At 71.7% G+C, this 50,619-nt stretch carries 37 protein-coding genes and 1 pseudogene; 10 read left to right on the top strand and 28 right to left on the bottom strand.

Annotated elements, in window-relative coordinates:
* Positions 1-47 precede the first annotated feature (47 nt).
* The 13 genes from murC to dinB form a co-directional block, all read right to left on the bottom strand.
* On the bottom strand, positions 48-1,556 hold the full coding sequence (gene murC, locus HMPREF9062_RS06405; RefSeq protein ID WP_009749264.1) for a UDP-N-acetylmuramate--L-alanine ligase: 1,509 nt from the start codon (positions 1,554-1,556) through the stop codon (positions 48-50).
* Positions 1,556-2,836 (bottom strand): UDP-N-acetylglucosamine--N-acetylmuramyl-(pentapeptide) pyrophosphoryl-undecaprenol N-acetylglucosamine transferase, encoded by a 1,281-nt coding sequence (locus HMPREF9062_RS06400; protein ID WP_009749263.1) that lies wholly within the window; start codon positions 2,834-2,836, stop codon positions 1,556-1,558. The genes murC and HMPREF9062_RS06400 overlap by 1 nt, the downstream gene beginning before the upstream one ends.
* Positions 2,829-4,082, bottom strand: coding sequence for a peptidoglycan glycosyltransferase FtsW (locus tag HMPREF9062_RS06395; RefSeq protein WP_009749262.1), 1,254 nt, complete (start codon positions 4,080-4,082; stop codon positions 2,829-2,831). The genes HMPREF9062_RS06400 and HMPREF9062_RS06395 overlap by 8 nt, the downstream gene beginning before the upstream one ends.
* A 224-nt stretch (positions 4,083-4,306) precedes the next feature.
* On the bottom strand, positions 4,307-5,797 hold the full coding sequence (gene murD / locus HMPREF9062_RS06390; RefSeq protein WP_009749261.1) for a UDP-N-acetylmuramoyl-L-alanine--D-glutamate ligase: 1,491 nt from the start codon (positions 5,795-5,797) through the stop codon (positions 4,307-4,309).
* A 124-nt stretch (positions 5,798-5,921) separates the two neighbouring features.
* Positions 5,922-7,010: a phospho-N-acetylmuramoyl-pentapeptide-transferase gene (mraY, locus tag HMPREF9062_RS06385; protein ID WP_009749260.1), complete on the bottom strand. Its 1,089-nt coding sequence runs from the start codon at positions 7,008-7,010 to the stop codon at positions 5,922-5,924.
* Positions 7,007-8,560, bottom strand: a complete 1,554-nt coding sequence (locus HMPREF9062_RS06380; RefSeq protein ID WP_050795259.1) for a UDP-N-acetylmuramoyl-tripeptide--D-alanyl-D-alanine ligase — start codon at positions 8,558-8,560, stop codon at positions 7,007-7,009. The genes mraY and HMPREF9062_RS06380 overlap by 4 nt, the downstream gene beginning before the upstream one ends.
* Positions 8,557-10,167 (bottom strand): UDP-N-acetylmuramoyl-L-alanyl-D-glutamate--2,6-diaminopimelate ligase, encoded by a 1,611-nt coding sequence (locus HMPREF9062_RS06375; RefSeq protein ID WP_009749258.1) that lies wholly within the window; start codon positions 10,165-10,167, stop codon positions 8,557-8,559. Before HMPREF9062_RS06375 ends, HMPREF9062_RS06380 begins: the two co-directional genes overlap by 4 nt.
* Positions 10,168-10,335: 168 nt before the next feature.
* A complete protein-coding gene (locus HMPREF9062_RS06370) occupies positions 10,336-12,153 on the bottom strand; it encodes a peptidoglycan D,D-transpeptidase FtsI family protein (protein ID WP_009749257.1) in 1,818 nt (605 codons plus the stop codon).
* 6 nt (positions 12,154-12,159) lie between these two features.
* Positions 12,160-12,591: a hypothetical protein gene (locus HMPREF9062_RS06365; RefSeq protein ID WP_034253879.1), complete on the bottom strand. Its 432-nt coding sequence runs from the start codon at positions 12,589-12,591 to the stop codon at positions 12,160-12,162.
* Entirely contained in the window at positions 12,588-13,703 is a 1,116-nt protein-coding gene (gene rsmH, locus HMPREF9062_RS06360) for a 16S rRNA (cytosine(1402)-N(4))-methyltransferase RsmH (protein WP_009749255.1), read from the bottom strand. The genes HMPREF9062_RS06365 and rsmH overlap by 4 nt, the downstream gene beginning before the upstream one ends.
* A gap of 307 nt (positions 13,704-14,010) precedes the next feature.
* Entirely contained in the window at positions 14,011-14,442 is a 432-nt protein-coding gene (gene mraZ, locus HMPREF9062_RS06355) for a division/cell wall cluster transcriptional repressor MraZ (RefSeq protein ID WP_009749254.1), read from the bottom strand.
* 286 nt (positions 14,443-14,728) lie between these two features.
* Positions 14,729-15,124: a DUF3040 domain-containing protein gene (locus tag HMPREF9062_RS06350; RefSeq protein WP_009749252.1), complete on the bottom strand. Its 396-nt coding sequence runs from the start codon at positions 15,122-15,124 to the stop codon at positions 14,729-14,731.
* A gap of 143 nt (positions 15,125-15,267) precedes the next feature.
* Positions 15,268-16,563: a DNA polymerase IV gene (gene dinB, locus HMPREF9062_RS06345; RefSeq protein WP_009749251.1), complete on the bottom strand. Its 1,296-nt coding sequence runs from the start codon at positions 16,561-16,563 to the stop codon at positions 15,268-15,270.
* A gap of 158 nt (positions 16,564-16,721) precedes the next feature.
* Between dinB and HMPREF9062_RS06340 the strand changes: the two genes are divergently transcribed.
* Positions 16,722-17,468 carry a spermidine synthase gene (locus tag HMPREF9062_RS06340; RefSeq protein ID WP_009749250.1) on the top strand — a complete coding sequence of 249 codons (747 nt, stop codon included), beginning with the start codon at positions 16,722-16,724 and terminating at the stop codon, positions 17,466-17,468.
* Between the two features lie 60 nt (positions 17,469-17,528).
* Here HMPREF9062_RS06340 and HMPREF9062_RS06335 read toward each other — a convergent pair whose 3' ends face one another.
* A complete protein-coding gene (locus HMPREF9062_RS06335; protein WP_034253877.1) occupies positions 17,529-18,452 on the bottom strand; it encodes a proteasome assembly chaperone family protein in 924 nt (307 codons plus the stop codon).
* Positions 18,453-18,781: 329 nt separating this feature from the next.
* On the opposite strand from HMPREF9062_RS06335, the gene HMPREF9062_RS06330 reads away from it, so the two are divergent.
* The 3 genes from HMPREF9062_RS06330 to HMPREF9062_RS06320 all read left to right on the top strand — a co-directional run bounded on the left by HMPREF9062_RS06330 (position 18,782) and on the right by HMPREF9062_RS06320 (position 25,044).
* Positions 18,782-21,238, top strand: a complete 2,457-nt coding sequence (locus HMPREF9062_RS06330; RefSeq protein ID WP_050795327.1) for a HelD family protein — start codon at positions 18,782-18,784, stop codon at positions 21,236-21,238.
* A gap of 111 nt (positions 21,239-21,349) precedes the next feature.
* Positions 21,350-23,257, top strand: a complete 1,908-nt coding sequence (locus tag HMPREF9062_RS06325; protein WP_009749246.1) for an AMP-binding protein — start codon at positions 21,350-21,352, stop codon at positions 23,255-23,257.
* Between the two features lie 2 nt (positions 23,258-23,259).
* Complete coding sequence (locus tag HMPREF9062_RS06320) at positions 23,260-25,044, top strand: AMP-binding protein (RefSeq protein ID WP_034253874.1); 1,785 nt, start codon at positions 23,260-23,262, stop codon at positions 25,042-25,044.
* A gap of 423 nt (positions 25,045-25,467) precedes the next feature.
* Here the strand turns inward: HMPREF9062_RS06320 and dapA are convergent, their stop codons facing one another.
* On the bottom strand, positions 25,468-26,364 hold the full coding sequence (dapA, locus tag HMPREF9062_RS06315; RefSeq protein ID WP_009749243.1) for a 4-hydroxy-tetrahydrodipicolinate synthase: 897 nt from the start codon (positions 26,362-26,364) through the stop codon (positions 25,468-25,470).
* Between the two features lie 99 nt (positions 26,365-26,463).
* On the opposite strand from dapA, the gene HMPREF9062_RS06310 reads away from it, so the two are divergent.
* Positions 26,464-27,204 (top strand): GNAT family N-acetyltransferase, encoded by a 741-nt coding sequence (locus HMPREF9062_RS06310; RefSeq protein WP_009749242.1) that lies wholly within the window; start codon positions 26,464-26,466, stop codon positions 27,202-27,204.
* Between the two features lie 41 nt (positions 27,205-27,245).
* Here the strand turns inward: HMPREF9062_RS06310 and dapB are convergent, their stop codons facing one another.
* Positions 27,246-27,992, bottom strand: coding sequence for a 4-hydroxy-tetrahydrodipicolinate reductase (gene dapB, locus HMPREF9062_RS06305; protein ID WP_009749241.1), 747 nt, complete (start codon positions 27,990-27,992; stop codon positions 27,246-27,248).
* An 84-nt stretch (positions 27,993-28,076) separates the two neighbouring features.
* Positions 28,077-28,691 carry a TetR/AcrR family transcriptional regulator gene (locus HMPREF9062_RS06300; RefSeq protein WP_034253871.1) on the bottom strand — a complete coding sequence of 205 codons (615 nt, stop codon included), beginning with the start codon at positions 28,689-28,691 and terminating at the stop codon, positions 28,077-28,079.
* Positions 28,692-28,815: 124 nt separating this feature from the next.
* Here HMPREF9062_RS06300 and HMPREF9062_RS06295 point away from each other — a divergent pair, with 124 nt between their 5' ends.
* Complete coding sequence (locus HMPREF9062_RS06295) at positions 28,816-29,706, top strand: oxidoreductase (RefSeq protein ID WP_009749239.1); 891 nt, start codon at positions 28,816-28,818, stop codon at positions 29,704-29,706.
* Positions 29,707-29,798: 92 nt separating this feature from the next.
* Here the strand turns inward: HMPREF9062_RS06295 and HMPREF9062_RS06290 are convergent, their stop codons facing one another.
* From HMPREF9062_RS06290 to rpsO, 4 genes are all read right to left on the bottom strand, one after another.
* Positions 29,799-31,172 (bottom strand): M16 family metallopeptidase, encoded by a 1,374-nt coding sequence (locus HMPREF9062_RS06290; RefSeq protein WP_009749238.1) that lies wholly within the window; start codon positions 31,170-31,172, stop codon positions 29,799-29,801.
* On the bottom strand, positions 31,169-33,535 hold the full coding sequence (locus HMPREF9062_RS06285) for a polyribonucleotide nucleotidyltransferase (protein ID WP_009749237.1): 2,367 nt from the start codon (positions 33,533-33,535) through the stop codon (positions 31,169-31,171). Before HMPREF9062_RS06285 ends, HMPREF9062_RS06290 begins: the two co-directional genes overlap by 4 nt.
* 516 nt (positions 33,536-34,051) lie before the next feature.
* Positions 34,052-36,355 (bottom strand): glycoside hydrolase family 3 N-terminal domain-containing protein, encoded by a 2,304-nt coding sequence (locus tag HMPREF9062_RS06280; protein ID WP_009749236.1) that lies wholly within the window; start codon positions 36,353-36,355, stop codon positions 34,052-34,054.
* Positions 36,356-36,501: 146 nt separating this feature from the next.
* On the bottom strand, positions 36,502-36,771 hold the full coding sequence (gene rpsO, locus HMPREF9062_RS06275; RefSeq protein ID WP_009749235.1) for a 30S ribosomal protein S15: 270 nt from the start codon (positions 36,769-36,771) through the stop codon (positions 36,502-36,504).
* A 504-nt stretch (positions 36,772-37,275) separates the two neighbouring features.
* Between rpsO and HMPREF9062_RS13610 the strand changes: the two genes are divergently transcribed.
* Both HMPREF9062_RS13610 and HMPREF9062_RS13605 read left to right on the top strand, forming a co-directional pair.
* A complete protein-coding gene (locus tag HMPREF9062_RS13610) occupies positions 37,276-37,698 on the top strand; it encodes a hypothetical protein (protein WP_009749234.1) in 423 nt (140 codons plus the stop codon).
* Positions 37,695-37,901, top strand: a complete 207-nt coding sequence (locus tag HMPREF9062_RS13605; protein WP_009749233.1) for an LpqC protein — start codon at positions 37,695-37,697, stop codon at positions 37,899-37,901. The genes HMPREF9062_RS13610 and HMPREF9062_RS13605 overlap by 4 nt, the downstream gene beginning before the upstream one ends.
* A gap of 53 nt (positions 37,902-37,954) precedes the next feature.
* On the opposite strand, the gene HMPREF9062_RS06265 is transcribed toward HMPREF9062_RS13605, so the two are convergent.
* From HMPREF9062_RS06265 to rbfA, 3 genes are all read right to left on the bottom strand, one after another.
* Entirely contained in the window at positions 37,955-39,010 is a 1,056-nt protein-coding gene (locus HMPREF9062_RS06265; RefSeq protein WP_009749232.1) for a bifunctional riboflavin kinase/FAD synthetase, read from the bottom strand.
* A 147-nt stretch (positions 39,011-39,157) separates the two neighbouring features.
* The gene (truB, locus tag HMPREF9062_RS06260) at positions 39,158-40,219 is read right to left on the bottom strand and encodes a tRNA pseudouridine(55) synthase TruB (protein ID WP_009749231.1); all 1,062 of its coding nucleotides are present in this window, start codon (positions 40,217-40,219) and stop codon (positions 39,158-39,160) included.
* Positions 40,216-40,680 carry a 30S ribosome-binding factor RbfA gene (gene rbfA, locus HMPREF9062_RS06255; protein ID WP_009749230.1) on the bottom strand — a complete coding sequence of 155 codons (465 nt, stop codon included), beginning with the start codon at positions 40,678-40,680 and terminating at the stop codon, positions 40,216-40,218. The genes truB and rbfA overlap by 4 nt, the downstream gene beginning before the upstream one ends.
* 177 nt (positions 40,681-40,857) lie before the next feature.
* Here rbfA and rarD point away from each other — a divergent pair, with 177 nt between their 5' ends.
* Complete coding sequence (gene rarD, locus HMPREF9062_RS12505; RefSeq protein ID WP_253270676.1) at positions 40,858-41,856, top strand: EamA family transporter RarD; 999 nt, start codon at positions 40,858-40,860, stop codon at positions 41,854-41,856.
* Positions 41,857-41,868: 12 nt separating this feature from the next.
* Here the strand turns inward: rarD and HMPREF9062_RS06245 are convergent.
* The 3 genes and pseudogenes from HMPREF9062_RS06245 to HMPREF9062_RS06235 form a co-directional block, all read right to left on the bottom strand.
* Positions 41,869-42,681, bottom strand: a pseudogene (locus tag HMPREF9062_RS06245) (slipin family protein); the annotation flags it as partial.
* Positions 42,678-43,619, bottom strand: a complete 942-nt coding sequence (locus tag HMPREF9062_RS06240; protein ID WP_009749227.1) for a hypothetical protein — start codon at positions 43,617-43,619, stop codon at positions 42,678-42,680. The gene HMPREF9062_RS06240 and the pseudogene HMPREF9062_RS06245, both read right to left, overlap by 4 nt.
* Complete coding sequence (locus HMPREF9062_RS06235) at positions 43,619-45,976, bottom strand: nitric-oxide reductase large subunit (RefSeq protein WP_009749226.1); 2,358 nt, start codon at positions 45,974-45,976, stop codon at positions 43,619-43,621. The genes HMPREF9062_RS06240 and HMPREF9062_RS06235 overlap by 1 nt, the downstream gene beginning before the upstream one ends.
* 402 nt (positions 45,977-46,378) lie before the next feature.
* Between HMPREF9062_RS06235 and HMPREF9062_RS06230 the strand changes: the two genes are divergently transcribed.
* Positions 46,379-47,953: a molybdopterin-dependent oxidoreductase gene (locus HMPREF9062_RS06230; RefSeq protein WP_009749225.1), complete on the top strand. Its 1,575-nt coding sequence runs from the start codon at positions 46,379-46,381 to the stop codon at positions 47,951-47,953.
* Between the two features lie 128 nt (positions 47,954-48,081).
* Here HMPREF9062_RS06230 and infB read toward each other — a convergent pair.
* A partial coding sequence (gene infB / locus HMPREF9062_RS06225) for a translation initiation factor IF-2 (RefSeq protein ID WP_009749224.1) occupies positions 48,082-50,619 on the bottom strand: 2,538 nt, incomplete at its 5' end.

Below are 50,619 nucleotides of genomic sequence, written 5' to 3'. Positions count from 1 at the left end.
GTCCCCGGCCGGGGACTCGGGAGCCGGACGCGGCGCTCGCGGCTTCCTCATCGCTGCGGACCGCTCAGACGGGCGCCCAGCCGCTGGAGGATCACGGCGCCGAGCCGGGTCACGTCGCCGGCGCCGACGGTCAGCAGGACGTCGCCGCTGCGGGCGGCGTCGGCCAGAGCGCGGGCCGCCTCGACGCGATCGGCCACATACCGGGCCTCGCAGCCGGCGATCCGGTCGACGATCATGGCGCCGGTAACATCGGGGAAGTCCTCCTGAGACTCCCGCGCCGGGTAGACGGAGGTGACGACGACGACGTCCGCGCCCGCCAGGGCCGCGCCGAAACGATCGGCGAAGGTCCGAGTGCGGGAGAACAGGTGCGGTTGGAACAGCACTAGGACGCGGCCCCCGCGGACATCGGCGACCTCGCGAGCAGTGGCCAGCAGGGCCCCGATCTCCGTGGGGTGGTGGGCGTAGTCGTCGATGACGACCACTCCGGCGGCCTCGCCGCGCGTCTCGAAGCGGCGCCCGGTCCCTCCGAAGGAGCCCAGGGAGCGGGCCATCACTCTGGGCTCGACACCCAGCTCGAGACCGGCCGCCCAGGCAGCGGCGGCGTCCAGGACGACGTGGTCGCCAGGGGCGGCGAGCTCCAGAGGCACCGAACCGGTGAGCGTGCAGTCCTCAGGGCGTACCGGCCCGGTGCCCGTCGCCGTCTCGCCACTCCACAGCGTCAGCAGCGCCGAGGTCCCGTCGGCGCGCCGCTCGGTGATCTCGACGCGAACGTGAGCGTCACCGACGAGCCGGCCCCGATCGCCGACGTCGGGGCCGGCGGTGCCGTAGGTCGTCACCGCCACGCCGTGCTCCACCGCGGCGCGCGCCAGTCGCAGACCGCCGGGATCATCGGCGCAAACGATGAGCCTGCCGCCCTCGCGCACGGTGAGGGCGAAATCGACGAAGGCCCTCTCGAAGGCCTCCCGCGTACCGTAATTGTCGAGATGATCGGGTTCGACATTGGTGACGACGGCCAGGTAAGGGTCGTAGTTGAGGAAAGATCGGTCGGACTCGTCGGCCTCGGCCACGAAGGCGCGCCCCGCCCCCAGATGAGCGCCTGTGCCCAGGTCGCGCACGACGCCGCCGACGGCGAAGGAGGGGTCCCGGCCGGCGACCGACAGAGCCTGGGCGAGCATACCGGAGGTGGTCGTCTTGCCGTGGGCTCCCGCCACGGCGACGAAGTCGCGCCCCCGGGCCGCCAGGGCGAGGGCCTGGGAGCGGTGGAGGACCTCCTGACCGCGGCGGCGGGCTATGGCGAGTTCCGGGTTGGTCTCCTTGATCGCGGTCGAGACGACGACGGTGGCCCCCGGCGGCACATTGTCGGCGCAATGGCCCACCACCACCGTCAGCCCCAGGCTGCGCAGGTGGTCGAAGGCATCGCCGCCGACGGCGTCCGACCCGGTGACGGCGGCGCCCCGCTCGGCGAGGAGCTGAGCGAGCACGCTCATGCCGGCGCCGCCGACGCCGATGAGATGGAAGGCCCGGCCGCCCAAGTCGGTCCGCTCGGATGCGCTCATCACTTGACCTCCTGATCCGCCGACTGGTCCGCGCCGCGGTCGTCGGGGGCCGCCCCGGACCGCGCTTCGGCCGCAACGGAGCGGATGAGCGCTGCCAGGCGCGCGGCGCCGTCGCGCACCCCGGTGGACGCCGCGGCCTCGGCGACGGCCCCGCGGGCCTCGGGGTCGGCGAGCAGATCGGTGAAGGAGACGATGTCGTCGGCGGACACCTCGCCGTCGGGCACCAGGCGGCCGCCGCCGGCGGCGATGCAGTCGGCGGCGTTGAGCCTCTGCTCGCCGTTGCCGATAGGCAGCGGCACATACAGGGCGGGTAGGCCCAGAGCGGTCAGTTCGGCCACGGTGCCGGCGCCGGAGCGGCAGATGACGCCGTCGGCGCACGCGTAGGCCCGTTCCATGGCGGACAGGTAGTCGAGCACGTGGTAGCGCTCGGCCAGGTCGGGGGCGCAGTCGCCCTCGGCGACGGCCCGCTCCAGGGCGGCGCGCACGGGCGCATCCTTGCCCCGGCCGGTCAGGTGGAGGACCTGAAGGCCGGATGGCAGGCGTCCGAGCGAGGCGACGATGACCTCGTTGAGATGCTGGGCGCCCAAGGAGCCTCCGGTGACCAGAAGGGTCGGCGCCTGCGGGTCCAGGCCCAGAGCCTGTGCGCCCTCCGCCCGCAGGAGCGCCGCGGAGGCGGCGTCGGCCCGCTCGGCGACGAGTGCGCCGATGGCGGGACGCAGGGGCAGGCCGGTGACCTCGGTGCGCCCGGCAGACGCCCGCAGGCGCGTCGAGGCGAAGGTCAGGGCCACGGCCGCGGCCCAGCGGGCGCCCAACCGATTGGCCAGGCCTGGACGGGCGTTCTGCTCGTGAATGACAACGGGCACCCCCGCCCGCCGGGCCGCGAGGTAAGCGGGAGTCGACACGAAGCCGCCGAAGCCGACCACGACCTGCGCGTCGACGCGATCGATGGCCTCCCGGGCCGCGGACACGGCCTTGCGCAGGTGGTGCGGCAGCAGGAAAAGGTCCCCCGTGGGCCGACGCGGCATCGGCACCCGGGGCACGTAGGCTAGATCGTAGCCGGCCTCGGGCACGAGACGGCTCTCAAGCCCTTCGCGAGTGCCCAGCACGAGGATACCGGCGTCCCCGCCCCCGCCGGTCGTGGGCTCGCGCAGGGCGGAGGCCGTGGCCAGGAGGGGATTGACATGCCCTGCGGTGCCGCCTCCGGCGAGCAGCACGCGCAGCCGGCGCGCCGATGGTGCGGGCGCGTCCTCGAACGCGCCGGTGGAATGAGTGTCAGGCACGGTTCCTCCTGCGGGGGGCGATAACGGCAAGGGTACGACGCACGGCGGCGCCGCTGGCGCGCAGGGCCTCGGGTGCGCCGGGTTCGTGGCGGGCCAGAGCGAGCAGCACCCCGACGGCCAGGAGGACGGACACCAGGGCCGAACCGCCCTTGGAGATCAGGGGTAGGGGCACACCGAGCACGGGCAGCAGCCCGACCACGACGCACATGTTGATGACGGCCTGACCGACGATCCAGGCCGCCACACCACCGCTGACCACCGAGACGTACAGGGAGCGCGAACGCCGGATGATGCGCATGCAGCACCATCCGATGACGGCGAACAGGGCGATGACGATGAGTGTTCCGATCAGGCCGAACTCCTCGCCCAGGACGGCGAAGATGTAATCGGAGTCGGCCTGGGTGAGGTACCCCCACTTCTGACGCGAGGAGCCCGGGCCCACGCCCCACCAGTTCCCCGTGCCCAGCGCCCAGCGCCCGTGCTTGGGCTGGTAGCCCACGTCGAGCGGGTCCGCGCCATCGGGGTGCCACCAGGCGATGATACGGGCGCGCCGATTGGCCGACAGAGCGGACAGCAGCGTGAAACCGCCCAACCCGAGCACGCCCAGCGCCGCGAACCAGCGCCAGCCCAGTCCCCCCATCCACAGTGCTCCGGCCACAAGCAGGGCCAGCACGATGACGGTGCCGAGATCGCCTCCGCCCAGGACGAGGGCGACCGCGAGCAGCACCGGAGCGACGATCCACCCGGCCAGCCGCCGGAACCTGCGCCATGTGTCGACTCCGGGCAGGAAGGCGTCCTGACGGGTGGTGACCATGACCCCCAGGTAGAGGCACAGGGCGAGCTTGATGAACTCCGAGGGCTGAATCGTACCGAGTCCGGGGACGCGGACCCAGTTGCAGTTGCCCCCCACGCAGCTGCCCGCACCGGGGACGTAGACCAGGAGCTGACTCAGACAGGCCAGGATGAAAGCGGGCAGGGCGAGTCGTTTGAGCGTGCGCACACGGGCGCGGGCGATGGCCGCCATGCCGGCCAGGCCGACGACGGCGAAGACGAGGTACTTGAGGAACTCGGTGACAGCATCCTGGCCCTGGGCCGCCACGGTCACCGACTGGACGGAGAAGACCATGACCAGGCCGAACAGGAGCAGGACGAGGGCAGACAGGAGCAGGGCGTAGTAGGTCAGCGTGGCCGGCTCGCCGGGACGGGGGCCGTCGCCGCCCAGGACCCGACGCCACCACGCCCGCACACCGCGGGGCGCCGGGACCGCCTCCGAGATCCTCGCAGCAGCCGAGGGCGTAGAGGAGGCAGGGGCCCTCGCATTCGTTGCCTGAGCCTTCGGGGCCCGCGGGGTCTTCGACGCGCGCGGGCTCTTCGCAGTCCCGGCGGCCCGCTTGCGCGGGCCGGCCGGACTCGCCCCGCCGACGCGCGGGGCGTCGTCGCGAACCGGCCTGCCCGTCCGCTGACGTGTGATCACGGTGCCTCCCGACCCTCGACGTGAGCCAGCGCTGCGGCGGCGAACAAGTCGCCCCGTTGAGCGTAGGAGCTGAACTGGTCCCAGGAGGCGCAGGCCGGAGCGAGCATGACGGTGTCGCCGGGCCGCGCCATGGCGCCGGCGGCGGCGACCGCGCCGGTCATGACCGAGGCGCCGTCGCCGTCGGGAATGCGGGCCACCGGTGTCCCCGGAGCGCGAGCGCGCAGGGCGGCGAGCACGTCGGTCTGGTCCTTGCCGACCACGACGACGCCGCGCAGGACCGGGCGAACCGCGCGCACGAGGTCATCGAAAACCGCTCCTTTGGTGTCGCCGCCGAGAATCCACACGCCGGTGCCGGCCGGCAGCGAGGTCAGGGCTGCCTGAGCGGAGTGCGGGTTAGTGGCCTTGGAGTCGTCGACCCAGGTGACGCCCCCGCCCCGGGCGACGGTAACGATGCGGTGGGAGCCGGGGACGTAGGCGCGCAGCCCGCGCGCGACGGCCCCGGGATCGGCGGCGACGGCGTCGTGGGCCAGGGACAGGGCGGCGGCGGCGAGGGCGTCGGCCGTCACGTGGGCGGGCAGACGTTCGGTCTCGCCGCCGGGGGCCAGATGCGCCAGGTCCACGAGCGAGGCGAGGGGCAAACCCGCGCTGCGGCGACCGGCGTGCAGCGCCCGGTCGACCAGAAGATCCTCGACCACGCCTACCTGCCCCAGGCCGGGGACGGCCAGAGTGAAGCCGACGGCGAGGCAGCCGGCGGCGACGTCGGCCTGCTCGACCATGCGCCTGGTGGCGGCATCGGCCGTATTGTAAACGGCAGCGCGCCGTGTGCGCGCGTAGACGCGGGCCTTGTCCGCCGCATAGGCCTCCAGCCCGCCGTGCCAGTCGAGGTGGTCGGGCGCGAGGTTAAGGCAGGCCGCGGCGAGCGGGCTGAGCGTGCCGGTGGTGTGGAGCTGGAAGCTGGAGAGCTCGACGGCCATGACGTCGGCCCGGTCCTCCAGAACCGCGGTGATGGTGGGCGACCCGATGTTGCCGACGGCCGGGGCATTGAGACCGGCGGCGCTCAGAACGGCCGCGAGCATGCCGACCGTCGTGGTCTTGCCGTCGGTTCCCGTCACGACGATCCACGGGACGTCGGGACGTCTGGCCTGCTGGAGGCGCCAGGCGAGCTCGATCTCGCTCCACACCTCACGACCGCTCGCCCGTGCGCGTGTCAGGACCGGGCCGGTCGCCGGCACCCCCGGGGAGACGACGAGCAGGTCGGGACGGGTCTCGTCCAGCGCGTCGGCCTGAACCCCGCCGTCCCCGATGGTCACCCGCTCCAGCGGCGCCGTCACGGCATCGGCGGCCCCGGGGCGGGCGTCGAGCAGATGGACGCGCGCCCCGAGATCGTCCAGGGCGTCGATGACGGCGAGCCCGGTACGACCGGCGCCGACGACGCCGACGCGTGCCCCGGCGAGGTTCTTCAGGGTCATGGCGTCGGCGGTGGTCACTGTGGTCTCGATCCTGGGATGCGGCTGGTGTCGTGAACGGTCTCGTGTCGGGCGGCGGTCCCGCCGACGAGCCCCACCGATGAGTGTGGGCCCATCGACCGGTTCCGTCGTCGTGACGCGCGGGTCAGGACACGAGGTACTCGGCGTAGAACAGGCCGAGCCCGACGACGACGCAGACTCCGGCGATGATCCAGAAGCGGATAACGACGTTGACCTCGGTCCAGCCGCCGAGTTCGAAATGGTGGTGGAGCGGCGCCATGCGCAGAAGACGTCGTCCCGTGGATTTGAAGGAGGCGATCTGGACGACGTCGCTGATGACCTCGGCCAGGAACAGGCCGCCAAGGATGACGGCGAGGAATTCGGTACGGGTCAGGATGGACAGCCCCGCTAGGCCGCCGCCCAGGGCCAGGGACCCGGTGTCCCCCATGAAGATCTTGGCCGGTGAGGCGTTCCACCACAGGAATCCGAAGCAGGCGCCCATGAGCGCGGCGGCGATCATGGCCAGGTCGCGCGGGTCGCGGGTCTGGTAGCACAGGGTGGCCACGAGGTCGTGGTGACCGTAGGTGCACGACTGGTTGGTCTGCCACACGCCGATGAGAGTGTAGGCGGCGAAGACCATGGCCGAGGAGCCGGCGGCCAGCCCGTCGAGGCCGTCGGTGAGGTTGACGGCGTTCGACCAGGCGGTGATGAGGAAGTTCGCCCACAGGACGAACAGGACCAGTCCCACGCCCACTCCGGCGAAAGCCAGGTCGAGGTTGGTGTCCCGTGCGAAGGAGAGGCGGGTGGAAGCGGGGGTTAGTCCGTTGCGGTCGGCGAAGAACAGGGCCGTTGCGGCGAAGGTGATGCCGATGAACGCCTGGCCCAGCATCTTCTGCCACGCCCGCAGGCCCAACGACCGTTCCTTGGAGATCTTCTCGAAGTCGTCGAGGAAGCCGATGAGTCCCAGGCCCACGATGAGGAAGAGCAGCAGGACCCCGCTGGCGCGCGGAGCGCGCAGCTCGACGAGATTGGCGACCGCGTAGCCGAGGACGGTGGCCAGGATGATCACCAGACCCCCCATCGTGGGGGTGCCGCGCTTGATGAAGTGGCCCTGCGGTCCGTCCTCGCGGATGAACTGGCCGTACTGGCGCCGGTGGAGGAAGCGGATGAGCAGGGGGGTGCCGAGCAGTGTGACGAGCATGCCGACGGCTGCGGCGACGAGGATCGCGGTCATCGGGGGTCCATCTCCTTAGCCTTCTCAGGCTCCTCGGGTTCCCTGGTCTCCCGGGACCCCTCGGGTCCTCGACGGCCGACGCGGAGCCGGTCGGCGACGCGCCAGGCGCCGGAGTCATGAGACCCCTTGACCAGAACGGCGTCGGCGTCGCGCAGCGGGGAGTCGGGCGAATCGAGCAGAGCGAGTGCCGCCTCGGCATCGGCGACCTCGATGGTCTCCACTCCGGCGCGGGCGGCCGTACGGGCGGTGGGTGCGGCGCCGGAGCCGATGGCGATCAGCAGCGCCGTCCCCGCCCGAGCCGCGAGCTCTCCGGTGCGCGCGTGGTCGGCCACCGAGGACTCCCCGAGCTCGAGCATCTCGGAGATGACGACGACGCGGCGGCGGTCGCCGGCCAGGGCCGGCAGAGAGGCCAGGGAGGCGGACATGGAGTCGATGTTGGCGTTGTAGGAGTCGTCGATGAGCAGAACACCACCCGGGCCGTCTCCCAGGGCGACCTCGTGCACCTCCATGCGATGCGGGCTCTCAATCCGGACGTCGCCCAGCACCGTGGCGACGGCTCGGGCGGGGACTCCGGCGGCCATCGCCAGTCCCGCGGCGGCCAGGGCGTTGACCACGTTGTGTGCGCCGGGCAGCGCCAGGCGCACGCGACGGGAGTCCGCCAGGCCGGGAGCGTGCAGGTTGAAGCTCGCCCGGGCGCCGTCCCCCACTCGCACATCAGTGGCGCGCAGGTCGGCGCCGCCCCCGGTCGCCGAGAAGGTCAGCACGTCGGCGGGGGCCAGAGACGACATGGCGAGGGCCCGCTCGTCATCGGCGTTGAGCACCGCCGTGCCGGTGGGCACCAGGCCGGCGATGATCTCGCTCTTGGCCGCGGCGACGCCGTCGATGGAACCGAAGCCCCCCATGTGGGCGTGCCCGATCACGAGCACGGCGGCGGCGTCCAACGGGGCGATCCGGGTGAGGTAGGCGATGTGCCCGGGACCGGAGGCGCCCATCTCCAGAACGAGGTAGCGGGTGGACTCGTCGGTTTCCAGGACGGTCAGCGGCAGCCCGATCTCATTGTTGAAGGAGGCCGCCGGCGCGACGGTGGGACTCTGAGCGGCCAGCAACTGGCGGGTGAGATCCTTAGTCGTGGTCTTGCCGACCGACCCGGTCACGGCCACGACCGTCAGCACATCGCCCCTGGCGCGGGCGCGCCCGCGCAGATCGGCCAGGTGACCGCGGGCGAGCTCGCCGAGCGCCCCGACGGTATCGGGGACGACCAGCAGCGGGAATGAATCGGGCTCGACTCCTACGGCGACCAGGCTGGAGCGAGCGGCGGCGGGGTCGGCCACCAGAGCCGCTGCGGCGCCGGCGCGGGCCGCCTGACCGACATGGGCGTGGCCGTCGGTGCGCTCGCCGGCAATGGCCACGAACAGGGAGCCCGGGCCCGCCCTGCGGGAGTCGGTCACGACCCCGCTGACAGGTGCGGCGTCGGGGCCGGTGCCGTCGCGGGGGCCGACAATGGCGGCGCCGGCCAGGGACGCGACCTGGTGAAGAGGGCGCGTGATCATGCCGGCGTCACCGGCCCCCACTTGGCCCGCGCGGCCTCGCGCATGACCGGCGCGTCGTTATAGCGGATGAAGTCTCCGGCGACCTCCAGGAAGGGCTCGTGGCCCTTGCCGGTGACGATGACGGTGTCCTGAGGACCGCACAACTCGACGCCGCGACGTACGGCATCGCCCCGCCAGGTGGTGATCTCCTCGACGTCGGCCAAGTCGGGGCGCACCGAGCGCACGCCCTCCAGAACAGCGTCGCGGATGGACTGCGGGTCCTCACTGCGCGGGTTCTCGTCGGTGACGACCAGGACATCGGCCAGGCGCGCGGCGACAGCGCCGAGCATGGGCCGCTTGCCCCGGTCGCGGTCGCCATCGGAGCCGAAGACGACGATCAGACGCCCGGGTGTGATCTGCCGGACGGCTTCGAGGGCGAGCTCCATGGCGTCGGGTGTGTGGGCGAAGTCGACGATGCAGGTGCCGCGCACCCCATCGCGCCGGGTGATGCGCTGCATGCGCCCGGGGATGTTGTGCGCACCGGCCAGGGCGGCCACGGCGGTGTCGGCGGGGACGCCCGCGCGAATGGTCATGACCAAGGCCAGAGCGGCGTTTTGAACGTTGACGAGGCCCGGCAGAGGGCAGGAGGCCTCGATGCGCTCGGAACGGGGGCCGTGGAGGGTGAAGGTGGTGGCCGAGTCGGTCATGGACACGGCGGCATCGCTCACCCACCAATCGGCGGGGGTCCGACCGGGGTAAGCCCGCAGGCGGTCCACGGGGATCAGACCGGCCCGCTCGACGCGGTCCGCGAGCTGGACGCCCCACTGATCGTCGACGCAGACGACGCCGCGGTGAGCGTGAGCGGGAGTGAACAGGCGCGCCTTGGCATCGAGGTAGCCCTGCATGGTCTTGTGGAAATCGAGGTGATCGCGCTGCAGGTTGGTGAAGCCGGCGACGTTGACCACGGTGCCATCCAGACGATGCAGGACAATCGCGTGACTGGAGGCCTCCAGGCTGGCCGCGCCCACGCCCTCCTCGACGGCCAGCGCCATCATCCGCTGAAGCACCGGAGCCTCCACGGTGGTGCGGGGGGATTCGACCGACATCCCGCCCACGCGCAGCTCGACCGTGCCCGCGACCATGCACCCACCCAGATGGGCGGCGAGAATCGCGTCGACGAAGTAGGAGGTGGTGGTCTTGCCGTTGGTGCCGGTGACGGCGGCCGTCGTCAGCCTCGTGCAGGGGTGGCCGTAGACCTCCGCGGACAGGGGGCCGACGACGGCGCGCGGGTCGTCGGCGACCAGGACGGGCGTGCGCGGGCAGGAGGCGCGGACCATCCGCGCCCCGGCCTCGTCGGTCATCACCGCGACGGCGCCGGCCGCGACGGCCTCGGGAGCGAACTCTGCCCCATGACGCGTGAAGCCGGGCAGTGCGGTGAACAGCTCGCCGGGAGCGACATCAGAGGAGTCGACGCTGACCCCGATGACAGCGAGGTCGCCGGGGGCCCCGCCCCCGTCCGCCTCGGAGGCGGGGCGCAGCGCAGCGTGCGCGGCGAGCTCCCCCAGAGCGGTCGGGGTGCCGCGGCGCGGGCGCAGCTGCGCGGCCGACTCGTACGCGTGGTTGCTCATGACTCCTCAATCTATCGTGGCCGACGGGTGGTGGCTTCCACCACCGGGACATGCAGGGGACCGCGCAGGTGGAAGGCTACGCCCTGGTCACGCCCCGCGCGGCCGGCACGGGGTGCACTCCCCCACACCGCGGATCCGCGCAACGGGCGTCGCCCGTTCCCGTCCGGTCTAGCCATCGCCCCTGGTCGCCTCCTGGGCGGCGTGCTCGGCTCGGGCGTCGGCGTCGACAGCCGCCTGCGCGGCGGTGACGGACGGGTCCGGGGCGATGCCCAGGGAGTGCATCGTGGCCAGGGCGACTTTGCGGAACACGGGGGCGGACACCGTGCCGCCATAGGTGTCCCGGGGCCGGTACACGATGACGGCCACCGCAATGGCGGGATCACGGGCGGGGGTGAAACCGACGAAGGACGCGACCGTGCCGTCCTCGGTGAGGATCTCAGTGGTCCCGGTCTTGCCGGCCACGAGGTACCCGTCGATCGAGGCCGCCTCGGCCGTGCCCCCCTCCTGGGTCACGCCGATGAGCATCTCGGTGAGCGCCGCGGCAGTGGACTCGGAGACGACGCGCACGCCCTCCGGCCTGCTCTGAGGGCTCCGTCCCCCGCCGGGATCGATCCAGGCGTCGACGAGACGCGGGGCGACGCGCAGGCCCTTGTTCGCCACGGTGGCGAGCACCTGGACCGACTGGAGCGCGGTTCCGGCGATGCCCTGACCGAACATGGTGGTGTAACTGGTGCGGTCGTCCCATTCGGAGACAGGGCCGACGATGCCGGCCGACTCGGCGGGCATCTCGATGCCGGTGAGACTACCGAAGCCGAAGCGCTCGATGTAGGAGTGACGCACGTCGCTGGAGAGCCTCTCGCCGATCTGCACCGTGCCCACGTTGGAGGATTCGGCGAGCACTTGGGCGGTGGTCAGCTGCTGGACCCCGTGCTCGTGGGAGTCGCGGAAGGTCTGCCCGTCGGCGCTCGTCCACGTGTAGGGCACGGTCCACGAGTCGTCAGGCGTGATCACCCCCTCCTCCAGGGCGGCGGCGAAGGTCATGACCTTGCCGACGCTGCCGGGTTCGAAGATCGCCTGGACGCTGCGGGCGTTACGGTCCCCCTCGGAGGTGTCCGCGGCGCGGGCCGGGTCGACCGCCCCGGAGTCGGCCAGCACGAGCACCCTGCCGGTGGCCGGCTCCATGACCACCACGCAGCCCCAATCGGCTCCCTGCGCGGTGACGGCCTCGTCGATCGCGTCCTGGGCGATCGCCTGCAGATCGGGGTCGATGGTGGTGCGCACCGTCGTACCGGGCACGGCGGAGATCTCCTCCTGCTCCCCGGTGGGGATGATGGCGCCGGTCTTGCCGATCTCGACGCTGCCCTCGCCGTCGGTGCCGGTCAGGGCTTCGTTCTGGGTGAGCTCGAGACCGGCGGAGCCGATGAGGATGCGGTCGTCCCCCTCATGGGTGTAGCCGAGCACGTTGCCCGCCACCGTCCCGGCCGGGTAGGTGCGGCGGGTGCGCTGATCGGGCTCGACCCCGGATATGCCCAGCGCCTTGATCTGCCGCCACGTGTCCGGGGGAACGGCTTCGGCGATGACGACGTAGGTGGATTCTCCGACCATGGAGGCGCCGAGCTCCTGGGCGTCGACGCCGAGGATCTCGGCCATCTGCGAGGCGGCGGCGGCCGCGCCGTGGCCGCGGACGGTCTTCGACCTCTGGCCGGTGGCGGGATCGGTGCGGTCCTCGGTCCACTCGTACTGGGCGATCTTGAGCTGATCGACGCCGATGTCGTACGAGACGGCCGAGGATGCGAGGATCGTTCCGTCGCTGCCGAGGATATCTCCGCGCGGCGCGCGGTTGACCCAGGTGACGGTGCGCTCGGCCTTCGCCCTGGCGGCGAGCTGCGGGCCGGCGACGACCTGGAGCCAGGCGGTGCGTCCGGTCAGGGCGGTGAAGCCCGCCAGGCCCATGACCTGAAGGGCCCGACGGCGGCTGGGGTTCACCACGTGCTACTCGCCGGTCGCGGCGGTGCCGCCGGACAGGGTCGAGGCGGGCAGGTCGACGACGCCGGGGGCGGCGGCGGGCACCATGCCCAGCTCGGCCGCCCGCGACGCGAGCGTATCGGGCGCGGAGGCCTTCTGGACATCCGAACGGACCGTCTCGATGTGATCGTTGAGGACGTTGAGCTCGGCCTGGGCCGTTTTCATCTTGTAGGCGGTATCGGCCATCTTGGCGTTCAGGAACATCGAGGCCGCCAGCGCTCCCACCAGGATCGCGACGACCATCAGTAGGAACGGCATGGTCGTCCGTGCCGGGGCGACGCCCCGAACGACGTGAAGCTGGGGCTGGTCCCGGGCCTGGTCGCGCGCCGCTGAGCGCCGACCGGATGGAGCGATGTCGTCGGTACGTGGGTGGCGGACTCGGGCTGCCGCTGCACTCATCGGCCTCTCCTTCCTCGTGCGGTCATTGTGGCGGGATGGGTGCGGGGTCTGGGAGCGAGCTCGGGCGCGGGGGCCTGATCGGCAGGCCGAACCCGGGTGGCGGCCCGCAGGCGCACCGAGGCGCTACGGGGGTTGGCGGCCCTCTCGACGTCGTCGGCCCGCAGCGCGCCACGGGTGGCCGACTTGAGATAGGGCTCGGCGTCCGGGGGCACGACGGGCAGCCCCTCGGGGGCCGTCGAGGAGACGCCTGCGGCCAGCGCGCGCTTGACGATGCGGTCCTCCAGACTCTGGTAGGACTCGATAACGATGCGTCCGCCGACCCGAATGGAGTTCAGGGCCCGGGGCACGGCGCGCTCGAGGACCTCGAGCTCGGCGTTGACAGCCACCCGCAGAGCCTGGAAGGTCCGCTTGGCCGGGTTGCCGCCGCTGCGGCGGGCGGCGGCGGGCACGCAGGCGCGCACCACCTCCACCAGGGCGTCGGTGGAGGCGACGGGGTCGGCCGACTCCCGACGCCGCACGATGCCGGCGGCGATGCGCGCGGCGAAGCGCTCTTCGCCGTAGTCCCGCAGGATGCGGGCGAGCTCACGCTCGTCAGCGGTGTCGAGGATGTCCTGGGCAGTGCGCCCGGCGGACTGATCCATGCGCATGTCCAGCGGAGCCCTGCGCGCGTAGGAGAAGCCCCGTCCGGTCCGGTCGAGCTGGAGGGAGGAGACGCCGAGGTCCATGAGGATCGCATCGACCAGGCCGTCTCGGCGCCCGGCGCGCGCGGCCGCCTCGCGGGCGAGGACGTCGACGTGGTCGTAGGTGGTGCGCACGGCGCGGAAGCGCCGGCCGAAGCGGGCCAGGCGGGAACTCGCGAGTGCGATCGCCTCGGGGTCCCGATCGATCCCGACGACGGCGAGATCGCCGAAGCGCTCCAGAGCGGCCTCGGCGTGCCCTCCCGTGCCGAGCGTGCAGTCGATCAGGATGGGGCTGGCGGGGGCTCCCGGGCCGATCAAGGCGGGAGCGAGCAGGTCGAGGCAGCGTTCCAGGAGGACGGGCGTGTGGAGCCCGGCAGCCCGACGGGGGTGATCCACGGGCCCGTCCTCGGCGGTCGTCAGGACGTCGTTCACCGCCCCCCCCCTTCCTGCTCGATCTTCTCGGTCTGTCTGTCTTCTCTGTCTTCTCGGTCTGTTTCAACCGGTTTCGCGGGCTCTTGAGTGCGCGCGCACGGGCTCGTCCTGCCCGTACGGGTGCACGCCGCCGCGGAGTGACCCGGTTCCGTCCCGCCAGGACTCCTCCCGCGTGTTCCGGCGCCGGGGAAGTGACGTCGGACGCTGCGGCGGGCGGAGACCTCACGGGACGGGGCCCGGGTATCCGGTCAGCGGCGGTATGCGGTTGTCGGTTCCTCGGCCGGTGGCATGCGCTGCGGCGCGAGAGTCAGAAGAAGCCCGGGATGATCTCCTCCGCCGTGTCGGCGAACACCTGCTCCTGCGCTGTCAAGTACGTCTGCCAGGCCTCGGCGTCCCAGATCTCGACGCGGGCGCCGGCACCGATGACCGCCAGGTCCCGTTCGAGGCCGGCGTAGGCGCGCAGCGGCGCGGGCAGCGTAATGCGTCCCTGCTTGTCGGGAATCTGAGAGTCCGCGCCCGAAAGCATGACGCGCACGTAGTCGCGGGCCTGCTTCTGAGCCAGGGGCGCCTCCCGCAGCTGGGCGTACATGCGTTCGAACTCCGCAGAGGTGAAGGCGTACAGGCAGTGCTCCTGCCCCCGGGTGAGGACCACTCCTCCGGCCAGCTCGTCGCGGAACTTGGCCGGCAGAATCAGTCGCCCCTTCGTGTCGAGACGAGGAGAGTGAGTACCCAGAAACATCGAGCATCACTCCTTCCTCCCCCCTCAACGATCCAGTGAGACCCACAGTACTCCACTTCCCTCCCTTTCCTTCCACCTCAGACGTCACACCGTCGTCACGATCCCGATCCTGGCGGCGCGAAATCGCCGTTTCATGCGGTGGAGAACGGTGGAGGAACTCGACCGTCGAACCGTCCCCCGGGCGTGGCGCCCGGCATCCGGCACGCCGCCGAGGCGTGCGAAGAGCCCCGCCACCGGTCGGTGACGGGGCTTGGAAGGCCTCGGGTGGAGGGAAGTGGGGCGGGGTTCAGTCCTCGCTGTCGCGACGCCGCTCCCAGCGCTCGGACTGGCGGTCCATGAAGGAGACTCGCGCGGATCGCCCACCCGAAGGATCCCCGCGGGACGAGTCCCGACGGCCCGGGGCCTCGACCCGGGTCAGCATGAGGGTCACGCCGCGCACGGCGAGCCCGAAGCCGGCCACGCCCAGGAGTATGGAGGCCACCGAGTGCCTCACCGCGACGCCGCCGATCACCAAGGCCAGGCCCACGAGCACCAGGGCCAGGCCCGCACCCACGTGGCGCGGGGAGAAGCGCCCCGAGGGCGTCTCCGCGTGATCCATGGTATGAGCCAGCGACGGGTCCTCGACATGAAGCTGGTCTTCCAGATCGCGCAGCACCTGCTGCTCGCGCTCCGACAATGCCACGAGGGCACCTCGCTTTCCCGACGGTCGAACTCCGGTGACGGGCACAGGACCGCTCGACCCGCGCCGGTGCGGTCCCGGACGACACCAGGATAGGCGGTGAGCCCGGCATCTGGGAAACCGGCGGCGTCGCGGACGTCGACGGCCTACTCCTCGCGCATCGGCTCGCGACCGCTGCGGTGCGCCGCGGCTCCTCCGACGGAGCCGGGGCGGGCGGGGGAGCCGCCGGTCGGCGGAGTCAGGAGGCTCGCGGGGGCCAGGACGCCCGCGCCCCAGCGTCGCCGCACCGCGTCGGCGGCGCGCTCGGGTGCCCCGCGCCGGGGATCGTCGTCGAGCAGGAGCTGGACGCCGTCGTCGGAGCGGGCCAGACCCTCGACCCTTACACCCAGCAGCCGGAAGCCTCCCCCAGGGGTGGGCAGGGCCTTGAAAAGCTGTTCGACGACGGCGAAGAGGTCACGCGCCAGATCCGTGGGAACGGGCAGGGTGCGCGAGCGGGTAACGGTGACGAAGTCGGCCCCGCGCGCCTTGAGCACGACGACCCGTCCGCGCAGATCGCCGGCGCGCAGGCGGGCGGCGCACTGGTGGGCCTGGTCGAGCAGGACCCGACGGGCATGGGCGCGGTCGGTGATGGTCTCGAAGAAGGTCGATTCCGTGCCGATGGACTTCTCCTCCCGGCCCGGGCTCACCGGCCTGGGGTCGATGCCGTGGGCGAGATCGTGCAGGTGGCGCCCCGCGGCGATCCCCAGGATCTTCTCCAGGCGCCGCACGTCGGCGGCGGCCAGGGCGCGCACATCGCGAATCCCCCGCCGCTGAAGGATCTGGGCACTCTTGGTCCCCACGCCCCACAACGCGCCCACCGGCAGGACGTCGAGGAAGTCCTGGGTGGCGTCGGCCGGCACGAGGAGCAGCCCGTCGGGCTTGGCGTGGGAGGAGGCGAGCTTGGCGACGAACTTGGTGGCGGCCACGCCCACCGAGGCCGGCACGCCGACACGTTCGCGAACCTCGGCGCGGATCCAGCGGGCGATCGCGACCGGGGAGCCCATGCGGCGGCGCGCCCCGGAGACGTCGAGGAAGGCCTCATCGACACTGACCTTCTCCATCATCGGCGTGACCTGACCGAGGACGGCCATCACCTGACGGGAGACCGCGGAGTACAGCCCGTGGCGCACGGGCAGGACGACCGCCTGGGGGCACAGCCGGTGCGCTCGAGCCATCGGCATGGCCGAGGCGACGCCGTAGAGGCGAGCTTCGTAGGAGGCGGCCGACACGACCCCGCGCCCGCCCGTTCCGCCCACAATGAGGGGCCGTCCGGCGAGCTCGGGATGCTCGCGCAGCTCGACGGAGGCGAAGAAAGCGTCCATATCGACGTGGAGGATCGGCGTGCCCGAATCGTCCTCGCCCCAGGAACGGCGCGCCTCCCGGGCGCGAGGGGACCGACTCATGACCGCCTCCCCTCCTGCGCGTGGTCCGCGGGCGCCGGGTCGCCCACCGGCCCGTCGGCCGGATGCGGCCACGATAACGTGCACCTGTGACACCATCGCATTCGGCCCGGGGACGCTCCCACGAGGATGCGCTCCTGCGGGCGCTTCCATCGGAGCCGGTGCGCACGTCGGCGGCGACCGCCGAGCTCCAGGTGCGTGACGGAGGCATCCTGCTCCTGCTGGACGGCGCGGAGTCGTCGTGGATCGACCTGCATGACCCGACTCACCTGGACTTCGAGTACCTCCAGCAGATGGACGCCGCCGTGACGGCGCTGCGCGGCGAGAGCGGACCGGTGCGGGCCGTCCATCTGGGCGGGGCCGGGTGCGCGCTGGCGCGAGCATGGGACGCCACGCGCCCCGGCTCGACCCAGCTGGCGGTGGAGATCGACGGCGTCCTGGCGCAGCGCGTGCGGGAATGGTTCGACCTGCCCCGGGCGCCGCGCCTGCGCATCCGCGTCGGGGACGCCGCCCAGGTGGCTCCGCGGCTGCGGCCGGGGGCGTGGGACGTCGTCGTGCGCGACGTGTTCGACGCAGGTCGAGTGCCGGGCGCATGCCGGACGCCCGAGTTCGTCGCCGCGTGCCGGCGAGCCCTGGGGCCGGGCGGGTTGTATCTGGCCAACGTCGTCTCCGCACCGCGCGAGATCGCCGCGAGCGAGCTGGCGGCCGTGCGAGGGGTCTTCGAGGTCGAGGCGGTGCTCGTGGTGGCCGACGCCGCGGCGGCACGGGGACGTCGACAGGGCAACCTCGTGGTGGTCGCCCGCGACGAGCCCTTCACGCGGACCCAGGCCCGGGCCGTCGACCGGGCGGTACGCCGCCTGCCGCTGCCGGCGCGCACCTGGCGGGCCGACGACCCCGCTCTCGCCTGACCGCCCGGAACCGCGGCCGCTGCGAGACGAGGACCGGGGCGGCGCGGCGACGGCCGGCGCTCAGTCCTCCCGATGGTCGTCGAGGCGCCAGGCGTCCGGATCGGCCCGCGCCGCCTCGAGGAAGGCCTCCAGCCGGGCCCCGATCTCGTCGGCGGAGGGGACGTCGACGATGTGCGCCGGATCCGCTCCGCTGATCGGCGCCACCGCATCGTACTGGGCCTCCAGCGCGTTGACGACGGCGGTGACCTCGGGCTGACCCGCCGCCTCGGCGTCGATCTCGGCGCGGTTGACGTTGGCGGCCGCCTCGAGGTCGCCGACCGGCAGTGCCAGCCCTGTACTCTCAGAGACGGCGACCAGCAGGGCCGCCGCCCCGGCCGGGTAATCGTCGCGGGCGACGTAGTGGGGGATCCCCGCCGACAGCCCGCGCGAATCCAGGCCGGCCCGCCCGAGCCGGATCTCAAGGAAGGCGCTCATGGAGCCGGGAACCTCGACACGGCCGAAGAAATCCGGCTGCTTGGGCAGCAACTCGGGGCGATTGCCGTGGTGGTGGACGTAGGTGGGGCGGGTATGCGGGGTCGCCAGAGGCAGGCCGGTCAGCCCCACGGCCTGGGACACGCCCATGGAGACCACCAGATGCGTGACCGCGCCCACGAACTCGTTCCACCGGAAGTCGGGTTCTGCCCCGTGGAGGACGAGCAGGTCCTCGCCCTCGTCGTCCTGGACGAGATCCAGGACGAGCTCGGGCGGTACGACGCTCTCGTAGGTGTGACTGGCATAGGTCATGACGGGACGGCGGGCGCGATAGTCGACGAGAGTGTCGACGTCGAAGGTGGCCATGCGCTCGTGCGGCAGGGTCATCAGGAGCTGCTCGACGGCGAGGGCGCCTGCATGACCGGCGTCCATCGCGCCGTCGAAGTGATGCAGGAGCACGCGCGGGGACACGGGATCCTCGGCCGGGTGCTCGACGGTGTACAACGGTCCCACTGCTCCTCCTCTCGCGCTTCAAGGCGCTCGTCACGGATGCGGTCGGTCCGCACGGAACGGATCCCGACCACCGCCAGCGTGTGCAACATCCCGCTCCGGCGGCGTGTTCCCATGACCGCGGGGGCGTGGACCACACCCCCACCGCGATCGTGTCATATCTTGGGCCTGTTCGTGGCCGGCGCCGCCGGCCTCGTCGGAGAATAAACAACTGGACCGCCGCGAGCGCGGCGCGCACAGCGGCTCATCGAGGCGGTCCCGGTGCACGTGCACCCGCCCACCGGTCCCAGTGAGGTCATGTGACTCAATCCCACGATACGCAACCCGGCCCCATTACCGAGCATCCGCAGACTCCCGCCGGCGGTCACGTCCGTGAGCGTGAAATCGCCGCCGAGCAGGAGGTCGTCGACCTGGCCTACGGTGAACTCGACCGCCGGCTAGCCGAGGCCAAGCGGTTCCTGGCCGCCACCCAGGCGCGCGGAGGCGGCGGCACCCACCAGTCCCGCGGGGAGCGCGACGCCTACGCGGCGCACTACGCGAACCTGATCTCCTCGTTGGAGGGGGTCGAGGATCGCCTCGTCTTCGGTCGAATGGACTCGGGCGCCGATGCGGCGGCGGAGCAGGGCCCGGCCCGCTCCGACCCGGTCGCCGGCTCCGGTCGGCGACACTACGTGGGGCGCACCGGGCTGCAGGACGCCCAGCACCGAGAGGTGGTCCTGGACTGGCGGGCCCCGCTGGCGCGGGCCTTCTACCAGGCGACCGCCTCCGATCCCATGGGCATCGTGCGCCGCCGGCATATCCAGACTCGGGCGCGTACGGTGCTCGGCGTCGAGGACGAGCTCATCGACGTCAGCGGGCTAGGGGCCCCGACTGACCGGACCGCGGAGCCCGGAGGCGCCGTGTCCACGGGTCTGCAGGGCGAGGGTGCGCTCATCGCCGCGATGAGCACCGCGCGCGACGGCCGCATGGGCGACATCGTGGCGACGATCCAGGCGGAGCAGGACCGGGTCGTCACCTCCGACGGCACGGGAGTACTCGTCGTCCAGGGCGGGCCGGGCACGGGGAAGACGGCAGTGGCGCTGCACCGGGTCGCCTACCTCTTCTACTCCGAGCGCACGCGCCTGGAGCGCTCGGGCGTGCTCCTCGTGGGGCCCTCGCGCACCTTCCTGCGCTACGTGGAGCAAGTCCTGCCCTCGCTCGGCGAGACGGGGGTGGTCTCCACCACGCTAGCGGATCTGGTGCCCGGCGTCCGCGCCCGCGGCGCGGAACCGGCGGAGACCGCCGAGGTGAAGTCCCGGGCGGTATGGGCCACGATCCTGCGCCGGGCGGTGCGCGACCTGCAGCGCGTGCCCGACTCGCCGCGCCCGATCACGGTGGACGGCACACGCCTGGAGCTGCGCCCCGCGGACGTGCGCGAGGCCGTCGTGCGGGCCCGCCGCTCGGGCAGGCCCCACAACCTCGCCCGCGAAACTTTCGTGCTGTGGCTGCTGGAACGGCTGACCGATCAGCTGGCCTCCGCCACCAGCCGGGACGCCTCGGACCCCGACACGCGTGCGTGGATTCGCGAGGACATTCGCACCGCGCGCGACGCTCGTCGCGAGATCAACCTGTGCTGGATGCCCACGACACCGGTCGGGCTCCTGGAGCGGCTGTGGGCCCGCCCGGCCCTGCTGGAGCGCCTGGCCCCCGAGCTCGAAGCGCACGAGCGGGCACTGCTCCAGCGCGCCGCGGGCGCCGAGCCCACCCCGGCGGATGTGCCGCTGATCGACGAACTGGCCGAACTGCTGGGACCCAGCGAGGACGCTCAGGCGCACCGGGCCCGTCTTCAGGCGCGGCGGCACGAAGAGCTGGTGGCCTACGCAGCGCAGGCGATCGAATCCCAGGAGCTGGGCGGAGGCGTGGTCGACGCCGAGATGCTGGCCGACCGCGTGGAGGCCCCGGGGCCCTCGCTCACGCTGGCGGAGCGCGCCCGAGCCGACCGCACGTGGACCTACGGGCACATCGTGGTCGACGAGGCCCAGGAGCTGGGCGCCATGGCGTGGCGGGCCCTGGCCAGGCGCTGCCCGGTGCGCTCCTTCACCGTGGTCGGCGATCTGACGCAGTACTCGGGGCTGAGCGCCCCCCGCTCATGGGCCGACGCACTGGCCGCCCTGGGAACCCGCCCGGACCCGCGGGAGGGAGGCCGGGCCGCCTCACCGGCCTCGACGCCCCTGCACCTGGAGGCGCTGACCGTGTGCTACCGGACGCCGGCCACCATCATGGCTGCAGCGCAGGAGGCGGTGACGGCCCTGGGCCGGCCGCCGGCCTTCCCCGTCAGCTCGGTGCGCGACCTGCCCGACTGCCTGAGGGTCGACGACCTGTCGGGGGAGCGGCTGCAAGACGAGGACGAGGAGGTATGGGCACGCGCACTGCGCGAGGCGGTGCACGAGGAGTCCGCGGCCCTCGACCGCGCCGTGGGCGCCGACGAGGGCCGGATCGCCGTTATCACCCCGCGCGCCGACGACGACGCCGCGGCGCTGGCCGCCGACCCGCGTCTGGCCGGCGCCCTGGAGGCGCCCGACGGCGACGTGCTGCGCAGCCGCCTGGTGGTGATGTCGCCGCGGATAAGCAAGGGCCTCGAGTTCGACGTCGTCGTGCTCGTGGACCCGGCGGTGGTCGGCCGGACGAGCCCGGGCGACCTGTACGTGGCGATGACGCGCCCCACACGCCGATTGCGGATGGTCTCGCGCACTGCTGCCCCCGGGACTGCGCGGCCTGCGAGGTCCACTTCGGCCGCTGCCGGGGTGTGAGCGGGACGCCACTGCTCCCGCCTGCCGACCTACGCAACCGTAGGTTACGGTTGCGTACGGTCACATCATCGTTCCCGGCCATGGCCGAGCACCCTCGAGGAAGGGAACTCCATGAGCAGCTCCGCCGCCGTGCCCCCGTCTGCCGACGCGTCCGCACGCTATCTGCGCCCCCACTACGCACCGGGCGTTCCCGGTGTCATCGCGCCCGTCACCGAACCCCTCTCGTGCATGCTCGACGACGCCGCCCGCCGTTTCCCCGACCGGGTGGCCCTGGACTTCCTGGGCCGGCCCACCACCTACCGCCGACTCAGCGAGCAGGTGGACCACGCCGCCGAGGCCCTGCGGCGCCTGGGCGTGGGCCGCGGCGACGTCGTCGGCGTCATCCTGCCCAACTGCCCCCAGCACGTGGTCATCGCCTACGCCGCATGGCGGATCGGCGCCATCATCGCCGAGCACAACCCGCTGGCCCCGGCCGCGCAAATCCGCGAGCAGATCGAGCTCCACCGCGGACGCGTCATCATCGCCTGGGAGAAGTCCCTGGCACGCCTCGTCCAGGCCGCCGGCTCCCTCGATGGCGCCGGGATGGGGGATCTGAGAGTCCTTGCCGTCGACCTGTCGCGAGGCCTGCCGTGGACCAGCCGTCTGGCCCTGAGGCTGCCGGTGGCCGCGGCTCGGTCCCAGCGCAGCGACCTGCGCGGACGGGTTCCCGCGGGTGTTGCCTCCTGGGACGATCTGGCGGCGACGACGACCCCGCTGCCCGCCGGGCATCCGCTGCCGGAGGTCGACGAGGTCGCGGTCCTGCTCTACACCGGCGGAACCACGGGGACCCCCAAAGCCGTGGCCCTCACCCACGCCAACGCCCGCTCCAACGCGGAGATGTCCCTGGTGTGGGCCTCCCAGACCTGCGAAGTCGGCCAGGAGACCTTCTACGCGGTCCTGCCCTTCTTCCACGCCTTCGGGCTGAGCCTGTCGCTCCTGTGCGCGGTGGGCATGGCCGCCACCCAAGTGGTCCTGCCCAAATTCGGCGCCGACATGGTGCTGGCCGCCTGGAAACGGCGTCCGGCCACCTTCTTCCCCGGGGTGCCCGTCATGTTCGACCGCATCGTCACGCGCGCGCTGGCCACCGGCGTGGATCTGTCGAGCTGCAAGATCGCCGTGTGCGGCGCCGCCGCCAACCCCAGGACGGTCGCCGAGTCCTGGGAGAAGGCCACCGGCGGGGTCATCATCGAGGGCTACGGCATGACCGAGACCTCCCCCATCGTCCTGGGCAACCCCATATCCCCCGAGCGTCGCGCGGGCGCCCTGGGAGTGCCCTACCCGTCGACCGACGTGCGCGTCATCGATCCCGATGACCCAGACCGGGACGTGGCCCCCGGCCAGATCGGTGAACTCATCGTCCGCGGGCCCCAGGTCTTCACCGGCTACTGGGAGAACCCCGAGGAGACCGAGGCCGTCATGCTGCCCGGCGGATGGCTGCGCACCGGCGACCTGGTGCGCCAGGAGGAGGACGGCTTCTACGTCATCGCCGATCGCCGCAAGGAGCTCATCATCTCCGGGGGGTTCAACATCTATCCCACCGAGGTCGAAGCGGCCGTGCGCTCCATGCCGCAGGTCGAGGACGTCGCCGTCGTCGGACTGCCCGCTGAGAGCGGAAACGAGTCGGTGGTGGCCGCGATCCTGCCCAGGCAGGGGCAGACCGTCACCCTGGAGCAGGTGCGCCAGTGGGCAGAGAAGACCCTGTCGCACTACGCCCTGCCCCGTCAGGTCTCCATCGTGAGTGAATTGCCGCGCTCCCAGATCGGCAAGGTGCTGCGCCGGGTTGTGCGCGAGGAGCTGCTGGCGGCCCGCGAGGCCGCCACTGCGGCCGGCGCCGCCGTCTCGGCGTCGGCCAGTGCCGCGACCTCGTTCGTCGGGCGTCTGGGCGAGGCAGGTCCGCACGCACAGACGCGGCCCGATGGCGGGTCCGCGCTCGTCCCGGGGGCGTCTCGGCCGCGTCGGGATCGCGAGGACTGCGAGTGAGGATGCCCGCTGCGGACGAACCTCCCGCCTCCGACGCCCGCGGGCACGCAGGGCGTGACGCATCCGCCTACCGGCGCCCCCACTACGCCCCCGGTGTGCCCGCCGTCATCGACGTACCCGACGCCCCGCTGAGCGAGCTGCTGGAAACGACGGCCCGATTCTTCGGTGAGCGCTGCGCTCTGGACTTCTTCGGGGCAACGCTGACCTTCACCGAGCTCCTTCAGGCCTCTGAACGCGCTGCCCAGCTGCTGCGCGAGGCCGGCGTCGAAGCCGGCGACCGGGTGGCCCTGATCATGCCCAACTGCCCTCAGCACGTGGTCGCCGTCTACGGGGCCCTGCGCCTGGGAGCGGTCGTGGCCGAGCACAACCCGCTGGCGCCCGCCCGGGAGGTGCGCGCCCAGCTCGCCCGCCACGGCGCGCGCGTGGTTATCGCCTGGGAGAGGGGCGTCGAGCTGATCCTGGATCCGGTTTCGACGGCGGCCGGCGGCACCGACGCCTCGGCGGATCCGCTGGCGGGCCGCACCGTATTCGCCGTTGATCTGTCGGAGGCGATGCCCGCCCGACTGCGAGCGGCTCTGCATCTGCCGGTGGCCCGGGCCCGTCGCACGCGCGCCTCGATGAAGGCGGACCGTTTGCCGGCCGCAGTGCGCTCGTGGGACCGGGAGGTCGCCCGAGCCTCGCGGCTGCCCGCATCGTGGCCCTACCCGAGCGGCGACGACATCGCCGTGCTGCTGCACACCGGCGGCACCACCGGGGCGCCCAAAGCGGCCATGCTCACGCACACGAACCTGCGGGCCAACGCCAACCAGGCCCTAGCCTGGATGAACATGCTGCACGAGGGCGGGGAGACCTTCCTGGCCCTGCTGCCCTTCTTCCACGCCTTCGGCCTGACGCTCAACCTGTTCTGCGCGGTGCAGGAGGCGGCCACGCAGGTGGTCCTGCCGAAGTTCTCGGTCAGCCAGGTGCTCGCGGCCCAGCAGCGGCGTCGACTGACCTTCTTCGTCGGTGTGCCGGTCATGTTCGAGCGGATTCTGCGCGGTGCGAAGAAGAAGGGCGTGGATCTGACGTCGATGCGCTACGGGGTGTGCGGGGCGGCGCCGATGCCGCTCGCGATCGCCGCCGAGTGGGAGGCGGTCACGGACGGGTTCATCGTCGACGGTTACGGCATGACCGAGGCGAGCCCGATCGTCGCCGGCACGCCCATGGGCCCCAGCAGGCGTCTGGGGGCGTTGGGCTTGCCCTTCCCGTCCACGGACGCGCGCATCGTGGATCCCGACGACCCCGATCCGGACCGCGAGGTGCCCGATGGCGAGCCGGGCGAGCTCCTCGTACGCGGACCGCAGGTCTTCGCCGGCTACTGGGGCGATGAGGAGGCGACGGCAGCCGCCATGCTGCCCGGTGGATGGCTGCGCACGGGCGACATGGTCCGTCGGCGCGACTCCTTCCTATGGATGGCCGATCGCAGGCGCGAGCTCATTCTGACCGGCGGGTTCAACGTCTACCCCTCCCAGGTGGAGGCGGCCATCGGGGACATGGAGGCGGTGTCGGACGTCGCCGTCGTCGGACTGGACAGCGGAGCCAGCGGGGAACTCGTGTGCGCGGCCGTCGTCCTGGAGCCGGGGGCGCCGCAGGATGCGGTCACGCTGGAATCGGTGCGCTCCCACGCCGAGCGGGCCCTGCCTCACTACGCGCTGCCTCGCCGCCTGGAGATCATCGACGAGATGCCGCGCAGCACGGTCGGCAAAGTGCTGCGCCGAGTGGTGCGCGAGAGGATCCAGGGGCGCTGAGCCGCCCGCATGGCAGGGGCCTGCGCCTCGCGCGGGGGGCCGTGTCGACGGCCTCGGCGCGAGGAGCCGACGGCCGCCCGGCCCAGAAGTGAGGTCACGGCGATGAGCTCCACGTAGCGTCGCGCCGCGAGAGTCAGCGCGACGGGCAAGCGGCCGTCGAGGGGTGGCGAGGACGGCGTCGTGGCGCGACACCAGGTCGACGAGATGGAGGTCGGTCACCTGCCTGTATCCGATGAGGCCGCTCATGTCGATCGCGGGCTGCGCCAGCATCGCCGTACCAGCGCAGTTCCGACGGCATCGTGCTCATGAACGGCGCAATCCCGCGGCAACCCGGGTGAGCAGCTCCTCATGCGACGAGCAGCTCGACGACTCGGAGGGCGGGTGAGAACGGCAGGACGTCCCGCTCCTGAAAGCGCAGCAGCCTCAGAGGAGACCGACGTCCTCCAGCACGCCTCGCAGGGCGGCGACGTCGTCCGCCTGGGCGCGCACGAGTGGAAGACGCAGGGCGGCGCATGGGATGCGCCCCTGGAGCAGCAGCGCCTCCTTGGCCATGACGGCCCCCTGCCCCCCGCCCATGATCGTGCTCACGAGCGGGCGGATGCGCCGGGCGACGGCCCGGGCCGCGACGAGGTCGCCGGCGTCGACCTCGGTGATCATCTCGCGCCAGGAATGGGCGTCGGCGTGCGCCACCACCGAGATCACACCGGAGGCGCCGTGGGTCAGCCAGGCGAAGTTGAGGCCGTCATCCCCGGAGTAGTACTCCAGACCGGTGGCCTCCATGCGCCTGAAGCCCTGTTCGACATCGCCTGTGGCGTCCTTGACCGCCAGAACGCGCTCATGCTCGGCCAGGCGGGCCAAGGTCCCATCGGTGATTCTCACCCCCGTGCGTCCCGGGATGTCGTAGATCATGACGGGCAGGTCCGTCGCCTCGACGACCGACATGATGTGACGGCGGACGCCCTCCTGGCTGGGCCGGTTGTAGTAGGGAGCGTTGATGAGCAAGCCCTGCGCCCCGGCCTCCTGGCTGCCGACCCCGATGCGCACGGCATGGGCGGTGTCGTTCGAACCTGCGCCGGCCACGAGCATGGCGCGACCCGCGAGCGCATCCCTCACCTCCCGCAGCAGGGTCTGCTTCTCGGGCAGATGGGTGGTCGGCGCCTCACCGGTGGTGCCGGCCAGTAGGATCATGTCCGCCCCGTCCTCCACGAGGGTGACGGCCAGAGCCTGCGCGGCCTCGATATCGATCTCCCCCTCGGGAGTGAAGGGCGTGACCATGGCGACGCCGAGGGAGCCGAAGGACCGGGCGGGGAGAGCACTCATGGTGCCAGCTTAACGGCGCGGGCGGCGCCGGGCCGGGGTTTGCCTTCCCGGTCCCGGTACGGGCGCGGTCCGACCGCAGCCGCCCGTTAGGCTCACCGTATGACGACACCACCGCCCCACCGCCCCACCGCGACCGCCGCTGGCGGCCGCGGCGCCACCGGCCCGGAGTCATCGGCCGGGCCCCCCGCCGGCATCGGGGCCGACCGCATCCGCGTCGCCGCGGACGCGCCGCGTCCGGGTGGCTTCGTGCGCACCGCCGCCGCGGCGGACCTGGAGACCATGGGGCGCGTCCATGCCTCGACGATGCTCGCGTCCCTGAGCGCCGCCCACGCCGACGCTCACAACGGCGCCGGTTTGCCGGCGAGTGTGACCGCCATGATCGCTGCCCCCGTCATCGCCGCGGGCTGGGAGCAGGCGGTGACCCGACCACCGTCCCCCGCCCACCACGTCCTGGTGGCGACGCAGGACGGACAGGTGGTCGGGCTCACCGCTCTGGCTCCCGCGCGGCCCGCCGGCCCCGATGGCGCCGCCGAGACGCTCGGAACAGACGACCGGGACCCGCGGGCGGGAGCCGTCGACGCGATACCCTCCGCCGTCGAGATCGTGGCACTGGGAGTCGAAGCGCCCCATCAACGCCAAGGGCACGGCTCGCGCCTGCTCGCCGCCGCGGCGGACCACGCCCGCGCCGACGGGGCGACGGCACTGCTCGTGTGGGCGGTGCGTGGGGATGAGTCCCTGGCCCGGTTCCTGGACACCGCGGGTCTGCGGCCCACCGGGTCGCGCCGCGAGCTGCCGGTCGGGCGGGGCGTCATCGAGGACTGCTGGGCGGCGACGTTCTAACGGCGGCGCGGCGGCCCTGCAGGAGCGTCCGCCGCCCGCGCTCATAAGTCGAGAAGTCCCTCCAGCCCGACGGTCAGGCCCTCGCGCCGACCGATCTCCCGCACGGCCAGCAGCACACCGGGCATGAAGCTGGCCCGATCGAAGGAGTCGGTTCGGATGGTCAGCTGCTCGCCAAGGTTACCGAGGAGGATCTCCTCGTGGGCGGTCAGACCGCGCAGCCGGACGGCATGGACATGGACTCCGTCGACGACGGAGCCGCGAGCACCGTCGGGATCTGTCCGGGTGGCGTCGGGCATGGCGCCCAGACCCGCCTCGGCGCGAGCAGCGGCGATGCCCTGAGCGGTGGCGACCGCGGTGCCCGAGGGCGCGTCGACCTTGGTCGGGTGGTGGAGCTCGATGACCTCGGCGGACTCGAAGTAGGGGGCGGCCTTGGCGGCGAAGCTCATGGCGAGGACCGCGGAGAGGGCGAAGTTGGGGGCGATGAGGACGCTGCGTCCCTCGACCCGGGCCAGGTGCTCGCGGACGCGCTCGTATGACTCCTCGGTCCAACCGGTGGTGCCGACGACAACGTCGACACCGGCATCGATGAGGGTGTGCACATTAGTCTCAGTGACGCCGGGGACGGTGAAGTCCACGGCGACGTCGGCTCCATTCAGAGGCTCGACGGCGAGCTCGTCGCCGATGTCGAGTCCGGCGACGAGATCGAGGCCCTCGGCCTCCTCGACGGCCCGACTGACAGTGGTTCCCATGCGCCCGGCGGCGCCGACAACAGCTACGCGAATCGTCATGACCCCACCCTAGCGACTCAGGCGCCGGCCGCGCGGCGAAGGCCGTCTGTCAAACGCCGGGTCTGGGGACGGACAGCGCGCCTCTCACGCGCCATCCCCCAGCAGGCCGGGACGGATGAGCTCCAGCCAGCGCAGGCGGACCTCGACGGGGCTGTCGCTGGGGCAGAAGGCCACAAGGATGTAGATGTCTGCGACGGTCAGATCGGAGCGCAGCCGCCCGCTGTCGCATCCTGCTCTAATGAGGCGCTCCAGCGCCTCGGTGGCCCGAGCCTCGGCCTCGGAGTACTCCGGCTGCACGCCCAGGGTGCGCGCGGCCGCCTTGGCAGCCTGGTTGCCCGCTGTCATCTCCAGTGCGCGAGCCACGAAGTTCAGGACCTCCTGTCCGGCATCGGCGCTGCCCTGCTCGACACGAGCCCACGCCTCCTGGATGGCCTGCGCCAGAGTCTCGACGTATTGGGTGACGACAGCGGCGAGCAGATCCGCCTTGGTGGGGAAGTGCCGGTAGAGCGTGCCGACGGCGACGCCGGCCGCCTTGGCGATCTCACCCATGGCGGCATCGGTTCCCCGCTCGGTCACTAGGCGCCTGGTGGCCCGAATAATGCTGGCCCGGTTGCGCACCGCGTCGGCGCGCCTCGACGGCGCGCCCCGTGCCGCTCCTGTCGTTGCCCGCTCCCCCGCGTCATTCGTTCCCCGCGTCATGTCGTCTTCGTCTTCCCCACGGTGCTCCATAACCGCACCGAGTGTCTCACTTGTACAAAAGTGAATCTACGTTCATGATAGTGCGTGAACGATGCTTCATGTTAGCGAAAGGAAAAGTCAGACGATGGCGACCACCACGCCCGCTCAGGCCCCCGAGACCTCCAGCGGCACCTCCACGGACGACCCCGCTATCCGCACCGCGCTCGTCACCGGCGCCTCCTCCGGGATCGGCGAGGACACCGCCCGCAGGCTTCGGGCACTGGGATACACCGTCTACGGCGCGGCCCGCCGCACCGACCGCCTCCGGACCCTGGCCACCGACGGCGTCCGCCCTCTGGCCATGGACGTCACCGATGACGCCTCCATGACCGCCGGCGTGAGCCGCATTCTTCAGGAGACCGGTCGCATCGATGTGCTCGTCAACAACGCCGGCTACGGCTCCTACGGGGCGATCGAGGACGTTCCGATCGACGAGGCCCGCCGCCAGTTCGAGGTCAACCTGTTCGGCCTGGCCCGCCTCACTCAGCTGGTGACCCCGCACATGCGCGCCCAGGGCTCGGGCACCATCATCAATATCTCCTCCATGGGCGGGAAGCTGACCACGCCGCTGGGCGGCTGGTACCACGCCACCAAGTACGCCGTCGAGGCCCTCAGCGACGCGCTGCGCATGGAACTGCGTCCCTTCGGTATCGACGTCGTCGTGGTCGAGCCCGGCGGCATCCGCACCGAGTGGGGTGCGATCGCCGCCGACCACCTGGAGGCCACCGCGGACGGCAGCGCCTACGCCGATCAGATCAGGGCCGTGGCCGGCGCCATGCGCAGCGAGTCGAACCAGCGGCACTACTCCCCGCCCATGGTCATCGCCCGCACCGTCGGCAAGATCGTCACGGCACGCCGCCCCCGGACTCGCTACGCGGTCGGCTTCCTGGCCAAGCCGCTCATCGCCGTGCGTCGCGTGCTGCCCGACCGCGCCTTCGACCGCATCATCGGCGCCGCCTTCGGCTTCCCGCAATGAGCGGAACGGAGCAACCGGCGTGAGCCTGCGCCACAGGGGCCGACGACGCGCTGCGGCCAGCGGTCGTCGGCCTCTCATGGTTGCTGCCGTCGTCAGCCGACCGGCCCCACAAGGACCCGTGCGCGCCTTTGGGCAGCCAGCCAGGCGGCGGTCTCGCGCACCTCCTCGGCGGTGACGGCATTCAGGCGTCGCAGGTTCTCCTCCATGGAACGCAGACGGCCGGTGACGACTTCGCCGCGGCCCAATCGGCCCATGCGCGCCAGGCAGTCCTCTCCCCCGAGCACCATGGCGCCGCGCAGCTGGCCGCGGGCGCGATCCATCTCGCGGTCCGCGACGCCGTCGGCGGCGAGCCTGTCGAACTCCCCGGCCATGACGGCGCACACCTCGTCGACCGCTTCGGGAGCGCAGCCGGCGTACATGCCGAAGGCCCCCGCCCCGGCGTAGGAGGCGTCGAAGGCGTAGGTGGTGTAGGCCAGTCCCCGCTTCTCACGGACCTCCTGGAACAGGCGCGAGGACATGCCCCCGCCCAGGATGGTGGTGAGCACGCTCATGACCCAACGGCGCTCGTCGCGCACCGGGATCCCCTGGCAGACCAGGTAGACGTGGGACTGCTCGCACTCGCGCTCCAGACGCACGTCGTGAACCTCCAGATCCCGGGCCTCGACGGTCTCGAAGCGACGCGGACGCGGCGGCACGCCCCCGGCCGTATCCCAGCCGGCGACCTCGAGGTTCGTCGCCACCCTCTCGCAGAGCTCGTCGTGGTCCACGGCGCCGGCGGCGGCTACCACGAGGGTGTCGGAGGCGTACGTGCGCTTGTAGTGCTCCCAGACGGCGTCGCGCGGCACGGCGACAACGGCCTCCCAGGTGCCGCCGATGGGCCGGCCCAGCGGTGTGCCGTCGCCGAAGGCGGCCCGGGCGAACGCCTCCTGGGCGACATCGACGGGATCATCCGCGGCGTCGGCGAGCTCGGAGACGATGACGCCGCGCTCGGTCTCGACCTCGGCCGGATCGAGCCTGGAGGAGGCGACCATGTCGGTCAGGACGTCGAGGGCCTCCATGGCGTCCGTCCCCTGGACGCGGGCGTAATAGGAGGTGTGCTCCTTGGAGGTGGCTGCATTGGACTCCCCGCCGATGAGATCGAAGGCCTCAGCGATATCTCGAGCGGTACGGGTGGCGGTGCCCTTGAACAGAAGGTGCTCCAGGAAGTGGGTCGACCCCTCCTGCCCGGCGACCTCGTCACGGGATCCGACGCCAAACCACGCGCCCAGGCTCGCCGAGCGCAACCCGGGCACGGCCTCGGTGATGATCCGCACGCCGCCGGGCAGGACCGAGCGGCGCAGCACGGCGCCGTCGTCGCTCAGGTGCAGCTCGGTGCCAGGAGCGCCGGCGGGGCCGCGCACGAGGTCGACCTCGGAGTAGCTCATATCCGCGCCGCCGGGGGCGCCGACGGCCGGCGCCGGACTCATTCCTCCTCGGAGGGGGAATCGGCCGTGCGCATCCGACGACGGCGCGGACGGCGCTCGCGCCGCTCCCCGTCCGCCCCGGAGCGCTCACGGCGTGGGCGGCGCTCGCGCCGCTCCCCGTCTCGAACGGCCTTACCGGCGGTGTTCTCCGCCTCCGCGGCCAACTGCTCATCGGACAGGACTGCGTGCAGGCTCAGCTTGCCGCGCTGATCGATCTCGGCCAGCTCGACCTGGACCTTGTCGCCCACATTCAGGACGTCCTCGACATTCTCCACGCGCTTGCCCCCCACGAGCCGGCGGATCTGCGAGATGTGCAGCAGTCCGTCCTTGCCCGGGGTCAAGGACACGAAGGCGCCGAAGGTCGTCGTCTTGACGACGGTGCCCACGAAGCGCTCGCCGATCTCGGGCATCTGCGGATTGGCGATGGCGTTGACGGCCTCACGGGCCGCCTCGGCGGACGGGCCGTCGGCCGCGCCGATGTAAACGGTGCCGTCGTCCTCGACGGTCAGATCCGCGCCGGTGTCCTCCTGGATCTGGTTGATCATCTTCCCCTTGGGACCGATGACCTCGCCGATCTTGTCGACCGGGATGCGAACGGTCAGAACGCGCGGGGCGGTCGGTGCCATCTCATCGGGCCCGTCGATGGCCCGAGCCAGCACATCGAGGATGAACAGACGGGCGTCACGGGCCTGGCCCAGCGCGCCGGCGAGGATGTCGCTGGGCAGGCCATCGAGCTTGGTGTCGAGCTGAAGGGCGGTGATGACGTCGCGGGTGCCGGCGACCTTGAAGTCCATGTCGCCGAAGGCGTCCTCGCTCCCGAGGATATCGGTGAGCGTGGCCCACGCGGTCTCGCCGTCGATCTCCTCGTGCATGAGCCCCATGGCGATGCCGGCGACGGGGGCGCGCAACGGCACGCCGGCCTGAAGCAGGGACAGTGTGGAGGCGCACACCGACCCCATGGAGGTCGAGCCGTTGGAGCCGAGCGCCTCGGAGACCTGACGGATGGCGTAGGGGAACTCGTCCCGGCCGGGCAGGACGGGCACGAGGGCCCGCTCGGCGAGCGCCCCGTGGCCGATCTCGCGACGCTTGGGGGCGCCGACGCGCCCGGTCTCGCCGGTGGAGAAGGGCGGGAAGATGTACTGGTGCATGTAGCGCTTGTGGGTGACCGGCGACAGATCGTCGATCTGCTGCTCCATGCGCAGCATGTTGAGGGTGGTCACACCCAGGATCTGGGTCTCGCCCCGTTCGAAGACGGCCGAGCCGTGGACGCGCGGCAGAACCTCGACCTCAGCGCCCAGGGTGCGGATGTCCTTCAGCCCGCGGCCATCGATGCGCACGCCCTCGGTCAGCGTGCGGTGACGGACGAGCTTCTTGGTGACGGCCCTGAACGCGGCCTTGAGGGCTTTGACGTCCTCCTCGGAGGTGAAGCGCTCGGCGAGATCGACCAGGACCTTCTCGCGCACGGCATCGGTGGCGGCATCGCGGGCCTGCTTGCCCTCGGCGGCGATAGCGCCGGCCAGATCGTGGGCCCGAGCCGCCTCCTCGACGGCGGCGTACTGCTCGTCGGTGTAATCCAGGTAGAGGGGGAATTCGGCGGTCGGCTTGGAGGCGTGAGCGGCGACCTCCATCTGCGCCTCGCACAGCACCCTGATGTGCGGCTTGGCGGCCTCGAGGGCCTCGGCGACGACGGCCTCGGTGGGGGCCGTGGCCCCGGCGGCGATGAGACTCCAGGCGTTCTCGGTGGCGCCGGCCTCGACCATCATGATGGCGACGTCGCCGCCGTCGAGGAGGCGGCCCGCCACGACCATGTTGAATGTGGCGCGCTCGATCTCGGAGTAGCGGGGGAAAGCCACCCACCGGCCGTCGATGAGAGCCAGGCGGGTGCCGGCGATCGGCCCGGAGAAGGGCAGGCCCGCGATCTGGGTGGACATGGAGGCCGCGTTGATGGCCAGGACGTCGTAGGCGTCGTCGGGGTCGATGGCCAAGACCGTCTCGACGACCTGGACCTCGTTGCGCAGGCCCTTGACGAAGGACGGACGCAGGGGGCGGTCGATGAGCCGGCAGGCGAGAATGGCGGAAGTGCCCGCACGGCCCTCGCGGCGGAAGAAGGAGCCGGGGATACGGCCGGCGGCGTACTGGCGCTCCTCCACGTCGACGGTCAGCGGGAAGAAGTCGAACTGCTCCTTGGGGTGCTTGCCCACAGTGGTGGCAGACAGGACGGCCGTCTCACCGTCGAGATAGGCCATGGCGCTTCCAGCGGCCTGCTTGGCCAGGCGGCCCGTCTCGAAGCGAACCACGCGCTTGCCGAAGGGGCCGTTGTCGATCACTGCCTCGGCGGCGGTGACCTCGGGGTCGTCAATGAACATCTGCGATGCGTCTCTTTCTCAGGTTTCCTCTGGGGCCGGAGCGTGGCCTTCGATCGAGGCCCACGGAGCAGCCGGCGCGACGACTGACGCGCGCTGGTCCGGAGGCCACCACCGAAAACCGACGGCTCCTGCCGTCCGGGGCCGGGGCTTCTTCCCGGGCCCGGGCCCGCGCCGGACGGGCGGCGCCACACCGGCACCGCCCCGCCGCATACGTCCGACCCGCCAGTCACGGGCACGCACACGGGCGAGCACGGTGATCCTACCGTGGGGGCGGCGCCATGGGCGGTAGCCCACGGCGGCGGCGGCGTGAGATGGGACGCGCCGTTCTCGTGGACGGGTGCGGAGGAGCCCTCGGCCCGTCGGGGCCCGGCGCGCCATTACGGCGGGAACCGCGACGAGATCCCGCCGCCCGAGGCTCCCGGCCCACCGGACGGCGGTCCCCGTCGCCTCGCGTCGATCCCGCGGACCCGCCGTACTCGCCCGGCCGCGAGCGCGGCGGGCGACGACGCATCCGCGTCAGCGCACCTCGAAGGAGGTCGTCGCTTCGGCCAGCGACGACCCTCCCACGTAGACGTCGACGGTGGTGCTCGAGTCCTGGACATGGGTGCGCGAGGCGGCCGACCAGTAGCTCAGCTCGTCGGGGCCGAGTCCGAACTCGACGGTGATCGTCCGCCCGGCGGGCACGGCGACGCGTCTGAAGCCCTTGAGCTCCCGGACGGGGCGACTCGAGCGGCCGTGCCTCTGGTGGATGTAGAGCTGGACGACCTCCTCTCCGTCGCGCGCCCCGGTATTCGTGACATCCACGTCGACGCTCACCGCCTCGCCCACCGCGATCGTCTGCGCGCTCACGCGCGGCCGGGAGTACTCGAAGCTCGTGTAGGAACCGCCGTGCCCGAAGGGGTAGAGCGGAGTGGACTCCTCATCCCAGTAGCGCTCGCCCGCCCCTTCCGGCTGAAAGGTACGGTCATGGGAATAGATCATCGGCACCTGGCCGACCGTGCGCGGCCAGGTGAAGGGCAGACGTCCGGCGGGGTCGACGTCGCCGAACAGAGCGGCGGCGACCGCCCGTCCGCCGCACGTGCCGGGGTACCACACCTGCATGATGGCGGGAAGGTTCTCATCGGCCCAGCGCATGTCGAGGGGGCGGCCGGACATGACCAGGGCGACGGTCGGCGTACCGGTGGCGGCCACCGCCGTGAGCAGATCGAGCTGATGCCCGGGCAGTTCCAGGGTGGAGACGGAGGCCTTCTCCCCGATGCAGTTCTGAGCCTGGCCGACGACGACGACGGCGACCCCGGCGCCGGAGGCGAGGCGCACGGCCTCGTCGATGGCGGCCTCGTCGTCGAAGTCGTCGGGTCTGACGGGCAGGCTCCCGGCGGGCTCCTGCTCGTCGAACATGGACGGGAAGCGGCGTGGCGGGGCCCACTCGCCCACGGCGTAGTCGACGCGGACGTCGGAGCCGGCCCGCTCGCGGATGCCGGCCAGGATCGTCGTCACCTCCGCCGGGTCGTAGTCGAAGACCCAGGGCCCCAGGGTGTCGCGCGGGGAGTCGGCGAGCTGGCCGACGACGGCGATGGACCCGCGGGCGCCCAGGGGCAGGACGCGCGAGCCGTCCGGGCCCGGCCGGTTCTTGAGCAGGACGAGAGTGCTCTCGGCCGCCGTGCGAGCGACGCGGCGGTGGGCGGGATCGGCCAGGACGGCGGGTGCGGCCTCGACGTCGACGTAGGGGTTCTCGAACAGGCCCATGGCGAACTTGGCCCGCAGGACGCGGCGCACGGCGGTATCCAGGGCCTCGACGGTGATCAAGCCGGCTCCCAGGGCCTCGGGCAGCCGCTTGTAGGCGGCGTCGTCCCTGCCCATCTCCATGTCCAGGCCGGCCATCAGAGCGCGCGCTCCGGCGTCGGTCAGATCCTCGGCGAAGTGCTGGGTGGTCAGGGACTGGACAGCATCGGCGTCCGAGACGACGAAGCCCTCGAAACCGAAGGTTCCGCGCAGGACATCGGTCAGCAGCCACCGATTGCCGCAGGCGGGCACGCCGCACAGGTCCATATAAGCGCTCATGACGTTGCCGGCCCCAGCGTCGACGGCCGCCTTGAAGGGCGGCAGGTAGACATTCCACAGTTCGTTGTCGGAGATCTCGCTGTCCTCGTAGTCCCGGCCACCGCGGGCGGCGCCGTAGCCCGCGAAGTGCTTGGGGCCGGCGAGAACGCGACCCTCACGGCCGATGTCGGGCCCGCCCTGGAAGCCGCGTACCTGAGCGGCGGCGCAGGCCGCGCCCAGGTACGGGTCCTCGCCGGCGCCCTCGACGATGCGACCCCAGCGGGGGTCGCGGGCGATATCGACCATGGGGGCGAAGGTCCACGAAATGCCCACGGCGCGGGCCTGCTCGGCGGCGGAGGCCTGCGCGGCCTCGAGGACCGCGGGGTCCCATGAGGCGGCCATGGCGATGGGCACGGGCATGATGGTGCGCAGCCCGTGAATCACGTCGTAGCCGAAGATGAGCGGGATGCGGTGGGGGCCGTGCTCAACGGCCAGGCGCTGGAGCTCGTTGCGCGTGGCGGGGTCGCGCACGAAGAGCACGGAGCCGGCCCGCCCGGCGCGGATCTCGGCCTCGACCATCGCAGGCTGGGAGGGAGGTCTCCGGTGCTCGGTCGGGAGATCGGCCGGGTCGGCGCCGTCGCTTGCGGGGTGCATGGAGCGCAGGTAAAAGTACTGGGTGAGCTGGCCGGCCTTCTCCTGCACACTCAGACGCGCGAGAAGATCGTTGACGCGGTCGTCGATCGGTGCGGCGGGGTCGAGGTAGGTATCGGACTGGGCCATCGGTGCTCCTCCGGGCGGCATCGTTGTCGACAACGGTTGTTCAACCACCCGCTCGATTGTCATGTCCCGTCCCCGCCCGCGTCGCCCTCCGAACGACCCGGCCCCGTCACCACTGCGGGTGACGGGGCCGGGCGCCGAGGGCGCGGTCAACGGCGGATGCCGAGGCGGGCGATCAGTGAGCGGTAGCGCTCGATGTCCTCCTTCACGAGGTAGTCGAGGAGGCGACGACGCTTGCCGATGAGCAGATAGAGGCCGCGCCGCGAGTGGTGGTCGTGCGTGTGGGTCTTGAAGTGCTCGGTGAGGTTGGAGATGCGCTCGGACAGAACGGCGACCTGCACCTCGGGGGAGCCCGTGTCGCCCTCATGGGTGGCGTACTCGGCGATGAGCTCCTGCTTGCGCTTGGCGGAAATCGACACTGCGGCTCCCTGGTCTCGTTGCACGGAGCGCCGGGGCTGGTTCTCCCGGGCATGACACATCCGTGGCCGATCGACGGCGCGGCAACCATACCAGGCCACCGGCCCGCGCCCGGTCGTCCGACCCGTGGACTCGGGCACACGGGCGATCGCCCGCCCCGTGGACTCCACAACCCTGTGCTCCCCGCGATCTCCCCGACCGTCCACAACTCCTGTAAGGCCCCATGGGAACCCTATACTTCGGATCGTCTCCAAAGCGGCGCCGCGCACCGCCGCGCGATCGACCTGCGACGGAACAGCACCCGTCCGTCCACCTGCGCGCCGCGGCCGCCGGGCCCGGCGATGAAGGGAGAGCTCCATGCCCCGTCGGCTTGTACTCATCAGCGGTCTCATCCTCGTCATCGTCGTCTCACTGCTCGTGGCCACGGCGATGCTCTAGCGCACGCCGCCGCGCCCGGGCGCGGCGGCCCCCTCCCCCATGCCGACCCCCTTGCACCGCTGCCTCTGGTGCTGGACCTGCACGACTCGGGCTCGAACGGCCCCTCCCAGGCTGCAGTCTCCGGGCTGGACGCCGTCGCCGACGCTGACGAAACCGGCTTCATCGTCGCCGACCCGCAGCACGTCTACGTCACCGGGTTTTTCGGCGGCGACCGCATGGCCTCGGCCCTGGCCTGCGCCCGTCCGGACCTCGTCACCGTCATCGCCCCGGTGGCGGGCCTGCGCGCCGACCGGGCCAGCGCCGACGCCCCTTCCGTCGTCGATGACGAGAAGACCTGCGCCTCCGCCCAGGGTGTGTCGGTGGTGACCTTCTACGGAGAGGACGACACCGTCGCCCCCCCTACTGGGGCGATGACGATCCGCGGTGGGGCTACGACGTCCCCACCGCCGTCCAGGCCTGGGCCGACCTCGACCAGTGCGAGGAGACGGTGATCGATCAGGTCGACCAGAGCGTCGAACGCACCACCCACAGCAGCTGCGATCAGGGCGCGGAGGTCGTGGCCTACACGATGGAGGACGGCGGGCACGCCTGGCCGGGCACCACCGTCGACCAGGGCGCGGGTGCCACGACGTCACAGATCAACGCCCCCAAACTCATGTGGGAGTTCTTCGCCGCCCACTCCAAGGAAGGGTGAGACCGGGCGAGGGGTGAGATCGGGCCCGGCGGGGCCCGCCCGGCGCCCCCTCCTCAGCCGGCCGTAACGTCCTCGGGTCGGATCGACCTGGGCGCCCCCACCCCCAGGACGCGAGCGGTTTCAACGACGTCAGCACGCATCTGATCCAGCAGCGGCTGAAGACCGTCGAAGGCGAGCATGGGCCGCAGCAGGTCGACGAGCTCGATGGCCACGACCTCGCCGTACAGATCGAGGTCGGCCCGTCCGAGCACGTGCGCCTCGACGGTGCGCTGGGGCACATCGTCGAAGGTGGGGTTGGTGCCGATGGAGATCGCCGCGGGCAGCCTCTCCTCGCGCGGCGACCGGCCCGCGGCCCCGGACAGGGCGGCGGCGCCCGGCGAGCGCACGAGCCACCCCGCATAGACGCCGTCGGGCGGGACCACGCCCGCGCTGGCCGCGTCCAGGTTGGCGGTGGGGAACCCCAGTTCGCGGCCGCGACGCCGCCCGTGGACGACCGTGCCGCGCAGGCGGTGGACGTGGCCGAGGACCTCGGCAGCGCCCTGCATATCACCGGCCTGGAGGAGCTCGCGCACCCAGGTCGATGACCAGCGGCGACCCGACGGCGAGCGCACGTCATCGACGATCTCCACTGCGAGGCCGTCGGCGCGGCCGATGCGCTCCAGCAGTGCGGCATCGCCGCTGTTGCCGCGTCCGAAGCGCACGTCCTCCCCCACGACGACTGCTCGCGCCGCGAGCAGCCCCTCGAGCCAGGTGCGCACGAACTCCTCGGGCCCCTGGTCGGCGAAGTCGAGGGTGTAGTGGACGACGAGGACCGCGTCCAGACCGGTGGCGGCCAGAGCCTCGAGGCGGTCGGCCAGCGAGGCAACCATGGGCATGTGCGCCTCAGGGCGGTGGACCAGTACCGGATGCGGGTCGAAGGTGACCGCCACCGCCATCGGACGTTCACCGCCGGGGCGGGCCATCCGCCTGGCCCGCTCGACGACGCGGGCCAGGATGGCCTGATGGCCGCGGTGCACTCCGTCGAAGATGCCGACGGTGACGACCGTCCCGGCGTCCCGCGGATCCGTCAGTCTCGCGGGCACCTGCTCGGATCCGTACCACACCTGCACGGTCGTCCTCCTGCCTTCCTCACCCGGGCGCGGGCCCGGCGACCGTCGCTGCGGCCGCCCCGGACCGGTCAACGAGCCGGCCGATCCGGCTCATCGCGTCTCCCCGCGGTCGGTTCTCCGCCGTCCTCGATCCGCCCGCCGCGCCCCTCAGGCGGGCGAGAGCACCAGGACGGGGCGTGCCCGCCCGCCCTTGCGGGTCAACAGTGCCACGACGCCCCCATCGGGTGCGAACCCGGCGACCGCATCGGGGTGCGGGCCGGCCCCCTCCCCGGCCGCGACGGCGCCCATCGGCTCCCCGGGGGTCATGACGGCCCGGTCGAGCACGTCCTCCGGCAGACTCCGCCCGTAGCGGACGGCGGCGGACTGGTCCCGATCGAGCTCGACCGCGGGCAGGACGCGCCGGACCACCGTCGAGGGCGACAACGTGCTCAGGCCCTCGGGCTCGGGCCCGGCGGCGTCCGCCGTCACCTGCGAGACCATGTCCCGCGGCCCGCAGGCCTCGTCGATGGTGAAGGGGCCCACGCGCGTACGGCGCAGCGCCGTCAGGTGGGCCCCGGTGGCGAGGGCGGCGCCGAGGTCTCGAGCCAGTGCGCGCACGTAGGTGCCCGACGAGCACGACACCCGCAGACGCAGGTCCACGACCGCGGTGCCGTCAGCGGCGCGAGCGGCCACCGGCGCGCCCAGCCGCGTCAGGCGGTGGACGGTGACGCTGCGGGCGGGGAGGACGACGTCCTCGCCCCCGCGCACGCGCGCATAGGACCGCACGCCGTCGACTCTAATGGCGGACACGGCGCTGGGCACCTGCGCGATCCTCCCGGTGAGAGAGCCCATCGCCTCCTCCAGGCGCGCGGCGAAAGCGCCGTGCCCGCCGGGCCAGGCTTCGGGGTCCGGGCATCCCCGGGAAGCGGTGACCTCGCCCTCGGCGTCCTCGGTGAGCGTGTCCTGCCCCAGACGCACGGTCGCCTCGTAGGTCTTGTCCGCGCCGACGAGATAGGTCAGCAGGCGCGTGGCCCGGCCGACCCCCAGGACGAGCAGGCCGGTGGCGGCGGGGTCCAGGGTGCCGGCGTGGCCGACCCTGCGGGTCGCGGCCAGGCGCCGAGTGAGGGCGACGACGTCGTGGCTGGTGGGCCCCGCCGGCTTGTCGACTAGGACGACGCCGTCGCGCGCCGTCGCGGCGCCGCGCACCGCGTCGGGGAGCCCCGCCCTCATTCGACCCGCCCGTCGGCGTCCGCGCCCTCGCCGGCGTCGTCGGGCTCGTCGTGCCGGTAGGGGTCGGCCTCACCCGCGTAAGGGGCGCCGGCATGAGCGCGGGAGATCTCCTCGTCCCTGGCGCGCGCCCGAGCCAGGGCGTCCTCGAAGGTCCGGGCCTGGGTGGGCAGGGCGTCGAGCCGGAAGGTCAGCGACGGGGTCAGGCGGATGCCGAGCGCCCTGCCGACTGCGGAGCGGATGAGCCCCTTGGCCGAATCCAGGGCGGCGGCGGAGTCGCGGCGCTCCTCCTCGGTGCCGTAGACCGTGTAGAAGACCGTCGCCTGCTGCAGGTCGCCGGTGACGCGGACGTCGGTGATGGTGACGAAACCCAGACGCGGGTCCTTGATGCGCCCCTGCAGAAGGCGGGCGACGGTCTCGTGGATGCGGTCGGCGACCTTGCGGGCGCGGGCGGTGTCGGCCATGGATCCTCCTCACTCGCTCAGAACGGCCCGGGCCGGGCGGGCCGGCGACGGGCGGACAGCACACTGTCACAGAATGCCCCGCTCCGCGCTACGGCGCGCCCGACGCGGGCACCCGTGCGCACGGCGAGGGGCCGGGGCTAGCATTGGCGCACCCGCCCGATAGGAACGAGCCCGCGCATGACCCCCCTGCTGCCGCCGCACCGCTCCTCCGTGCCCGGCGAGGAGGAGCCGGCGCCCCGCAGGAGGACGGCGCCGACCTCCGGCCTCGGCACGGGATCCGGCATGGTCATGGTACTGGGCTGCTACCTGCTGTGGGGAGTCTTCCCCCTGTACTTCCACCTGCTGTCGGCCGCCGGGGCGGTGGAGGTCATCGGCCACCGCATCGTGTGGACACTGGTGACCTGCGCCCTCCTGATGACCGCGCGACGAGGGTGGGGCGAGCTGCGCACCGTGGTGACGACCCCGGCCCTGATCGGCCGGCTCGCTGTGTCGGGCGTGCTGGTGAGCGCCAACTGGCTCATCTACGTCTACGGCGTCAACACGGGGCGCACCGCGGACGCGGCTCTCGGGTACTTCATCAACCCGCTCGTGACGGTGGCCCTCGCGGCGGTCTTCCTGGGCGAGCGACTGCGCCGGGCCCAGGGCGCGGCCATCGTTCTCGCGGCTGCCGCCGTGACGGTCCTGGTGGTGGTGCAGGGCTCGCTGCCGTGGATATCGCTCGGGCTGGCGCTGACCTTCGGCTTCTACGGGCTGGTCAAGAAGCACCTGGGCGGACGGGTGGACGCGCTCACGGGTCTGACGACCGAGACCCTGGTGGTGACGCCCGTCGCCCTGGGCTACCTGGGACGGCTGCAGGCCGCGGGCGCGGGGGCTCTTCAAGGGCCCAGCGCCTCACCGGGACTGGCAGTCCTCCTCGTGGTCGCCGGTCCCGTCACCGCCGTGCCCCTGCTGCTGTTCGCCGCGGGCACCGCCCGGGTGCCGCTGAGCGTGGTGGGGCTGAGCCAGTACATCGCACCGACCCTACAGTTCCTCCTGGCCTGGGCGATCTTCGCCGAGGAGATCTCCACGGCGCGGTGGATCGCAATGATCCTGGTGTGGGCGGCAGTGGTCGTCTTCATCGCCGACGTCCTGCACCAGCTCGCCCTCCGCCCCCGTCTCAGTGGGCGCGGCGCCTGACCCCCGCCCATCACCGCCCCCCGGGTCGGTCCCGGCCGTCGGGGCCCCGTCTCCGGGCGCGACGCGCGTCGTCGACGCGAAACGCTCCATGAGCGGACCGATAAGGTCCATGGGCAGGGGGAAGACGACCGTGGAATTCTGGTCGGCCCCGAGCTCGAGCAGCGTCTGAAGGTAGCGCAGCTGGAGCGAGGCGGGCGACCTCGACAGGGTGTCGGCGGCCTGGCGGAGCTCCTCGGAGGCTTGAAGCTCGCCGTGAGCGTTGATGACCTTGGCCCGCCGCTCGCGCTCGGCCTCGGCGCCGCGGGCCATGGCCCGCTGCATCTGCTCGGGGATCTCGACGTCCTTGATCTCCACGACGCTCACATCCACGCCCCACGGCTGGGTCAGGTTCTCGATGATGTCGCGCAGGTCGGCGTTCAGGGCCTCACGATGCGCCAGAACGGTGTCGAGGTCGACCCGTCCGAGCACGCTGCGCAGTGTCGTCTGGGCGATCTGGGAGGTGGCGATGGCGTAGTTCTCCACCTCCATGACCGCCTTGACCGGGTCAACGACGTTGAACAGCACGACGGCGTTGACCCGGGCGGGGACGTTGTCCTCGGTGATGACCTCCTGAGGGGGGATGGTCAGGGTGACCACGCGGGTGTCGACCCTCTCCATGCGCTCCAGGAGGGGAATCACCAGATGCGGGCCCGGCTTGTAGACGGGCCGCAGACGGCCCAGGCGGAAGACGATGCCGCGCTCATACTGCCCGATGAGCTTGATGGACAGCAGGAGCACGAGCACCAGGAGGATGATGATCGCGACGAGGAAGACGGTGATGGTCATCGTGTGTCCTTTGCGGAACGTGCTGAAGCGGTTCGCGTGCCGGGGGTGGCGTCCCGCCAGGCCGAAGCCCATGTGCGGCGGGCTCCCCCGCGCACGGGACCCTCTCCCGCGGGGGCCCGCTCGGCCGGCGTCGGGCCGTCGTCGAAAACGCGGCGGCGCGTGCGCAAGGCGGAGACCCGCCGCAGTGCCGGCTCCTCGTCCGACGAGGCCCCCGACTCGTCGGACGGGGCGACCGCCGCGCCGGCGGGCCGCATCGGGTCGGCGGTCCGGGCACGGGCCCGGGCGATAGCCTCGGCGGCCTCGCGCACGGACCGGTAGCCCGTGGGTCCGGCACCGATCTCCACCGGCGTCGGTCCGGCGACCGCGCGACGGGCGGCTTCGGCCTCGTACTCGGCGGAGCCGACGTGGGGCAGTGCGGCCGGCGCATTGTCCGGCGTGCTCCACAGGTGGCGGGCCAGCGGATAGGTGCCCGCCGCCATGATCGCGAGCGTCGTGCCCAGGACCACCAGGTCGTCAGGCCCATGGAAGAGGGTCATCATGGACAGCGACAGGAAGATCCCCACGCATGCGATCACCAGGGCCACGCCGCGGTGGAAGCGCCCCGCCTCGGAGTAGGGCCAGGGGTCCACCGGACGAGTGATCTCACGGGGCCCGGGGGTGGGTGAGCAGGTCTCCTTCGAAGGGCACCTTCCGCAGATGGCGTGAGCCCCTTCGTAGCGGATGACGCGTTTGTCCGGGTCGAAGGCCGTGGGCCACAGCCACTGGTCCTCGTGACAGCGCCAGCCGTCGACGTCGTCGTGGTAGACGAAGTCGGCGTGACGCCAGTTCATCGAGCGCCGGGCGCTGCGCGAGCCGAGGACGTCCACGGCCCACGCGACCGCCAGCATGACCAGAACGTAGACGGCGACGAGCCAGACGTTGACGTCGGGTCCCGGCATCAGTCGTCCAGCGCTGCGCGCTCGCCGCGCCACGCCTTGGGCGCAGTCGGCATCTCCTCGTAGAGCGCGTCCTCGTCGAAGGTCTCCACGGTCCGGCCCTTGCGCCAGTTCCTGACCCCGAGGAAGGCGAGGTAGAGGTAGGGCAGGGCGCCCCCGAGGATGAAGATGAGATCACCGGGCATGCGCCCCCACTCGATGATTCGGTTGACCGTGTCGGTGACGTAGGTCAGCTGGCGCGCCTCGTAGTAACCGGTGCCCACCGAGTAGCGCAGCTGGAGGATGCCCAGCGGCAGCAGGGTCGCGAAGCACATCCAGGCCAGGCCGATATTCAGGCTCCAGAAGGAGATCTTGGCGAGCCTGTCCGGCCATTTGTCGGCGGGAATGAGGTAGCGCAAGGCGAACATGCCCAGTCCCAGGGCCATGAAGCCGTAGACGCCCATCATCGAGGCGTGCGCGTGGTTGGCGGTCAGGGCCGTGCCGATCTCGTAGTAGGACACGATCGGCAGGTTGACCAGGAAGCCGAAGACGCCGGCGCCCAGGAAGTTCCAGAAGCCCACGGCCACCAGGTACATGACGGCCCACCGGTGCGGGAAGGGCCCCGCCTCCTTGCCCTGTCGGTTGGCTCCCAGCTGCATGAAGGCCCACGCCTCGACCGTCAGGAAGGTCAGCGGGATAACCTCGGCCGCCGAGAAGAAGGCGCCCAGCGCCATGTGCTCCACCGGGGTCCCGGAGAAATACAGGTGGTGCATAGTGCCGATGACGCCGCCGGCCGAGTAGAGGATGACGTCCAGGAAGATGACGCCGAGCGCGATCTTCTCCCGCACCACGCCGAGCAGCACGAAGACGTACGCCACCATGACGGTCGTGAACAATTCGAGGAAGTCCTCGACCCACAGGTGCACGACCCAGAAGCGCCAGAACTCCGCGACCGTGACGTGGGTGCCCGTGCGGGCCATCATGCCCACCGCGTAGAAGGCCGGAATCGCCAGGGCGGCGAACATGAACAGCCACGGCATGTTGGCGACGTGCTCGTTGTGCAGGCGCGAGCGCATGGCGCGCCAGATGATGAAGACCCACACGAACAGGGCCCCCGTGAGCAGGACCTGGAAGACGAACGGCAGGTCGAGATACTCCCACTGCTGAGAGAACAGGGGGCCCTTGGCCCAGCTCAGACCGTGCTGGCTGGCGGCCTCGGCCAAGCAGGACAGCACGACGACGGCGGCCGCAGCGATCAAGAGGATCCACACCAGGACGTGCTGCCTCCTGGGCTCGCGCCGCGCGATGAAGGGCGTGAGGAACAGACCCGCTCCCAGCAGGCCCAGAGCGGTCCAGAACAGGGAGAGCTGAACGTGCCAGGTGCGCGCCAGTGAATAGGGAAGGATCCTGCCCATGTCGAAACCGAAGAAAGACAGAACGTCGGCGCGGTAGTGCTCGGCCAGGGAGCCGACGAGCGTTTGGACGACGAAGAGCCCGGCGATGACGAAGACGAACCACGCGACGACGCGCTGCGACTTGGTCAGACCGATCTGGCCGGGCTGACGGAAGGACAGGGCGGGGGACTCCTCGGAGTGCCAGCCGATCCGCCGGCTCCACCGGCCGTAGACGGCGAACATGATGCCGGTGCCGCCGATCAGGACGGCCAGTGAGATCACCGACCAGATCATGAGGTCGCCGGTGGGGGCGTTGCCCACGCGCGGCTCGGGGGGCCAGTTATTGGTGTAGGAGTAGTCGAGGCCCGGACGGTCGGCTGCGGAGGCCCAGGCGGTCCAGCCGATGAAGGCGGTGACCTGTTTGATCTCGGTCGGGTCGGTGATGAGGTCGGGTTTGAGGCCGTGCTCATGGGCCTCGGGTCCGAAGATCCGGGCGTAGTAGGCCATCGCCCCGTCGTAGGCCGTGGCCTCCTCATCGGTCCAGGTCAGCACGCCGGTGCGCGAGTCGTACTTGTTGGTGCGCAGCATGTCCCTGGCGGCGGTATCGGGGTCCGCGACGCCGTCGGCGGCCAACTGATCGCGCACGGAGTCGACCTCCATACGCAGATACTCGGCGGTGAAGTCCTGGCCGAGGTAGCCCCCGTGGCCGAGGATCGAGCCGTACTCCATGAGCCCGCGGGCCTGGAATATCTTCTGGCCCGCGGTGATGTCCTCCGTGGTGAACAGGGTCTCGCCGTTGGCGGTGACGACCTTGGCGGGCTGAGGCATGGAGTTGGTGTAGGTGCGGTAGGCCAGCAGACCCATCACGGTGAAACCGAAGAGCATGACCAGAGCGACGCCCTGGATCCAGCCCTTGGCTATGAGACGGTCGCGCCTCGCACTGACCGCCCCGGTCGGGGCGGCTGAGGACGGCTCGGACGATGGCATGGGGTCTCTCCCTCAAGAACGTCGGGGACGGGTCAAGGTCGGTTGGAACCTAACGCCACCAGCCGTGACGCGCCACACCCCGGGGCGGGTCCCGCCGGAGGGGCAGGAGAAGGGCGGTATTTGACCGGATCTTACCGGAAGAATGGAGAGCCGGACCCGCCGCCGACCCGCCGGGCCGGCGAATTACCCCACGTCGACGTCGCAGAAAGCGCACCGTCCCGCGGCGGGCCCGCCGCGGGGTCCGCCGTCGCCGAGCCCGCCGCAGCAGGCCTATCGCAGCGCCGCAGTCGGGTTCATCGCCAGCGGCACGCGGGAGCGATCGAACGTTCCGTCACATAACACCGTTCACACCGGATAAAATCGATGACGTTCCGTCATCATCAACGGCACAGAAGGTGACCGATGCATCCCCTCATCCTGGCGGCCGCACACTCAGCCGCAGATCTCTCCGAGCAGTGCGTGGACACGAACACGTTCCCCCTGTGGCTGCGCGTGACCCATCTCATCAACTTCTTATTCATGGGCATGCTCATCCGCTCGGGGATCGAGATCATCGCCTCCCACCCCCGCTTCTACCTCAACGATCACTGCACTCCCGGCTCGGAATGGATCCGCTTCACCCGGGACAAGGTGCCGATGGAGGAGGGGGCCTTCACCGCGCGCGACGACCAGCGCAGCCTCTCCCCCGTCATCGCGCTGCCGGGCCGCGCCAAGATCGGCCTGGGCCGCGCCTGGCACGGGATCGCGACCTCCTTCTGGATGCTCAACGGCCTGGTCTACGTCGTCCTGCTCTTCGCCACCGGCGCCTGGCGCCGCCTGGTGCCCACCACCTGGCAGATCCTCCCCGACGCCTGGGACTCGCTGCTGACCTACCTCCACCTGCGCGCTCCCTCTCTGTGCGACTTCACCCCCTACGACGCACTCCAGCAGCTGGGCTACTTCACCATCGTCTTCATCGCCGCACCGCTAATGATCATCACGGGTCCCGCTATGTCGCCGGCCGTCGTCGGACGCTTCCCCTGGTACGCCAAGATGTTCGGCGGACGCCAGGTCGCCCGCTCCCTGCACTTCCTGGGCATGGCCCTCTACCTCGCCTTCGCCGTCGTCCACGTGGGCCTCGTCTTCATCGTGCACGCGCCGCACAACCTCACCCACATCGTCTTCGGCCACGACGACCCCAATCGCGTCGGCCAGGCCTACGTCACCGTCATCGCGACCATCATCGTGGCCGTGGCGCTGTGGCTGGCGCAATCGTACTGGACGCTGGCGGACCTGCGCCGCAGTCAGCGCATCCTGTGGAATGCGACCCGGTGGATCCGCAGGGTCACTGTGGACCGCCTGGCCTCGAGGCAGTCGATCGCGCAGCCGTGGACCGAGAAAGACATCTCCCCCTTCCACTGGGTCAACACACGCACGCCCTCCCGGGAGGAGTCCCCGGAATACCACGAGCTGGCCGCCAACGACTTCCGTGACTTCCGCCTCGAGGTCTCCGGCATGGTCAGCCGGCCCGCGACCTTCTCCCTGGACGAGCTTCGCGAGATTGCCACGCAGTCCCAGATCACCATGCACACGTGCATGCAGGGGTGGACGGGCATCGCCAAGTGGACCGGAATCCGCGTGCGGGACCTGCTCGGCCAGGTCGGCGACATCGCCCCCGAGGCCGGATGGGTCATGTTCGAGTCCTTCGGCATGGCGCAGCACATGCACGACGGTCGACCCGTAGAGCCCTACTACACCTGCCTGCCGCTAGCCATGGCCATGGAGGACGACACCCTGCTCGCCTGGGCCCGCAACGACGAGCCCCTCTCGGGCATGTTCGGCGCCCCGCTGCGGCTGCGCTGCGAGACCGGGCACGGGTACAAGATGGTCAAGTGGGTGCGCTCAGTGTCCCTCATTCGCGACTACCGCGAGGTAGGCGACGGCATGGGCGGCACCCGCGAGGACTCCGGATACCAGGACGTCAACGCCCGCATCTGACCGGGACGCGCGACGAGCGGCGGAGATCGCTCACATCGAGGTGGGCGACCCCCGCCGTTCCAACCGGCTCAGCAGCGGATCCGCCGGCCGCGGGCGACCGGTCCGAAGCCGGGTCCCGCGGTCCGCGCTCACTCCCGAGGTTTCTCGCGCATCTCCCAGGTCTCGATGATGTCGCCCACGGCGATGTCCCTGTGAGCCAGGTTGATACCGCACTCGTAGCCCTCGCGGACCTCGGTGACATCGTCCTTCTCCCGGCGCAGCGTCTCGATGGTCAGATCACCGGCGACCACCACTGCGTCGCGCACGAGGCGGGCCTTGACGCCGCGCCTGATCGTCCCGGAACGGACGATCGAGCCGGCGATCGAACCGAACTTCGAGGAATGGAAGACCTGCCGGATCTCCGCGGCGCCGAGTCCGACCTCCTCGTAGACGGGCTTGAGCATGCCCCTCATGGCGGCCTCGACGTCCTCGATCGCGTTGTAGATGACCGAGTAGAACTTCATGTCGACGCCCTCCCGATCGGCCAGCTCGGCCACCCGCTCGGCGGGCCGCACGTTGAAGCCGATGATGACGGCGGAGTCGACCGTAGCCAGATTGACATCGTTCTGCGTGATCGCACCCACCCCGCGGTGGATGACGCGCAGCGCGACCTCCTCCCCGACGTCGATCTTGAGCAGGGAGTCCTCCAGCGCCTCGACCGCACCCGAGCTGTCGCCCTTGAGGATGAGGTTGAGGGTGTCGACCGAGCCCTCCTTGAGGACGTCGGAGAGGTTCTCAAGGCTCACGCGCTTGCGGCGCTTGGCCAGAAGAGCGGCCCGCTCGGCGGCCTCACGCTTATCCGCGATCTGGCGGGCGGTGCGGTCGTCGGGGGCGACGATGAAGGAGTCACCGGCGCTGGGCACACTGGTCAGACCCAGGACGAGGGCCGGGCGCGCCGGACGCACCTCGTCCAGGTTGCCGCCGTGCTCGTCGAACATGGCGCGCACGCGGCCGTAGGCGCTCCCGGCGACGATCGGATCGCCCACGCGCAGCGTCCCACGCTCCACCAAAACCGTGGTGACGGCGCCGCGGCCCCTGTCGAGCTTGGCCTCAATGGTCACGCCGCGGGCATCGCTCCCGGGGTTGGCGCGCAGGTCCAGGGCGGCGTCGGCGGTCAGCAGAACGGCCTCGAGGAGGGCGTCGATGTTGGTGCGCTGCTTAGCGGAGATGTCGACGAACATGGTGTCGCCGCCGTACTCCTCGGGGACCAGGCCGTACTCGGTGAGCTGTCCGCGGATCTTCTCCGGGTTGGCGCCCTCCTTGTCGATCTTGTTGACGGCCACCACGATCGGCACGTGCGCGGCCTGGGCGTGATTGAGCGCCTCGACCGTCTGCGGCATGACCCCGTCGTCGGCGGCCACGACGAGAATCGCGATGTCCGTGACCTCGGCGCCGCGGGCCCGCATGGCCGTGAAGGCCTCGTGACCGGGGGTGTCGATGAAGGTGATCGGGCGGGTCTCGTCATTCAGGTGCACGCGCACCTGGTAGGCGCCGATGGACTGGGTGATGCCCCCGGCCTCGGCGGCGGCCACGTCGGTGGAGCGGATGGCGTCCAGCAGCTTGGTCTTACCGTGGTCGACGTGCCCCATGACCGTGACCACCGGCGGACGCGGCACGAGGTCGGTGTCGTCCTCCCGGGCCTCCTCGGCCTCCAAGTCGATGTCGAAGGACTCCAGCAGTTCGCGGTCCTCATCCTCGGGCGAGACGATCTGGACGTTGTATCCCAGCTCGGCGCCCAGCAGAGCGAAGGTGTCCTCGTCCAGGGACTGGGTGGCTGTCGCCATCTCACCGAGATGGAAGAGCACCGTGACCAGCGCGGCCGGATTGGCGTTGATCTTCTCGGCCAGGTCCGTCAGGGTCGCGCCCTGGCGCACGCGGACGGGGGTCGAGCCGTCACCGCGCGGGACGACGACACCGCCGATCGACGGAGCGGACTGCTGCTCGAACTCCTGACGCTTGGTCCGCTTGGACTTGCGTCCGCGGGGAGCGCCGCCGCCGCGTCCGAAAGCTCCCTGAGTCGAGCCGCGACCGCCGCGACCGCCGCGAGGACCGCCGAAGCCGCCGCGGGGACCGCCGCCGGAGCGCCCTCCGGTCCCCGAGCGACCGCCGCGACCGCCCTGACCGCCACGGGCCGGAGCACCGGGGCGAGCGACAGAGGAGTGGCCGGGCATCATCCCCGGATTGGGGCGGGGCCCGCCCGGACGCGGGGCGCCCTGGGACCGGGAGCCACCGGAGCGGGATCCCGGCGCGGGCCTACCGCCCTGCGGACGCGGACCGCCCGAACCGCCGGGGCGGGGCATGCCCTGGGATGTGGCGAAAGGATTGTTACCCGGACGCGGGCTCCCCCCTCCGCCCCGCCCGCCCGTTCGGCCGCGACCGCCGGGCCGGGGCATGCCCTGGGATGTGGCGAAAGGATTGTTGCCCGGACGCGGGGCGCCGGGACGGGGGCCGGGGGTCGAGCCGTGCCGCGGACCCGGTGTGGGTGCGGACGGCCTGCCATGCCCGCCGGACGGGGGCCGCTGCGGGGCCTTCGGGGTCGGATGGTTCGCAGCCGACTGAGCCTCGGCGCCGGGGCGGGGGGCCGCCGGCCGGGCGTCGCCCGGCTTGCGGGGCTTCGGGGTCGGGCG

It is taken from the genome of Actinomyces sp. oral taxon 448 str. F0400, from assembly GCF_000220835.1.
Taxonomy (GTDB): Bacteria; Actinomycetota; Actinomycetes; order Actinomycetales; family Actinomycetaceae; genus Actinomyces.
The sequence above is the reverse complement of the archived record's forward strand: the minus strand, read 5'-3'. Positions and strand labels throughout refer to the sequence as shown.

Excerpts from the sequence above, each read along its gene's own strand:
- murC (WP_009749264.1), bottom strand. The coding sequence starts at position 1,556 with ATGAGCGCATCCGAGCGGACCGACTTGGGCGGCCGGGCCTTCCATCTC.
- mraY (WP_009749260.1), bottom strand. The coding sequence starts at position 7,010 with ATGACCGCGATCCTCGTCGCCGCAGCCGTCGGCATGCTCGTCACACTG.
- HMPREF9062_RS06380 (WP_050795259.1), bottom strand. The coding sequence starts at position 8,560 with ATGATCACGCGCCCTCTTCACCAGGTCGCGTCCCTGGCCGGCGCCGCC.
- HMPREF9062_RS06375 (WP_009749258.1), bottom strand. The coding sequence starts at position 10,167 with ATGAGCAACCACGCGTACGAGTCGGCCGCGCAGCTGCGCCCGCGCCGC.
- HMPREF9062_RS06365 (WP_034253879.1), bottom strand. The coding sequence starts at position 12,591 with ATGAGTGCAGCGGCAGCCCGAGTCCGCCACCCACGTACCGACGACATC.
- mraZ (WP_009749254.1), bottom strand. The coding sequence starts at position 14,442 with ATGTTTCTGGGTACTCACTCTCCTCGTCTCGACACGAAGGGGCGACTG.
- dinB (WP_009749251.1), bottom strand. The coding sequence starts at position 16,563 with ATGAGTCGGTCCCCTCGCGCCCGGGAGGCGCGCCGTTCCTGGGGCGAG.
- HMPREF9062_RS06325 (WP_009749246.1), top strand. The coding sequence starts at position 21,350 with ATGAGCAGCTCCGCCGCCGTGCCCCCGTCTGCCGACGCGTCCGCACGC.
- HMPREF9062_RS06320 (WP_034253874.1), top strand. The coding sequence starts at position 23,260 with ATGCCCGCTGCGGACGAACCTCCCGCCTCCGACGCCCGCGGGCACGCA.
- dapA (WP_009749243.1), bottom strand. The coding sequence starts at position 26,364 with ATGAGTGCTCTCCCCGCCCGGTCCTTCGGCTCCCTCGGCGTCGCCATG.
- HMPREF9062_RS06310 (WP_009749242.1), top strand. The coding sequence starts at position 26,464 with ATGACGACACCACCGCCCCACCGCCCCACCGCGACCGCCGCTGGCGGC.
- dapB (WP_009749241.1), bottom strand. The coding sequence starts at position 27,992 with ATGACGATTCGCGTAGCTGTTGTCGGCGCCGCCGGGCGCATGGGAACC.
- HMPREF9062_RS06300 (WP_034253871.1), bottom strand. The coding sequence starts at position 28,691 with ATGACGCGGGGAACGAATGACGCGGGGGAGCGGGCAACGACAGGAGCG.
- HMPREF9062_RS06295 (WP_009749239.1), top strand. The coding sequence starts at position 28,816 with ATGGCGACCACCACGCCCGCTCAGGCCCCCGAGACCTCCAGCGGCACC.
- HMPREF9062_RS06290 (WP_009749238.1), bottom strand. The coding sequence starts at position 31,172 with ATGAGTCCGGCGCCGGCCGTCGGCGCCCCCGGCGGCGCGGATATGAGC.
- HMPREF9062_RS06285 (WP_009749237.1), bottom strand. The coding sequence starts at position 33,535 with ATGTTCATTGACGACCCCGAGGTCACCGCCGCCGAGGCAGTGATCGAC.
- HMPREF9062_RS06280 (WP_009749236.1), bottom strand. The coding sequence starts at position 36,355 with ATGGCCCAGTCCGATACCTACCTCGACCCCGCCGCACCGATCGACGAC.
- truB (WP_009749231.1), bottom strand. The coding sequence starts at position 40,219 with ATGAGGGCGGGGCTCCCCGACGCGGTGCGCGGCGCCGCGACGGCGCGC.
- rbfA (WP_009749230.1), bottom strand. The coding sequence starts at position 40,680 with ATGGCCGACACCGCCCGCGCCCGCAAGGTCGCCGACCGCATCCACGAG.
- rarD (WP_253270676.1), top strand. The coding sequence starts at position 40,858 with ATGACCCCCCTGCTGCCGCCGCACCGCTCCTCCGTGCCCGGCGAGGAG.
- HMPREF9062_RS06240 (WP_009749227.1), bottom strand. The coding sequence starts at position 43,619 with ATGCCGGGACCCGACGTCAACGTCTGGCTCGTCGCCGTCTACGTTCTG.
- HMPREF9062_RS06235 (WP_009749226.1), bottom strand. The coding sequence starts at position 45,976 with ATGCCATCGTCCGAGCCGTCCTCAGCCGCCCCGACCGGGGCGGTCAGT.
- HMPREF9062_RS06230 (WP_009749225.1), top strand. The coding sequence starts at position 46,379 with ATGCATCCCCTCATCCTGGCGGCCGCACACTCAGCCGCAGATCTCTCC.